The sequence below is a fragment of the Streptomyces sp. QH1-20 genome (assembly GCF_041283565.1).
GTDB classification, from domain to species: domain Bacteria; phylum Actinomycetota; class Actinomycetes; order Streptomycetales; family Streptomycetaceae; genus Streptomyces; species Streptomyces syringius.
The window spans coordinates 6001700-6059370 of sequence record NZ_CP166299.1 but is presented as its reverse complement, the minus strand read 5'-3'; the positions used below and the strand labels follow the sequence as shown (position 1 = coordinate 6059370).

Annotated in this window: 45 protein-coding genes and 4 pseudogenes (2 of these 49 running past the window's edge); 21 read left to right on the top strand and 28 right to left on the bottom strand. The window is 70.0% G+C overall.

Annotated features, from left to right (window positions below; genetic code table 11):
• Positions 1-2764 carry the 3' portion of a GH92 family glycosyl hydrolase gene (locus tag AB8O64_RS27445; protein ID WP_370421919.1) on the top strand. The gene continues 1103 nt to the left of window position 1, outside the view, so 2764 of the gene's 3867 nt are visible here — the last part of the coding sequence; its start codon lies beyond the left edge, outside the window; its stop codon occupies positions 2762-2764.
• A gap of 109 nt (positions 2765-2873) precedes the next feature.
• Positions 2874-3878 (top strand): FG-GAP repeat domain-containing protein, encoded by a 1005-nt coding sequence (locus AB8O64_RS27440; RefSeq protein ID WP_370421917.1) that lies wholly within the window; start codon positions 2874-2876, stop codon positions 3876-3878.
• 52 nt (positions 3879-3930) lie between these two features.
• Here the strand turns inward: AB8O64_RS27440 and AB8O64_RS27435 are convergent, their stop codons facing one another.
• The 3 genes from AB8O64_RS27435 to acnA all read right to left on the bottom strand — a co-directional run bounded on the left by AB8O64_RS27435 (position 3931) and on the right by acnA (position 8894).
• Positions 3931-5217 carry a hypothetical protein gene (locus tag AB8O64_RS27435; protein ID WP_370421916.1) on the bottom strand — a complete coding sequence of 429 codons (1287 nt, stop codon included), beginning with the start codon at positions 5215-5217 and terminating at the stop codon, positions 3931-3933.
• Positions 5218-5321: 104 nt separating this feature from the next.
• Positions 5322-5660: a hypothetical protein gene (locus AB8O64_RS27430; protein ID WP_370421915.1), complete on the bottom strand. Its 339-nt coding sequence runs from the start codon at positions 5658-5660 to the stop codon at positions 5322-5324.
• Between the two features lie 519 nt (positions 5661-6179).
• Entirely contained in the window at positions 6180-8894 is a 2715-nt protein-coding gene (acnA, locus tag AB8O64_RS27425) for an aconitate hydratase AcnA (RefSeq protein ID WP_130881726.1), read from the bottom strand.
• A 384-nt stretch (positions 8895-9278) separates the two neighbouring features.
• Here acnA and AB8O64_RS27420 point away from each other — a divergent pair, with 384 nt between their 5' ends.
• Positions 9279-9833: a Uma2 family endonuclease gene (locus AB8O64_RS27420; RefSeq protein ID WP_370421913.1), complete on the top strand. Its 555-nt coding sequence runs from the start codon at positions 9279-9281 to the stop codon at positions 9831-9833.
• A gap of 7 nt (positions 9834-9840) precedes the next feature.
• Here the strand turns inward: AB8O64_RS27420 and AB8O64_RS27415 are convergent, their stop codons facing one another.
• Complete coding sequence (locus AB8O64_RS27415; RefSeq protein WP_130881728.1) at positions 9841-10203, bottom strand: GntR family transcriptional regulator; 363 nt, start codon at positions 10201-10203, stop codon at positions 9841-9843.
• A gap of 1 nt (position 10204) precedes the next feature.
• Positions 10205-11200 carry a hypothetical protein gene (locus AB8O64_RS27410; protein WP_370421912.1) on the bottom strand — a complete coding sequence of 332 codons (996 nt, stop codon included), beginning with the start codon at positions 11198-11200 and terminating at the stop codon, positions 10205-10207.
• 87 nt (positions 11201-11287) lie between these two features.
• Between AB8O64_RS27410 and AB8O64_RS27405 the strand changes: the two genes are divergently transcribed.
• Positions 11288-12817, top strand: a complete 1530-nt coding sequence (locus tag AB8O64_RS27405) for a helix-turn-helix domain-containing protein (RefSeq protein WP_370421910.1) — start codon at positions 11288-11290, stop codon at positions 12815-12817.
• Positions 12818-12871: 54 nt separating this feature from the next.
• A complete protein-coding gene (locus AB8O64_RS27400; RefSeq protein WP_370421909.1) occupies positions 12872-13048 on the top strand; it encodes an Rmf/CrpP fold protein in 177 nt (58 codons plus the stop codon).
• 19 nt (positions 13049-13067) lie between these two features.
• Here the strand turns inward: AB8O64_RS27400 and AB8O64_RS27395 are convergent, their stop codons facing one another.
• Positions 13068-13469 (bottom strand): RidA family protein, encoded by a 402-nt coding sequence (locus AB8O64_RS27395; RefSeq protein ID WP_370421908.1) that lies wholly within the window; start codon positions 13467-13469, stop codon positions 13068-13070.
• Positions 13466-14641 carry an acyl-CoA dehydrogenase family protein gene (locus AB8O64_RS27390; protein ID WP_370421907.1) on the bottom strand — a complete coding sequence of 392 codons (1176 nt, stop codon included), beginning with the start codon at positions 14639-14641 and terminating at the stop codon, positions 13466-13468. The genes AB8O64_RS27395 and AB8O64_RS27390 overlap by 4 nt, the downstream gene beginning before the upstream one ends.
• Positions 14642-14780: 139 nt before the next feature.
• On the opposite strand from AB8O64_RS27390, the gene AB8O64_RS27385 reads away from it, so the two are divergent.
• Complete coding sequence (locus tag AB8O64_RS27385; protein ID WP_370421905.1) at positions 14781-16421, top strand: AMP-binding protein; 1641 nt, start codon at positions 14781-14783, stop codon at positions 16419-16421.
• Positions 16414-17274 carry a PaaX family transcriptional regulator C-terminal domain-containing protein gene (locus AB8O64_RS27380; protein WP_370421904.1) on the top strand — a complete coding sequence of 287 codons (861 nt, stop codon included), beginning with the start codon at positions 16414-16416 and terminating at the stop codon, positions 17272-17274. The genes AB8O64_RS27385 and AB8O64_RS27380 overlap by 8 nt, the downstream gene beginning before the upstream one ends.
• A 19-nt stretch (positions 17275-17293) precedes the next feature.
• Here AB8O64_RS27380 and AB8O64_RS27375 read toward each other — a convergent pair whose 3' ends face one another.
• The 8 genes from AB8O64_RS27375 to AB8O64_RS27340 form a co-directional block, all read right to left on the bottom strand.
• The gene (locus AB8O64_RS27375) at positions 17294-19534 is read right to left on the bottom strand and encodes a bifunctional salicylyl-CoA 5-hydroxylase/oxidoreductase (RefSeq protein WP_370423981.1); all 2241 of its coding nucleotides are present in this window, start codon (positions 19532-19534) and stop codon (positions 17294-17296) included.
• 2 nt (positions 19535-19536) lie between these two features.
• Positions 19537-20364 (bottom strand): enoyl-CoA hydratase family protein, encoded by an 828-nt coding sequence (locus AB8O64_RS27370; RefSeq protein ID WP_370421903.1) that lies wholly within the window; start codon positions 20362-20364, stop codon positions 19537-19539.
• 191 nt (positions 20365-20555) lie between these two features.
• Entirely contained in the window at positions 20556-21557 is a 1002-nt protein-coding gene (gene argF, locus AB8O64_RS27365; protein ID WP_370421901.1) for an ornithine carbamoyltransferase, read from the bottom strand.
• A 116-nt stretch (positions 21558-21673) separates the two neighbouring features.
• Entirely contained in the window at positions 21674-22906 is a 1233-nt protein-coding gene (locus AB8O64_RS27360; protein ID WP_370421900.1) for an arginine deiminase, read from the bottom strand.
• 185 nt (positions 22907-23091) lie between these two features.
• Complete coding sequence (locus tag AB8O64_RS27355; protein ID WP_370423980.1) at positions 23092-25836, bottom strand: polynucleotide kinase-phosphatase; 2745 nt, start codon at positions 25834-25836, stop codon at positions 23092-23094.
• Positions 25837-25841: 5 nt separating this feature from the next.
• Complete coding sequence (locus AB8O64_RS27350) at positions 25842-27329, bottom strand: 3' terminal RNA ribose 2'-O-methyltransferase Hen1 (protein ID WP_370421899.1); 1488 nt, start codon at positions 27327-27329, stop codon at positions 25842-25844.
• A gap of 34 nt (positions 27330-27363) precedes the next feature.
• Positions 27364-28341 carry a homocysteine S-methyltransferase gene (gene mmuM / locus AB8O64_RS27345; protein WP_370421898.1) on the bottom strand — a complete coding sequence of 326 codons (978 nt, stop codon included), beginning with the start codon at positions 28339-28341 and terminating at the stop codon, positions 27364-27366.
• A 72-nt stretch (positions 28342-28413) separates the two neighbouring features.
• Complete coding sequence (locus tag AB8O64_RS27340) at positions 28414-29337, bottom strand: LLM class F420-dependent oxidoreductase (protein WP_370421897.1); 924 nt, start codon at positions 29335-29337, stop codon at positions 28414-28416.
• Positions 29338-29584: 247 nt separating this feature from the next.
• Here AB8O64_RS27340 and AB8O64_RS27335 point away from each other — a divergent pair, with 247 nt between their 5' ends.
• Positions 29585-29761 (top strand): hypothetical protein, encoded by a 177-nt coding sequence (locus AB8O64_RS27335; RefSeq protein ID WP_356453767.1) that lies wholly within the window; start codon positions 29585-29587, stop codon positions 29759-29761.
• 185 nt (positions 29762-29946) lie between these two features.
• Here AB8O64_RS27335 and AB8O64_RS27330 read toward each other — a convergent pair whose 3' ends face one another.
• From AB8O64_RS27330 to AB8O64_RS27315, 4 genes are all read right to left on the bottom strand, one after another.
• A complete protein-coding gene (locus AB8O64_RS27330; RefSeq protein ID WP_370421896.1) occupies positions 29947-30405 on the bottom strand; it encodes a DUF6099 family protein in 459 nt (152 codons plus the stop codon).
• Between the two features lie 119 nt (positions 30406-30524).
• The gene (locus AB8O64_RS27325) at positions 30525-30896 is read right to left on the bottom strand and encodes a nucleotide pyrophosphohydrolase (protein WP_370421894.1); all 372 of its coding nucleotides are present in this window, start codon (positions 30894-30896) and stop codon (positions 30525-30527) included.
• Positions 30893-32140, bottom strand: a complete 1248-nt coding sequence (locus AB8O64_RS27320; protein ID WP_370421893.1) for an AAA family ATPase — start codon at positions 32138-32140, stop codon at positions 30893-30895. The genes AB8O64_RS27325 and AB8O64_RS27320 overlap by 4 nt, the downstream gene beginning before the upstream one ends.
• 24 nt (positions 32141-32164) lie before the next feature.
• Positions 32165-32572, bottom strand: a complete 408-nt coding sequence (locus AB8O64_RS27315) for a cell division protein SepF (protein WP_130881744.1) — start codon at positions 32570-32572, stop codon at positions 32165-32167.
• Between the two features lie 242 nt (positions 32573-32814).
• On the opposite strand from AB8O64_RS27315, the gene AB8O64_RS27310 reads away from it, so the two are divergent.
• Positions 32815-33423: an amino acid transporter gene (locus AB8O64_RS27310; protein WP_370421892.1), complete on the top strand. Its 609-nt coding sequence runs from the start codon at positions 32815-32817 to the stop codon at positions 33421-33423.
• A gap of 219 nt (positions 33424-33642) precedes the next feature.
• Here AB8O64_RS27310 and AB8O64_RS27305 read toward each other — a convergent pair whose 3' ends face one another.
• From AB8O64_RS27305 to AB8O64_RS27295, 3 genes are read right to left on the bottom strand one after another with little or no spacing between them, the layout of a single operon-like run.
• Complete coding sequence (locus tag AB8O64_RS27305) at positions 33643-34581, bottom strand: FAD-dependent oxidoreductase (protein ID WP_370421890.1); 939 nt, start codon at positions 34579-34581, stop codon at positions 33643-33645.
• Positions 34582-34585: 4 nt separating this feature from the next.
• On the bottom strand, positions 34586-35155 hold the full coding sequence (locus tag AB8O64_RS27300) for an isochorismatase family cysteine hydrolase (RefSeq protein WP_370421889.1): 570 nt from the start codon (positions 35153-35155) through the stop codon (positions 34586-34588).
• Between the two features lie 24 nt (positions 35156-35179).
• On the bottom strand, positions 35180-36313 hold the full coding sequence (locus AB8O64_RS27295) for a helix-turn-helix domain-containing protein (protein WP_370421887.1): 1134 nt from the start codon (positions 36311-36313) through the stop codon (positions 35180-35182).
• Positions 36314-36528: 215 nt separating this feature from the next.
• Between AB8O64_RS27295 and AB8O64_RS27290 the strand changes: the two genes are divergently transcribed.
• The 11 genes and pseudogenes from AB8O64_RS27290 (at position 36529) to AB8O64_RS27240 (ending at position 46165) form a co-directional block, all read left to right on the top strand.
• Complete coding sequence (locus AB8O64_RS27290; protein WP_370421886.1) at positions 36529-36996, top strand: NUDIX domain-containing protein; 468 nt, start codon at positions 36529-36531, stop codon at positions 36994-36996.
• Between the two features lie 3 nt (positions 36997-36999).
• The gene (locus tag AB8O64_RS27285) at positions 37000-37647 is read left to right on the top strand and encodes a hypothetical protein (RefSeq protein WP_370421885.1); all 648 of its coding nucleotides are present in this window, start codon (positions 37000-37002) and stop codon (positions 37645-37647) included.
• Between the two features lie 80 nt (positions 37648-37727).
• A complete protein-coding gene (locus tag AB8O64_RS27280) occupies positions 37728-39443 on the top strand; it encodes a DUF4254 domain-containing protein (protein WP_370421884.1) in 1716 nt (571 codons plus the stop codon).
• A 46-nt stretch (positions 39444-39489) separates the two neighbouring features.
• Positions 39490-40065 (top strand): phosphoribosyltransferase, encoded by a 576-nt coding sequence (locus AB8O64_RS27275; RefSeq protein ID WP_370421882.1) that lies wholly within the window; start codon positions 39490-39492, stop codon positions 40063-40065.
• Positions 40062-41222 carry a glycosyltransferase family 9 protein gene (locus AB8O64_RS27270; RefSeq protein ID WP_370421881.1) on the top strand — a complete coding sequence of 387 codons (1161 nt, stop codon included), beginning with the start codon at positions 40062-40064 and terminating at the stop codon, positions 41220-41222. Before AB8O64_RS27275 ends, AB8O64_RS27270 begins: the two co-directional genes overlap by 4 nt.
• Positions 41219-42355 carry a hypothetical protein gene (locus AB8O64_RS27265; protein WP_370421879.1) on the top strand — a complete coding sequence of 379 codons (1137 nt, stop codon included), beginning with the start codon at positions 41219-41221 and terminating at the stop codon, positions 42353-42355. The genes AB8O64_RS27270 and AB8O64_RS27265 overlap by 4 nt, the downstream gene beginning before the upstream one ends.
• On the top strand, positions 42340-43101 hold the full coding sequence (locus tag AB8O64_RS27260) for an SDR family NAD(P)-dependent oxidoreductase (RefSeq protein WP_370421877.1): 762 nt from the start codon (positions 42340-42342) through the stop codon (positions 43099-43101). Before AB8O64_RS27265 ends, AB8O64_RS27260 begins: the two co-directional genes overlap by 16 nt.
• The gene (locus AB8O64_RS27255; protein WP_370421876.1) at positions 43094-43675 is read left to right on the top strand and encodes a histidine phosphatase family protein; all 582 of its coding nucleotides are present in this window, start codon (positions 43094-43096) and stop codon (positions 43673-43675) included. The genes AB8O64_RS27260 and AB8O64_RS27255 overlap by 8 nt, the downstream gene beginning before the upstream one ends.
• Before the next feature lie 528 nt (positions 43676-44203).
• Positions 44204-44352 (top strand): annotated as a pseudogene (locus AB8O64_RS27250) (CopG family transcriptional regulator); the annotation flags it as partial.
• A 16-nt stretch (positions 44353-44368) separates the two neighbouring features.
• Positions 44369-44627: pseudogene (locus tag AB8O64_RS27245) on the top strand (DNA-binding protein); the annotation flags it as partial.
• Between the two features lie 116 nt (positions 44628-44743).
• Positions 44744-46165: a hypothetical protein gene (locus AB8O64_RS27240; protein WP_370421874.1), complete on the top strand. Its 1422-nt coding sequence runs from the start codon at positions 44744-44746 to the stop codon at positions 46163-46165.
• Between the two features lie 105 nt (positions 46166-46270).
• Here AB8O64_RS27240 and AB8O64_RS27235 read toward each other — a convergent pair.
• The 3 genes and pseudogenes from AB8O64_RS27235 to AB8O64_RS27225 all read right to left on the bottom strand — a co-directional run bounded on the left by AB8O64_RS27235 (position 46271) and on the right by AB8O64_RS27225 (position 52279).
• Positions 46271-48403, bottom strand: a pseudogene (locus tag AB8O64_RS27235) (UvrD-helicase domain-containing protein).
• 22 nt (positions 48404-48425) lie between these two features.
• Positions 48426-50624 carry an AIPR family protein gene (locus AB8O64_RS27230; RefSeq protein WP_370421873.1) on the bottom strand — a complete coding sequence of 733 codons (2199 nt, stop codon included), beginning with the start codon at positions 50622-50624 and terminating at the stop codon, positions 48426-48428.
• A 77-nt stretch (positions 50625-50701) separates the two neighbouring features.
• Complete coding sequence (locus tag AB8O64_RS27225) at positions 50702-52279, bottom strand: serine/threonine-protein kinase (protein WP_370421872.1); 1578 nt, start codon at positions 52277-52279, stop codon at positions 50702-50704.
• Between the two features lies 1 nt (position 52280).
• Here AB8O64_RS27225 and AB8O64_RS27220 point away from each other — a divergent pair.
• Positions 52281-52610 (top strand): annotated as a pseudogene (locus AB8O64_RS27220) (hypothetical protein); the annotation flags it as partial.
• Positions 52611-52729: 119 nt separating this feature from the next.
• Here the strand turns inward: AB8O64_RS27220 and AB8O64_RS27215 are convergent.
• The 3 genes in view from AB8O64_RS27215 to AB8O64_RS27205 are tightly spaced (each overlapping or abutting the next) and all read right to left on the bottom strand, a layout consistent with a single transcriptional unit that may run on beyond the window.
• Positions 52730-55921, bottom strand: coding sequence for a type I restriction endonuclease subunit R (locus tag AB8O64_RS27215; protein ID WP_370421871.1), 3192 nt, complete (start codon positions 55919-55921; stop codon positions 52730-52732).
• Positions 55918-57153 (bottom strand): restriction endonuclease subunit S, encoded by a 1236-nt coding sequence (locus AB8O64_RS27210; protein WP_370421870.1) that lies wholly within the window; start codon positions 57151-57153, stop codon positions 55918-55920. Before AB8O64_RS27210 ends, AB8O64_RS27215 begins: the two co-directional genes overlap by 4 nt.
• A protein-coding gene (locus tag AB8O64_RS27205) for an N-6 DNA methylase (RefSeq protein WP_370421868.1) crosses the window boundary here: on the bottom strand, positions 57150-57671 show its end. Its footprint extends 1473 nt past the window's final position; 522 of the gene's 1995 nt are visible here — the last part of the coding sequence; its start codon lies off the right edge, out of view; it ends in the stop codon at positions 57150-57152. Before AB8O64_RS27205 ends, AB8O64_RS27210 begins: the two co-directional genes overlap by 4 nt.

Here is a 57671-nt window from a genome sequence, read left to right as displayed (position 1 = left end):
CAAGACCGTCGACCGGGTGCTCGTCGCGTACGACTCGCCGGTGGGGCCCGCCAAATTCCGCGGCTGGGTGGACGACATCTCGCTCGCGCCCGCCCCGGCCGAGAAACCTCAGGCCCATCTGGCGGACTACGCGGTCACCACGCGCGGCACGCATTCCAGCTCGAATTTCTCGCGGGGCAACACCTTTCCCGCCACCGCCGTACCCCATGGTTTCAATTTCTGGACCCCCGTGACCAACGCGGGGTCCATGACCTGGCTCTATCAGTACGCCGCCACCAACAACGCCGACAACCGCCCCACCATCCAGGCCTTCAGCGCCAGCCACGAGCCGAGCCCCTGGATGGGTGACCGGCAGACCTTCCAGGTGATGCCCTCGACCGCCGCCGGGATCCCCGACGCCTCCCGCACGGCCCGCGCGCTGCCCTTCCGGCACACCAACGAGACGGCCAGGCCGCACTATTACGGCGTCACCTTCGACAACGGTCTCAAGACCGAGATCACCCCCACCGACCACGCGGCGATGATGCGGTTCACCTTTCCGGGGGAGAACGCCGGCGTCATCCTTGACAACGTCACCAACCAGGGCGGGCTGACGCTCGATCCCGACCGCGGAGTGATCACCGGCTACTCCGACGTCAGGAGCGGGCTGTCCACCGGCGCCGGGCGGCTCTTCGTCTACGGCGTCTTCGACGCGCCCGTGACCGCGAGCGGCCGCCCCCGCGGCGGCGCGGGCGGCGATGTCACCGGCTTTCTGCGCTTCCGGCCGGGCCAGGACAGGACCGTGACGCTGCGCCTGGCCACGTCCCTGATCGGCGTCGACCAGGCGAAGGCCAACCTCGAACAGGAGATCCCGGCCGGCTCCTCCTTCACCGGTGTCCGCGACCGCGCCCGCGCCGCCTGGGAGGCGATCCTCGGCCGTGTGGAGGTCGAGGGCGCGAGCCGCGACCAGCTCACCACGCTCTACTCCAACCTCTACCGGCTCTACCTGTATCCCAACTCCGGCTTCGAGAACACCGGCACCAGGGCCCGGCCGCGGCCCCGCTACGCCAGCCCCTTCTCCCCTCCGGCCGGCGAGAACACCCCGACCCGCACCGGCGCGAAGGTCGTCGACGGCGAGGTGTACGTCAACAACGGCTTCTGGGACACCTACCGCACCACCTGGCCCGCCTACTCCCTGCTGACGCCCAAGAGCGCCGCGAAGCTGGCCGACGGATTCGTCCAGCAGTACAAGGACGGCGGCTGGACCTCCCGCTGGTCCTCCCCCGGCTACGCCGACCTGATGACCGGCACCAGCTCGGACGTCGCCTTCGCCGACGCCTACGTCAAGGGCGTCGGTCTCGACGCCGAGGCGGCGTACGAGGCCGCGCTCAAGAACGCGACAGTGGCACCGACCCACCCCGGGGTCGGCCGCAAGGGCATGAACACCTCCGTCTTCCTCGGCTACACGAGCACGAAGACCCGCGAGGGCGTGTCCTGGGCGCTGGAGGGCTACCTCAACGACTTCGGGCTCGCGAAGATGGCCGAGGCGCTCTACGACAGGACCCACCGGGCCCGCTACAAGGAGGAGGCCGCCTACTTCCTGGGCCGCGCCCAGAACTATGTGAAGCTCTTCGACCCCGACGTGGGCTTCTTCCAGGGCAAGGACGCCGACGGCTCCTGGCGGCTGTCGCCCGACGACTACGACCCGCGCGTCTGGGGCCACGACTACACCGAGACCAACGGCTGGAACTTCGCCTTCACCGCCCCGCAGGACACCAGGGGCCTGGCCGCCCTCTACGGCGGCCGGAGCGGCCTGGCGAAGAAGCTGGACCGCTACTTCGCCACGCCCGAGACGGGCTCGCCGGAGTTCGCCGGCTCGTACGGCGGCGTCATCCACGAGATGACCGAGGCCCGGGACGTCCGCATGGGCATGTACGGCCACAGCAACCAGGTCTCGCACCACATCGCCTACACCTACGACGCGGCGGGGCAGCCGTGGAAGGCGCAGGCCAAGGTCCGCGAGGCGCTGTCCCGGCTCTATCTCGGCAGCGAGATCGGCCAGGGCTATCCGGGCGACGAGGACAACGGCGAGATGTCGGCCTGGTACGTCTTCAGCGCGCTCGGCTTCTATCCCCTGGTGATGGGCGCCGGGGAGTACGCGATCGGCTCACCGCTCTTCACCAAGGCCACGGTCCATCTGGAGAACGGCCGCGACCTGGTGGTGAAGGCTCCGGGCAACAGCGCCCGCGACATATACGTCCAGGGCCTGCGGGTCGACGGCAAGGCGTGGAACTCCACCGCGCTTCCGCACTCCGTGCTCGCGGACGGGGCGACGCTGGAGTTCACGATGGGGCCGAGACCCTCCGCATGGGGCAGCGGCAGGGACGCGGGCCCGTCCTCCATCAGCCGCGACGACAAGGTGCCCACTCCCCCGGCCGATCTGACGACGCCGAACGGTTCGGCGCTGACGGACGACACCTCCGCCACGGACACGTCCTTCACCACCGCCTCCCTACGGGTGCCCGCCGGATCCCGGGTGACCTCCTACACGCTGACCTCGGCCGACCGGGCGAAGGCCCCGGACGGCTGGGTGCTCAAGGGGTCGGCGGACGGCGAGGAATGGAGCACGGTCGACCGGCGCACGGGCGAGTCCTTCGCCTGGGACCGGCAGACCCGGGTCTTCTCCGTCCGGGCCCCCGGCCGGTACGGCCACTACCGCCTGGAGAGCGCGAACGGCGAGGTCAGGCTGGCCGAGGTGGAGCTGCTGGGGGTGCCGACAAAGTGATTGACAGGTAAAGAAAGTGTGAAACGATCGGTTTCGTCTGGTGGCGTGTCGAAAACAGACACGCCACCTTTCTTTGTCTGATTGAGTCTGATTTCTTCTGGAGACCTACGTGGCCCACCTTCCCGGCCGCTCCCGCGGACGCGCCCTGAGCCGTCTCGCAACCGCGGTGACAGCCGCCGCTCTGGTCGGCACCACCGCCACAACCGCCCTGGCCGACAGCGCGCCGGCCGCTTCGCCCGCGCAGCGCGCGGCGCAGCACTCCGCCGAGAACAGCGCCAAGCGCTGGGCCGAGGCGCAGAGCGCCGCCAAGGGCGCCCCCAAGACCGCCGCCCCGGGCCTGGCGGCGCCCCGCACGCTCCGCCCGAGCGGCCCCGCCGCGGCGGCCCCCTTCTTCCCCGTCTCGGCCGTCAACGGCACCGGGGACATCTACGCCTACTGGCCCGACGGCAAGGGCGGACTGACGCCCCGTCGGCGCATGGACGGCGGCTGGCAGGACATCAACACGGGCGTCCGCGTCGACCACAACGCCGACGGCCTGCCCGACGGCGTGTACCTGCGCGGTCCCGACCACAACCTCTACTACGCCAGTGCCGGCAGCGACGGTCACCGCATCGCGACCGACTGGGCGCAGTACGACCAGCTGTTCGCCCCCGGCAACCTCGGCGGGTCGAAGCAGTCGGACATCCTCGTCCGCGACCGCTCCGGCGTGCTGTGGCTCTACCTCGCCTCCGCCGACGGCTCGCTGTCGGGCCGCAAGAAGGTCGGTCCCGGCTGGGGCCAGTTCTCCCAGATCGCGGGCCGGGGCGACCTGACCGGTGACGGCAAGGCCGACGTCGTCGCCCGCGACAAGGACGGTGTGCTGTGGCTCTACAAGGGCACCGGCGACTACACCAAGCCGTTCGCCGCCCGCACGAAGGTCGGCGCCGGCTGGAACCAGTTCAGCAAGCTGCTCGGCACCGGTGACGTGGACCTCGACGGCCGCAGCGATCTGATCGCCCGTGGCGGTGACGGCGCCCTGTGGCTCTACAAGGGCACGGGCAACGCGTCCTCGCCCTTCAAGGCCCGTGTGAAGATCGGCAACTCGGGCTGGAACCAGTACCGCCTGATGTTCTGATCCGATGACGAGGGCCGCACTCCCGGACGGGGGTGCGGCCCTTTTGTCTTCCTCACCCGGGAGCGCGGCGGCTCACCCGGCGCCGGACGACCCGGCCCAGGGACCGCACCGGACGCGTGAGCAACAGGACCAACCCGACGACGGGCAGCGTCAGCAGCAGGATCTGGAGACACGCCGCGATCATGCCGAGGATCTGATTGCCGGATGTACCGGCGTTCTTCACCAGGGAATTGACGGTCCGCCAGTCGGCTTCGAGCAGTCGGGGCATATTCATGAGCACCACGCCCAGCTGAAGAGCGAGCGCCGGCACCAGGAACACGACCCATACCGCGACGACGGTCTGCGGCCATCGTTTGAGGGCGCGGAGCCGCTCGTCGCGCGGTCGGCGGAGCACGACCCGCTTGAGAATGGGCGCGATGTACTTGAAGAGGTCGGGAATGCCGGTCAGGTCCGCGACGATGTAATAGCCGTCGAACCGCAGCGTGGGAATGAGCTGTTGAAACATTTCCAGGTGGACGGAAAGGATCGCCACCAGGAGCAGTGGGTTGCCGGTCCACACGTACAGCGCGAGCAGTCCCAGGACGAAGAGCGCGTTGAAGTAGACGCCACCGAGGTCGGCCCGGATACGGCCCGCGCGGCCCAGCCGATAGGAGTTGGTGATGTCGGTGTAGAAGGCGGGCCACACGACATAGATGCCGCATCCCATGGCGCCGGGCCGGGCGCCTCCGTAACGGCACGCCGCGCCGTGGCCCATTTCATGGAACACGCACGAGGCGATGGCCAGAAGGACGACGAGCAGCACGCCGGCCGGGGAGGAGAGCACCGTCCGCAGCGCGGCACCGGTGTCCTGTGTCGACCACAGCCATACCTCGCCGGCCACGAACGCGGCGAGGGCGCCGACCACCAGCAGCGGGCGGAACAGCCAGGCGAAGAGGCCGGAGAGGAACCAGGTGACATGCTCCGGCAGCACCGCCACCCGGAACCGGAAGGAGAGGAACGGGTCGCTCTTGGGGGTGGGGGGAGGGGGTGAGCCGTCGCTGTAGGTGGTGATGCCGAGCGGGGCGAGCTTCTTGTCGATGAGGAAGGCGACGTGCTCGGTGGTGAACTCCCGGTCCGTCTCCCGGCGGAGTTCATCGGCCACCCGTGCCATCACCGGCTCCGCGCCGGGGTGTTGCCGGCTCCGGCCGTTCAGCGCGCGGACGACCTGGTAGAGCAGGGCCGGCAGCCGGACGATCTGCCCGTCGGGACGGCAGACCAGATGGGGCGGCTCCCGATAGCCGGAGCCCTCGAACTCGCCGACCAGCTCCATGCCGGCCACCAGCGTGGGTTCCTGTGACATGGGCGCTCTCCGTGAGATGACCGGCGGACTGCCTGGGGCGTGGCGGGGGAAGGGCCGGACGCACTCCGGCCCTTCCCCGGGCGTTACGGCGGGCCGCTACGCGATCAGTGGCTGGAGACGGCTGCCGGGACGCAGTGGAGGCCGGTGGCCGGGTTCTGCGAGTGCAGACCGAGCGAGCTCAGCAGGCCGGCGGGCTGCTGCCGGTCCACGGACTGGCAGGCCGACAGCATGGTGGTGCCGTGGTCGCTGGGAGCGGGGGCGTACACGCCGCCGCCCGAGGCCGTGGCGGAGCTGCTGCTGGAGGCGCCCGCGCCGACGCCGCCGCCGTCGCCGTGGGGGTCGCCGAAGGTGAGCGGCGTGGCGATGATGCCCATGACGGTGCGCTCGGGCAGCACCTCGCCCGCGACCTGGTCGAGTTCCTCGAAGCTGATGGCGTTGTCCATTTCCGTACCCCTTCTCGAAGCGGTCAGCGGCTGGAAATAGCCGCAGGAATACAGGTGGTGCTGTGCCCGGGAGAGCTGGGAGCCAGTCCCAGCGCGACGAGAAGACCGGGACTGCCCGCGTCCTGCCGGTATTCGCAGGCATAGGCCACCGTCGTTCCGTGCTCCGTTCTCACGAGCGTCGGGAACACGGGTGGGTCGGAACCCATGGCGCTTGTCGGCAGCACAGTCGAAAGTGCGATCCGCCGGGGAAGCTCCTCACCGCAAAGCCGGCCGAGTTCCCCGAAGGTCACGGCGGATCCCATCGCTTGCCCTCCCTCTGGAACGACAGCTTCCGTCGTCCCGGCAGGGAGCCTAACCCGCAGCGGAATGTGGGACACATCATCAATACTCGGATCACCCGGACGAGTTGGGGAATGCCCCGGGAGGTTTGGCGAGGCGATATGCCCGCCCGGCATACGGCGAAGGGCCGCACCCCGTACGAGACGGGGTGCGGCCCTGTGAACGCTTAACCGATACCGCTTACTTGCGGATCAGGGAGCGCAGCACGTACTGCATGATGCCGCCGTTGCGGTAGTAGTCCGCCTCGCCGGGGGTGTCGATGCGGACGACCGCGTCGAACTCGACACCGGTGTCGGTGGTGACCTTGACCGTGCGCGGCGTGGTGCCGTTGTTCAGCTCGGTCACACCGGTGAAGGTGAAGGTCTCCTCGCCCGTCAGGCCCAGGGACTCGGCCGAGGCGCCCTCGGGGAACTGCAGGGGCAGGACGCCCATGCCGATGAGGTTCGAGCGGTGGATGCGCTCGTAGGACTCGGCGATGACGGCCTTGACACCGAGCAGCGCGGTGCCCTTGGCGGCCCAGTCGCGGGACGAGCCGGAGCCGTACTCCTTGCCCGCCAGGACGACCAGCGGGATGCCCTGGTCGATGTAGTTGCGCGAGGCGTCGTAGATGAAGGAGACGGGGGCGTCTTCCTTCGTGAAGTCGCGGGTGAAGCCGCCCTCGGTGCCCGGCGCGATCTGGTTGCGCAGGCGGATGTTGGCGAACGTACCGCGGATCATGACCTCGTGGTTGCCGCGGCGCGAGCCGTAGCTGTTGAAGTCACGACGCTCGACACCGTGCTCGGTGAGGTACTTGCCGGCCGGTGTGTCGGCCTTGATGGCACCGGCCGGGGAGATGTGGTCGGTGGTGACCGAGTCGCCCAGCTTCGCCAGGACGCGGGCGCCGGCGATGTCGGAGACCGGGGTGGTCTCCATCGTCATGCCCTCGAAGTAGGGGGGCTTACGGACGTAGGTGGACTCGGTGTCCCACTCGAACGTGTTGCCGGTCGGGATCGGCAGCGCCTGCCACTGCGCGTCGCCCGCGAAGACGTCCTGGTAGGACTTGTTGAACATGTCCTCGCCGATGGCGTTGGCCACGACGTCGTTGACCTCGGCCTCGGACGGCCAGATGTCCTTGAGGAAGACCGGGTTGCCGTCGGTGTCGGTGCCCAGGGCGTCCTTGGTGATGTCCACCTTCATGGAGCCGGCGAGGGCGTACGCGACGACCAGCGGCGGCGACGCCAGGTAGTTCATCTTGACGTCGGGGTTGATCCGGCCCTCGAAGTTGCGGTTGCCGGAGAGCACCGAGGTGACGGCCAGGTCGTGCTCGTTGACGGCCTTGGAGACCTCCTCCGGCAGCGGGCCGGAGTTGCCGATGCAGGTGGTGCAGCCGTAGCCGACGAGGTTGAAGCCGACCTTGTCGAGGTACGGGGTCAGACCCGCCTTGTCGAAGTAGTCGGTGACGACCTTCGAGCCCGGGGCGAGGGTGGTCTTGACCCACGGCTTGCGGGTCAGGCCCTTCTCGACGGCCTTCTTGGCCACGAGCGCCGCGGCGACCATGACGTAGGGGTTCGAGGTGTTGGTGCAGGAGGTGATCGCGGCGACGGTGACGGCGCCGTGGTCGATCTCGTAGGTCGAGCCGTCGGGGGCGGTCACGGTGACCGGCTTCGACGGGGCGCCGGTGGAGATGGCCGGGGCGTCGGAGGCCGGGAAGGACTCCTTGCCCGCCTCGTCGACGGTGTCGACGTAGTTGCGGACGTCCTGCGCGAACTGCGCGGCGGCGTTCGCCAGGACGATGCGGTCCTGCGGGCGCTTCGGGCCGGCGATCGAGGGGACGACCGTGGAGAGGTCCAGCTCGAGCTTCTCGGAGAAGTCCGGCTCGGCGGCCGGGTCCAGCCAGAGGCCCTGCTCCTTGGCGTACGCCTCGACGAGCGCGACCTGCTGCTCGGAGCGGCCGGTGAGCTTGAGGTACTTCAGCGTCTCGCCGTCGATCGGGAACATCGCGGCGGTGGAGCCGAACTCCGGCGACATGTTGCCGATGGTGGCGCGGTTGGCGAGGCTCGTCGCCGCCACACCCTCGCCGTAGAACTCGACGAACTTGCCGACGACGCCGTGCTTGCGCAGCATCTCGGTGATCGTGAGCACCAGGTCGGTGGCGGTGGTGCCGGCCGGGAGCTCACCGGTCAGCTTGAAGCCGACGACGCGCGGGATGAGCATGGAGACCGGCTGGCCCAGCATCGCGGCCTCGGCCTCGATGCCGCCGACGCCCCAGCCCAGCACGCCGAGGCCGTTGACCATGGTGGTGTGCGAGTCGGTGCCGACGAGCGTGTCGGGGTACGCCTGGCCATTGCGGACCATGACCGTACGGGCCAGGTGCTCGATGTTCACCTGGTGGACGATGCCGGTGCCCGGGGGGACGACCTTGAACTCGTCGAAGGCGGTCTGGCCCCAGCGCAGGAACTGGTAGCGCTCCTTGTTGCGGCCGTACTCCAGCTCGACGTTCTGGCCGAAGGCGTCCTTCGTGCCGAACTTGTCGGCGATGACGGAGTGGTCGATGACCAGCTCGGCCGGGGCCAGCGGGTTGATCTTCGCCGGGTCGCCGCCGAGCTCCTTGACGGCCTCACGCATGGTGGCGAGGTCGACGACGCAGGGCACGCCGGTGAAGTCCTGCATGATCACGCGGGCCGGCGTGAACTGGATCTCCTGGCTGGGCTGGGCCTGCGAGTCCCAGTTGCCCAGCGCCCGGATGTGGTCGGCGGTGATGTTCGCGCCGTCCTCCGTGCGGAGCAGGTTCTCCAGCAGGACCTTCAGGCTGTAGGGCAGACGGGCGGAGCCCTCGACCTTGTCCAGCTTGAAGATCTCGTACGACTCGTCGCCCACCTGCAGCGTGCTGCGGGCGTCGAAGCTGTTCGCCGACACGACAGTCTCCTTCATGCATGAATTCGCGCGTACCACGGCCATCCTGCCGTCACAGCTCCACGCCGATCCGTTAAGGTGAACCTAAGTTAGGTAGGCCTTACTGGCGCGGCAGCGGTACGCCTCTCGGCAGATATCTCGATGTCGAGATAACTCTAGTACATCGCTGCGGCACGGTCATGCCCTGATAGGCCGTGCGTGGCCCTCGCCCGCGGACGAACGGCCGACACGGAGGGCACGACGGCGGCCCGGAGCGGCGCTCCCGCGGAGCGCGCACCCGTTCACCTGTGCGAGTGAAGGGTGCGCAGGAAGGCCCTGCGCGGGTGCCGATTGCTATAGAAACGGTGCAGTCGTCATGCTGCAGTCACCATGCCCGCGGGAGGACCTATGAGCACGCAACCTCATGTCTATGCGGCCGACGACCCCGAAACCGCGCTGAAGTACGCGATCCAGCACCACCAAGGGGACCGGGTGCAGATCGTGGAGGGGGTCATCGAAATGATGTGTCCGAGCTGGGGACACGAAACCGCAGCCGACCAGATCCGCAACCAGATCGCACCCAAGGTCGCAGAACTGGGCTGCGTCTCGGGTTCGGGCAATCTGGATCTCCCCGGCAGTAGCAATTGGTACATCCCTGATGTGGCGGTTGTCCCCAAGGCCCTGGCAAAGGACGCCCCGGCCCTGCTGCCCGACCAGACACTTCTGATCGTCGAGGTCACCTCGGACTCCAACGGTGACACCGACAGAATCGTGAAACGCCGTCGGTACGCCGAGTACGGGGCGCCCCTCTACCTCTTGGTCGATCGCCAGGAGAAGTCCTGCACGCTCTTCGCCGAGGCAGGCAAGTTGGGGTACACGAAGGTGAACGGCCCTCTGCCGTTCGGCACCCCCGTACACCTCCCCGAGCCCTTCGACCTCACCTTGGACACCTCGGAGTTCTGACTTCGCCTCACCGCCCCGCCAGCCCCGTCCTGACCAGGGACAGGACCTCCTCGTCGGAGAGCCCGAGGGTGCGGGCCTCGGCGATCAGGTGGCGGACGCCCTCGACGAGGCGGGCGCGGCCCGGGGAGGTGTCACCGCCGGTGACCACGGCGCCGCGGCCGCGGCGCAGCTCGATGAGGTCCTCCTCGCGCAGGCGCTGGTAGCCCCGGAGCACGGTGTGGACGTTGACGCCGAGGGAGTCGGCGAGCGCGCGGGCCGCGGGGAGGCGTTCGCCGGGGCGGACGGCGCCGTCGGCGATGGCTCCGCGAACGGCGGCGGCGATCTGGTCGCCGAGCGGCAGCGGGGAGGCGGGGTCGAGTCGGATCAGCACATCAGCCCCCGTGGTGCGCGCGGTCGCGGGCGACCAGCGCGTTGAGCAGTGCGGCCGCCGTGGCCGCGTCGTCGACGGTGATCACGAACTCGCTTCCGGTGGTCAGCCGGGCCACGATAGCGTCGCCGGAGCGCAGCACGAGTCCGCTGCGGCCCGGGTGGACGCGGTAGCCCCAACCGCCCATGTCCTTCCAGGCGTTGATGTCCCGGCTGGTCGCCTCCTCGATACGGGCGAGCGGGACCCGCAGCCGGGGCCACGGCAGCCAGGGCGCGGTGGCGGTCAGCCCGTGCCGGTCGACGGTGACGCGCGCGCCGGCCATGACGGACAGCAGCGCGCCGGGGACGAGCAGGGTGAGGGCCGAGCCCCAGTCCGCGACGAGCGCGACCAGCAGGCCCAGGGCGAGGAGCGCGGGTCCGCAGGCGAAGAGCGCGCGGGAACCGACGGTCCGCGTCCAGGTCACGCTCTCCCCCTCCTGGAGGGCGAGCCGGGGTGCGGAGGCCGGGCCGTCGGCCGCTTCAGGCACGGCCGGCGCGCTCCGGCCGGCCAGGAGCAGTCCGAGCGCGGCGGCGACGGCGGCGACGACCAGGGCCGCCGCCAGCTGCCAGGGGCCGAGCCGGGCATCCTCGGCGGAGCCGGCCCGCGCGTTGGCGACGACGAGGTCGGTGAGCAGGAAGCCGCCGAACCCCGCGACCCCGTAGGCGACGGCGACGAGCGCCCGCCCGTTCGCGTGTCTGCCGCCCTCCGCCCGGGCGAACCAGACGAAAAGGGCTGCCGGTACGAGCAGCACACCGAGGGCCGCATACGGGAAGACACCGAGCGCGGTGAAGCCGTCGGCACGGCCGGCGCCGGCGAAGTGGGTGGCCATGGGATCGGGCAGCCGGTCCCGGCGACTGAGGAAAACAGCGAGGAACGCGGCGGCGCCGAGCAGATAGGGCGACGCCACAACGAACGGGCGGCGCCGGATCGCCGCGGGTCGTACGGGCGCGTTCAGGGTCATGTGCACGCCTCCCTTTCAGTTGTTTGCATAGTAATAGAACAATGATCAATGGGGAAGGGATCTCATATCTGAGATACCGTCTGTCTCATGACAGACGCCTACCTCGCCCGTATCGGCAAGCTCATCCGTGACGCCCGTCAGCACCGTGGCTGGACGCAGTCGCAGCTCGCCGATGCCCTCGGGACCAGCCAGAGCGCGGTCAACCGTATCGAGCGGGGAAATCAGAACATCAGCCTTGATATGATCGCCCGCATCGGTGAGGCGCTGGACAGCGAGATCGTCTCCCTCGGCTATGCCGGGCCCATGCATCTGCGCGTCGTCGGCGGACGCCGGCTCTCCGGTGCCATCGACGTCAAGACCAGCAAGAACGCCTGCGTGGCCCTGCTGTGCGCGACCCTCCTCAACGCCGGCCGTACGACGCTGCGCCGCGTCGCCCGCATCGAGGAGGTCTACCGGATCCTCGAGGTGCTCGGCAGCATCGGCGTCAAGGCCCGCTGGATCAACGACGGCAACGACCTCGAGATCGTGCCGCCCGCCGAGCTGGACCTGGCCGCGATGGACACCGAGGCCGCCCGCCGCACCCGCAGCGTGATCATGTTCCTCGGTCCGCTGCTGCACCGCATGGACCACTTCAAGATCCCCTACGCCGGCGGCTGCGACCTCGGCACCCGGACCGTCCAGCCGCACATGACGGCCCTGCGCCACTTCGGCCTGGAAGTCACGGCCACGGACGGCACGTACCACGCGCAGGTCGACCGTTCGGTCGCACCCACCCGGGCGATCGTGCTGACCGAGCGCGGCGACACCGTCACCGAGAACGCCCTGCTGGCCGCGGCCCGCCACGAGGGCGTCACCGTCATCCGCAACGCCAGCTCCAACTACATGGTCCAGGACCTCTGCTTCTTCCTGGAGGAGCTCGGCGTGCGCGTCGAGGGCATCGGCACCACGACCCTCACCGTGCACGGCGTGGCCACCATCGACCGCGACGTCGACTACGCCCCCTCCGAGGACCCGGTCGAGGCGATGAGCCTGCTCGCCGCCGCCGTCGTGACGGAGTCGGAGCTGACGATCCGCCGTGTGCCGATCGAGTTCCTCGAGATCGAGCTGGCCGTCCTGGAGGAGATGGGCCTCGACCACGAGCGCAGCCCGGAGTACCCGGCGGACAACGGCCGCACCCGGCTGCTGGACCTGACGGTGCGCCCCTCCAAGCTGCGGGCGCCGATCGACAAGATCCACCCGATGCCGTTCCCGGGCCTGAACATCGACAACGTGCCTTTTTTCGCGGCCATCGCCGCCACCGCCCAGGGCCAGAGCCTCATCCACGACTGGGTCTACGACAACCGCGCCATCTACCTCACCGACCTCAACCGCCTCGGCGCCGACGTCAAGCTCCTCGACCCGCACCGCGTCCTCGTCGAGGGCCCGACCCGCTGGCGCTCGGCCGAGATGATGTGCCCGCCGGCCCTGCGGCCCGCCGTGGTCGTCCTGCTGGCCATGATGGCCGCGGAGGGCACGTCGGTGCTGCGCAATGTCTATGTGATCAACCGGGGTTACGAGGACCTGGCGGAGCGCCTCAACTCGATCGGCGCCCAGATCGAGATCTTCCGCGACATCTGATCCCACGGGTCACACTGATCCCACGGACCAAACGGCGGTGGAGAGGTGGCCCTCGTGGCGGTGAACAAGGCCGAGCTGGTGGTGGCGCTCAAGGAGGGGCGGCTGGCGTACGAGTTGGGCGAGCAGGTGGCCGACTGTCCGTACCCGCCGGGTGATCCGCTGCGGGCGGCATGGCTGCGCGGCTGGGCCGCCGCCCGCGACGACCGGAAGGACGGCGCGGGCGAGGGCTGAGCGCGCGGTCGGCGCTCGGTCACGGCAGGACCGCGACCCCGTCCAGCTCGACCAGGGCCTCCTCGTCCCAGAGCCGGGTCGTGCCGATCACGGCCATGGCCGGGTAGTCGCGACCTGCCAGCCGGCGCCAGATCGCGCCGAGGTCGCGGGCGTGCGCGCGGTAGTCGCCGACGTCCGTGGCGTAGACGGTGACGCGCGCCAGGTGCTGCGGCTCGCCTCCGGCGGCGCGCAGGGCGGCGAGGAGGTTGGCCAGGGCCCGTTCGAACTGTTCCGGCAGTCCCTGGCCGACGACCTTGCCGGCACCGTCGAGGGCCGTCTGTCCGGCGAGGAAGACCAGCCGGCCGCCGGTGGCGGTGACGGCGTGGGAGAAGCCGGAGGGCGGGGAGAGCTCGGCCGGGTTGACGCGTTCGAGGTCGCTCATCGGCCCGGCTCCTGGGTCCTCGTAGGGGAGGTGGCGCCCTCCGCGCCCGCCCGGTACAGCTCCTTCGCGATGATCGTGCGCTGCACCTCCGTCGCGCCCTCGTAGATGCGCGGCGCCCGGACCTCGCGGTAGAGGTGTTCGAGGAGGTGGCCGCGTTCCAGGGCGCGGGCGCCGTGGATCTGCACGGCGGCGTCCACGACGTACTGCGCGGTCTCGGTGGCGAACAGCTTGGCCATCGCCGAGCGGCCCGCCGTGCCGGGTTCGCCCGCGTCGTACGCCGCCGCGGCCGCGTGGACGAGCAGGGCGGCGGCCTCGGTGCGGGTCGCCATCTCGGCGAGCTGGTGGGAGACGGCCTGGAGGTTCTTCAGCGGCCCGCCGAACGCGTGGCGTCCGGCCGCGTGGGCCAGGGCGGCGCGGAGCGCGGACCTCGCCATGCCGACGGCGAAGGCGCCGACGCTCGGGCGGAAGAGGTCCAGGGTGCGCATGGCGACACGGAAGCCGCCGCCGACCTCACCGATGACGTCGTCGGGGCCGACCGGGACGGCGTCGAAGGTGAGGGTGCCGATGGGGTGCGGGCTGACCATGGCGAGCGGGTGGCCGCCGAGGCCGGGGCGGTCGGCGGGGACCAGGAAGGCGGTGACGCCACGGGCGCCGGGGGCCGGGCCGGTGCGGGCGAAGACGGTGTAGAGGTCGGCCTCGGGGGCGTTGGAGATCCAGCTCTTCTCCCCCGTGAGCCGCCAGACGGTCCCTTCGCGCTCCGCGCGCAGTTCGAGCGCCGCCGCGTCGGAGCCCGCGCCGGGCTCACTGAGCGCGAACGCGGCGACCGCGCGGCCCGCCACCACCTCCGGCAGCCAGCGCGCCCGCTGCGCGGGGGTCCCCGCGTCCACGATCGGATACGTGCCGAGGCCCTGGAGGGCGAGGGCCGTCTCGGCCTCCGTGGACTCCAGGGCCAGGGACTCGCGCAGCAGGCACAGGTCCATGGCCCGTACGGGCCCGTCGGCGGGCAAGAGCCGGGCCAGCAGGCCCAGTTCGCCGAGAGCCGCGACGAGCGGCCGGTTGACCCGGCCGGGCTCGCCCTTGTCCGCCAGGGGGCGCAGCCGCCCCGCGGCGAGGGCGCGCAGCTCTGCGCACCAGTCACGCTGCCCCTGGTCCAGTGCGAACGGTGTCGACACCGGGCACCCTCCTCGGTCAGTGGTATCGCGCTCTGTTGACTGCCGTCACCAAGTCGCTACGCTGGCAGCGGATCCGCATGGCTGGCAAGACCCCCGGTTCACCTCCATTTTTCCTCGGCGCTAGGGGGCGCAACCCGCGATGGAGCTCATGCCGTCGGCCCATGTCGACACCTTTCCGCGCGACCACTTACCACCCGGCGGACAGTGGCCGGATCTCCGCTTCGACCTGCCGGGGGCGCGGGGGCCGCGCTACCCCGACCGCCTCAACTGCGGGGTCGAGCTGCTGGACGCGACGATGGCGCGGCTGGGCGAGGACCGGCCCGCCGTGCGGGACGGCGAGGGCCGCGTCTGGTCGTACGGCGAGCTGACCGCCCGGGTGAACCGGATCGCCCACACCCTCACCGAGGACCTCGGGGTGGTCCCCGGCAACCGCGTCCTGTTACGGGGCCCCACCACGCCCTGGCTGGCGGCCTGCTGGCTCGCGGTGATGAAGGCGGGGGCGGTGGCGGTGACCGTGCTGGCCGCGCAGCGCCCGCACGAACTCGCGACGATCTGCGAACTGGCGCGGGTGCGGCACGCGCTGTGCGACGCCCGGTCGCTCGACGATCTGGTCGCGGCCGGGGTCCCGGCCCTGGCGATCACACCGTTCGGCGGGGGCGACGGGGACGATCTGCTGCGGCTCGCGGCCAAAAAATCCATAGCGTACGCACCTGTCGAGACCTCCGCGGACGACGTCGCGCTCATCGCCTTCACCTCCGGCACGACCGGACGCCCCAAGGGCTGTATGCATTTCCACCGTGACGTGCTGGCCATGGCCGACACGTTCTCCGCCCACGTCCTGCGGCCGCGCCCCGACGACGTCTTCGCGGGCAGCCCGCCGCTGGGCTTCACCTTCGGGCTCGGCGGGCTGCTCGTCTTCCCGCTGCGCGCCGGCGCCCAGACCCTGCTCGCCGACTGGGGAGGCCCCCGGCGGCTGCTCGCCGACATCGAACGGCACCGGGTCTCGGTGCTGTTCACCGCGCCGACGGCCTACCGCGCGATGCTGGGCGAACTCGGCGCGTACGACGTCTCCTCGCTGCGCCGGTGCGTCTCCGCGGGCGAGCACCTGCCCGCCGCCCTCTGGCACGACTGGCAGCGCGCGACCGGGCTGCGCGTCATCAACGGCATAGGCGCCACCGAGATGCTGCACATCTTCATCTCCGCGGCCGACGAGGCGGCCCGGCCCGGCACGACCGGGCTGCCGGTGCCCGGTTACGAGGCACGGGTGATCGGCACCGACGGCCGTCCGCTGCCGGACGGCGAGCCGGGGCTGCTGGCCGTGCGCGGCCCGACCGGCTGCCGCTATCTGACGGACGAGCGTCAGCGCGACTACGTGCGGGACGGCTGGAACCTCACCGGGGACACCTACATCCGGGACGAGGACGGCTACTTCCACTATGTGGCCCGCGCCGACGACATGATCATTTCGGCGGGGTACAACATCGCGGGACCCGAGGTCGAAGAAGCCCTGTTACGCCATCCCGACGTCCTCGAAGCGGCCGTCGTCGGGCGGCCGGACAGCCGGCGCGGCCAGGTGGTCGTCGCGCACGTGGTGCTGCGGGCGGGAGTGCCGCGTACCGAGGAGACCGTCACGGAGCTGCGGGAGTTCACCAAAAAGGAGATCGTTCCCTACAAGTGCCCTCGCGAGATCGAGTTCCTGGACGCCCTTCCCCGCACGCCCACCGGCAAACTCCAGCGCTTCAGGCTGCGTGCGGGCGCTTTACAGTTTCCCCGTGACTGACCAGCCGACTGACCAGCCGACAGACCCGCAGCCGTCCCACACCCCCAGGTCCCTCATCGTCACCTTCTACGGCGCGTACGGGCGCGGCAGCGCCGACGACCCGGCCGGTCCGGTACCGATCGCGGCCCTCATCCGGCTGCTCGGCGCCGTGGGCGTGGATTCCCCGTCGGTGCGGTCCGCCGTCTCCCGGCTCAAGCGCCGCGGGCTGCTCGTCGCGGGCCGCACGGCGGGCGGGGCGGCGGGCTACGGGCTGTCGGAGGACGCCCGGGAGCTGCTGCGCGACGGCGACCGGCGGATCTACGGCCGCTCCCCGGCACGGGCCGGGGAGGGGTGGCTGCTGGCCGTCTTCTCGGTCCCCGAGGAGGAGCGGCACAAGCGGCACCTGTTGCGCTCCCGGCTGACCAGACTGGGGTTCGGCACCGCGGCACCCGGGGTGTGGATCGCCCCGGCACATGTCTACGAGGAGACGCGGCACACCCTGGAGCGGCTCGGACTGGACGCCTACGTCGACCTGTTCAAGGGCGGCCACCTCGGCTTCGACCCGACCCCCGAGGCGGTGGCCCGGTGGTGGGACCTGGACGCGCTGGCCACACAGCACCAAACGTTCCTGGACGCCCACGAGCCCGTGCTGCGGCGCTGGGCGCGCCGGCGGACGCTGCCGCCGGAGGAGGCCTACCGCGACTACCTGCTCGCGCTGGACTCCTGGCGGCGGCTGCCGTACGCCGACCCGGGGCTGCCGGCGTCACTGCTGCCGGACCGGTGGCCGGGCGGGCGGGCCGCCCGGGTGTTCGGCGCCCTGCACGCGCGGCTGCGGGACGCGGGCGGGCGGTTCGTCGCACCGGTCCTGGCGTAGCCGGGCCGCCTTTCCCCGGTCAGACCGTGCGCCCCGTCGGTGGCTTGCGGCTGCCCGCCCGGTACGGCTGCGGCCAGGGCGCGCCGGGGCCGGTGTAGCCCTGGTCGGCCGCGGCGTGCAGGGTCCAGTTCGGGTCGTAGAGGTGCGGGCGGGCGAGGGCGCAGAGGTCCGCACGGCCCGCCAGGATCAGCGAATTGACGTCGTCCCAGGAGGAGATGGCGCCGACCGCGACGACGGGGATGCCCACCTCGTGGCGGATCCGGTCGGCGAAGGGCGTCTGGTACGAGCGGCCGTACGCGGGTTTCTCGTCGGGGACGACCTGGCCGGTGGAGACGTCGATGGCGTCGGCGCCGTGGTCGGCGAAGGCGCGGGCCACGGTGACCGCGTCGTCGGCGGTGGTGCCGCCGTCGGCCCAGTCGGTGGCGGAGATGCGGACGGTCATGGGCCGGTCGGCGGGCCAGACGGCCCGGACGGCGTCGAAGACCTCCAGGGGGTAGCGCAGCCGGCCTTCGAGGTCGCCGCCGTAGGCGTCGTCGCGCCGGTTGGTGAGGGGGGAGAGGAAGCCGGACAGCAGATAGCCGTGCGCGCAGTGCAGTTCGAGGAGGTCGAAGCCGGCCCGGGCGGCGGCCTGTGCGGAGCGTACGAACTGCTCGCGGATCGCGGCGAGTTCCGGTCCGGTGAGGGCCTTGGGGGTCTGGTTGACGCCGGGGCGGTAGGGCAGCGGGGACGCGGCGACGACGTGCCAGTTGCCGTCGGGGAGCGGCTGGTCGATGCCCTCCCACATGAGGCGGGTGGAGCCCTTGCGGCCGGAGTGGCCGAGCTGGACGCCGATGGCGGTGCCGGGGGCCCGGGTGTGGACGAAGTCGGTGATACGGCGCCAGGCCTCCTCGTGTTCCGGCGCGTACAGGCCCGTACAGCCCGGGGTGATCCGGCCCTGCGGGCTGACGCAGACCATCTCGGTCATGACGAGCCCGGCGCCGCCGAGTGCCCGGGCGCCGAGGTGGACGAGATGGAAGTCGTCCGGGGTGCCGTCGACGGCGGAGTACATGTCCATCGGGGAGACGACGACGCGGTTGCGCAGGGTCAGTTCGCGCAGCCGGAAGGGGGTGAACATCGGCGGTGTCGCGGGGGGTATGCCCGCCTCGCGCTCGACGGCGGCGACGAAGTCCGCGTCCCGCAGACGGAGGTTGTCGTGGGTGACGCGGCGGCTGCGGGTGAGGAGGTTGAAGGCGAACCGGCGGGGTGGCTGGTCGACGTGGACGGCGAGGTTCTCGAACCACTCCAGGCTGGCGCGGGCCGCGCGCTGGGTGGACGCCACCACGGGGCCCCGTTCGGCCTCGTAGGCGGCCAGGGCCTCGGCGACCGTGGGCCGGTCCGCCAGGTGGGCGGTGAGGGCGAGGGCGTCCTCGACGGCGAGCTTGGTGCCCGAGCCTATGGAGAAGTGGGCGGTGTGGGCGGCGTCGCCGAGCAGCACGGTGTTCCCGTGGGACCAGCGTTCGTTGACGACGGTGCGGAAGGCGGTCCAGGCGGAGTGGTTAGAGCGCAGGGGGCGTCCGCCGAGGAAGTCGGCGAAGTACTTGCCGCACTGTTCGATGGAGGTGTTCTCGTCACAGCGATCGAGGCCGGCGCGCCGCCACACCTCCTCGCGCATCTCGACGATGACGGTGCTGGCGTGGGGCGAGAAGGGGTAGCCGTGCAGCTGCATCAGACCGTGTTCGGTCTCGGCCAACTCGAAGCGGAAGGCGCCCAGGGCGAAGTCGGCGGCGAGCCAGATATAGCGGCAGCGGTGTGTGGTGAGGGTGGGGCGGAAGGCGTCGCGGTGGGCGTCGCGGGTGCGGCTGTGCACCCCGTCGGCGGCGACGACGAGGTCGTGGGAGCGGGCCAGCTCCGCTGCGGGCGGCGCCTCGGTGGAGAAGTGCAGGGTGACGCCGAGGGCGCGGCAGCGCTCGTGGAGGATCTCCAGGAGCCGTCGGCGGCCGAGGGCGGCGAAGCCGTGTCCGCCGGAGGTCAGCACCCGGCCGCGGTGAACGACGTCGATGTCGTCCCAGCGGACGTATTCCTCGCTCAGGGCACGGTGGACGACCGGGTCTGCGCTCTCGATGCCGCCGAGGGTCTCGTCGGAGAGGACGACACCGAAACCGAAGGTGTCGTCGGGGGCGTTGCGCTCCCAGAGGGTGACCTGGTGCCCGGGGTCCTGACGTTTCAGCAGCGCGGCGGTGTAGAGACCGCCCGGGCCGCCGCCGATGACCGCGACCTTCATCGTCACCGCCCCTGCCACTTGGGGGGCCGCTTCTCGGTGAACGCGGCGTGGAATTCGGCGTAGTCGGCGCCGTTCATCAGCAGGGCCTGGGTGGCGGCGTCCAGCTCGATGGCGGCGGCGAGCGGCATGTCGAGTTCGGCGGTGAGCAGGGCCTTGGTCTGGGCGTGGGCGAGGGCGGGGCCGTCGGCGAGTCGGCGGGCGAGCGTCCGCGCCGTGGCGGCCACCTCGCCCTCCTCGGCCAATTGGCTGATGAGGCCGATGCGTTCGGCCTCGGGCGCGCGCACGCTCTCGCCGAGCATCAGCAGCCGGGTGGCGTGGCCGAGGCCGACGACGCGGGGCAGCAGATAGGCGGCACCCATGTCGCCGCCCGAGAGGCCGACCTTGGTGAAGAGGAAGGCGAAGCGGGCGGTCGGGTCGGCGACACGGAAGTCGGCGGCGAGCGCGAGGACGGCCCCGGCGCCCGCCGCGACCCCGTGGACGGCGGCGATCACCGGAAAGGGGCACTCGCGCAGGGCCCGTACGACCTGGCCGGTCATGCGGTTGAAGTCGAGTAACTGCCCGGTGTCCATGGCCAGGGTGGCGCCGATGATCTCGTCGACGTCACCGCCGGAGCAGAAGCCGCGGCCCTCGCCGCCGAGCACGAGGGCCCGTACGGAGCCGTCACGGGCCAGCTCGGGCAGGAGGTCACGAAGGTCGGCGTAGGCCCCGAAGGTCAGGGCGTTGAGCTTGTCGGGCCGGGCGAGGGTGACGGTCGCGACACCCGCGTCGAGGGTCAGGCGCAGGTGCCGCCATTCCTCGGTGCGGTGCGCGGAGCCGGTGAACGGACTCATGGAGCACGGCCTCCTTCAGCCGGTGGCTGGTGCGTGCCTGCCCGGCGAAGTTATCACCGATGTGTGACTGTCGTCACGAGTGCGCGATAGACATGGGAGGCCGGGGGCCAGGGGACGACAGGCGGACGACAAGAGCCCGGCGCCCCCGTGAGTGGGAGTGCCGGGCCCTTGCCCGCGTGCGTCGGCCGGGCTCAGTCGCCCAGGGTCGCCACCAGCACCGCCTTGATCGTGTGCATCCGGTTCTCGGCCTCGTCGAAGACGACGGAGTGCACCGACTCGAAGACCTCGTCGGTCACCTCCAGCGAGGTCAGCCCGTGGCGCTCGTGGATCTCCCGGGCGACCGAGGTGCCGAGGTCGTGGAAGGCCGGCAGGCAGTGCAGGAACTTCACCGCTGGATTGCCGGTCGCGCGCAGCACGTCCATGGTGACCGCGTACGGGGCGAGCAGCGCGATCCGGGCGTCCCACACCTCCTTGGGCTCCCCCATCGACACCCATACGTCGGTGGCGACGAAGTCGGCGCCCCGCACGCCTTCGGCGACGTCCGCCGTCAGCGTGACGCGAGCGCCGCTCGTTTCGGCGAGCCGCCGCGCCTCGGCGATGATCTCCGGGGCCGGCCAGAGCTCCTCGGGGGCCACGATCCGTACGTCCATGCCGAGGAGGGCGCCGGTGACCAGGTAGGAGTTGCCCATGTTGTACCGGGCGTCGCCGAGGTAGGCGAAGGCGACGTGCTCCAGCGACTTGGCGGTGTGCTCGCTCATGGTGAGCACGTCGGCGAGCATCTGGGTGGGGTGCCACTCGTCGGTCAGACCGTTGAAGACCGGCACCCCGGCGTGCGCGGCCAGTTCCTCGACGACCTCCTGGCCGTGGCCGCGGTACTCGATGCCGTCGAACATCCGGCCGAGCACCCGTGCGGTGTCCCTGACGGACTCCTTGTGTCCGACCTGGGAGCCCGCGGGGTCCAGATAGGTCGTACGGGCGCCCTGGTCGGCGGCGGCCACCTCGAAGGCGCAGCGGGTGCGGGTCGAGGTCTTCTCGAAGACGAGCGCGATGTTCCGGCCCCGCAGCCGCGGCTCCTCGGTGCCCGCGCGCTTGGCCGCCTTGAGTTCCGCGGCCAGCTCGATCAGGCCGTGGAACTCCTCCGCGGTGAAGTCCGTCTCCTTGAGGAAGTGGCGGCCCTTGAGGTCTGTCGCCATGGGGTGGGCTCCTAGTCACGACTGCAGGGGAAAATCGGAACTATATACGATTCATCGCATCACTATGCATGGCGTCCCACTGTGTGATGGGCCACGTGCGAGGGGCCACGCGCTCCTCAGCGCGAGGACACCGCGTCCCGCTCGACCGGGCAGCTCATACAGCGCGGGCCGCCCCTGCCCCGGCCCAGCTCGCTGCCCGGGATCGTGATGACCTCCACTCCATGTTTGCGCAGAAACGTATTGGTCGTCGCGTTGCGCTCGTACGCGACCACCACTCCCGGCTCGATCGCCAGCACATTGCAGCCGTCGTCCCACTGCTCACGCTCCGCCGCGTGCACGTCCTGGGTCGCGGTGAGCACCCGGATGTCGTCGAGCCCGAGGGCGGCGGCGATCGCGCGGTGCATGTGCTCCGGGGGGTGGTCGGTGACCTTCAGCTCGCTCTCGCTCGTCCCGGGCTCGATCGTGTACGAGCGGAGCATGCCCAGCCCCGCGTACTGCGTGAAAGTGTCGCCGTCGACCATCGTCATCACGGTGTCCAGATGCATGAACGCCCGGGTCTTGGGCATGTCCAGCGCCACGATCGTGCGGGCCGACCCGGCCGCGAAGAGACCGCGGGCCAGCATCTCCACGGCCTGCGGGGTGGTCCGTTCGCTCATGCCGATGAGCACCGCCCCCTCCCCGATGACGAGGACGTCGCCGCCCTCTATCGTCGACGGGTAGGCCGCCTGGCCCTCGGACCAGAGGTGGAAGCCGCCCCGGGCGAAGAGCGGGTGGTGCCGGTAGACGGCCTCGTAGTGCACGGTCTCGTGCCAACGGGCGGGCCAGCGCATGGCGTTGATGCACACCCCGTCGTACACCCAGGCCGAGGTGTCGCGGGTGAAGAGGTGATTGGGCAGCGGATTGATCAGGAAGTCGTCGAGGTCCATGACGTGGAAGCGCACGGAGACCGGCTCCGCGTGCCGCTCCAGGAACTCGCGCTTGGTCATTCCGCCGACGAGCGACGAGGTCAGCTCGGTGGCGGTCATCGCGTCGAACGCGGCTCTCAGATGGTCGGTGGCGAGCGGCCCGTACTCCTTCTCGTCGAAGACCCGGTCCAGCACGAGCGAACGCGCCGCCGGCACCACGAGGCTCTCCTGCAACAGATCCTGGAAGAGATGCACCTCCACCCCGCGCTCGCGCAGCACGTCGGCGAAGCCGTCGTGCTCGGCACGGGCGCGACGCACCCAGAGCACGTCGTCGAAGAGGAGGGCGTCCTTATTGGTCGGGGTGAGCCGCTTCAGCTCCAGGTCGGGGCGGTGCAGGATGACGCGGCGCAGCCGCCCGGCCTCGGAATCGACATGGAATCCCATCTCTCCATCCTGGCCCCATCACACCGTGATCACTCGGCACCCGGCACGTGGAAGGCGTCGTGGCGGGGCGGCAGGGGATCCGCGGCGTGCACCGCGGACCCCCTGCCATGACCGGTCGAGGCCGGCTCGAATCCCGCTGGAGCCGGGGGCCCCGGCTCGGAGGTCCCGCTGGAGCCGGGGGTCGACTAGAGCCGGGGGTCCACCGGCTCGGACTCCAGGGCGAGGACGGCGAAGACCGCCTCGTGAACGCGCCACAGCGGCTCCCCGGCCGCCAGCCTCTCCAGCGCCTCCAGGCCGAGGGCGTACTCCCGCAGGGCGAGCGAGCGCTTGTGGCCGAGGTGGCGCACGCGCAGCCGGGCGAGGTTGTCCGGGCGGGTGTACTCCGGGCCGTAGATGATCCGCAGGTACTCCCGGCCACGGCACTTGATACCCGGCTGGACGAGCCGGCCGTCGGCTCCCCGCAGCAGCGCGCCGAGGGGCTTGACGACCATCCCCTCGCCACCGGCGGCGGTCAGCTCCAGCCACCAGCGCACGCCCGCGGCGACCGACGCCTCGTCCTCGGTGTCGACGACCAGCCGGCCGGTGGGGGCGAGGAGGCGGTTCAGGTAGGGGGCGTCTCCCTCGGCGGGCGCGGCCTCCAGGGAGGCCTCGGCCTCGATCAGACGGTCGATCAAGGCGAGCTGCTCGTCGTGCGGGAGCGCGGCGAGAGAGCGCCCCCGGGCGGCCAGAACCTGGAACGGGGCAAGGCGGATGCCGTCCAGACCGTCCGTGCCCCCGGAGCCTGCCTCGGCCCGTCCCGGACGTCCGGGTGCCGGCTCCTCGCTCTCGCCCGGCCAGCCCCGCGCGGTGTCGCCGACCGGCCAGCAGTAGCGCCCGTAGGCCTCGGTGAACGCCTCGGCGTCCTCGGCCCGCTCGCGCTGACGGCCGAGCAGGTCCGCGACGTCCACCCCACGGGCCGCGGCCGACTCCAGGGCGGTGAGCACGCCGGGGAAGACCGTACGGGCGGCCGCGCCGACGGCCGCGTACTGATGGCGCAGCAGGCCCGCGGCCTTGAGCGACCAGGGCATCAGCTCGGCGTCCAGCAGCAGCCAGTCCGTGTCGAGCTCCGCCCACAGGCCCGCCGCGTCCACGCAGCGGCCCAGCCGGCCGAGGACGCGCTCGGTCATCTCCGGGTCGTCGAAGAACGGCCGTCCGGTGCGCGTGTACAACGCCCCGGAGGCACCTTCGGGGGCGCCGAACCGCTCGCGGGCCACGTCCGCGTCCCGGCAGAGAAGGACCACGGCGCGCGAGCCCATGTGCTTCTCCTCGCAGACGACCTGGCGCACACCGTCGGCGCGGTAGGCGGCGAAGGCCTCCGCGGGGTGCTCCAGATAGCCCTCCTCCTTGGACGTCGCGCAGGGTGCCATGGTCGGCGGGAGATAGGTGAGCAGCCGGGGGTCGACGGCGAAGCGGCTCATGACCTCCAGGGCCGCGGCCGCGTTCTCCTCCTTCACGGCGATGCGGCCCATGTGGCGGGTCTCCACGGACCGGCGGCCCGTGACGTCGGCGAGGTCGAGCGGGCGCCCGTCGGCGCCGCCCGGGGCCTCGCTCGCGAGCGGCTTCGTCGGCTCGTACCAGACACGCTCGGCGGGCACGTCCACGAGCTCGCGCTCGGGCCAGCGCAGGGCGGTCATCCGGCCGCCGAAGACGGCGCCCGTGTCGAGGCAGATGGTGTTGTTGAGCCAGGTGGCCGAGGGGGTCGGGGTGTGGCCGTAGACCACGGCGGCACGGCCGCGGTAGTCCTCGGCCCAGGGGTAGCGCACGGGCAGGCCGAACTCGTCGGTCTCGCCGGTCGTGTCGCCGTACAGGGCGTGCGAGCGGACCCGGCCGGAGGTGCGGCCGTGGTACTTCTCGGGCAGCCCGGCGTGGCAGACGACGAGCGCCCCGCCGTCGAGGACGTAGTGGCTGACCAGGGACTCGATGAACTCCCGCACCCGGGCACGGAAGGCCGGGTCGGCGGCGTCCTCGCGCTCCAACTGCTCGATGGTCTCGGCGAGGCCGTGGGAGTGCTGGACCTTGCGGCCGCTCAGGTAACGGCCGAGCTTGTTCTCGTGGTTGCCGGGGACGCACAGGGCGTGCCCGGCGGCGACCATGCCCATGACGAGGCGCAGCACACCGGGGCTGTCGGGGCCGCGGTCGACCAGGTCGCCGACGAAGACGGCGGTGCGCCCGTCGGGGTGCGCGGCGTCCACCGGGCGGCCGGCCTCGTCGCGGGTCAGGGCATAGCCCAGCTCGGTGAGCAGACTCTCCAGCTCGGACCGGCAGCCGTGGATGTCGCCGACGATGTCGAACGGGCCGGTGACATGCCGCAGGTCGTTGAAGCGGCGCTCCCGGACGATCTCGGCCGCGTCGGTCTCCGCGGCGCCCCGCAGGACGTGCACCTTGCGGAATCCCTCGCGCTCCAGGTGGCGCAGGGAGCGGCGCAGCTCGCGCTGGTGGCGCTGGATGACGCGGCGCGGCAGCCCGGCCCGGTCGGGGCGGGTGGCGTTGCGCTCGGCGCAGACCTGCTCGGGGATGTCGAGGACGATCGCGACGGGCAGCACGTCGTACTGGCGGGCCAGGGCCACGAGCTGCTTGCGGGCCTCGGGCTGGACGTTCGTCGCGTCGACGACGGTGAGCCGCCCGGCGGCGAGCCGCTTGCCCGCGATGTAGTGCAGGACGTCGAAGGCGTCACCGCTGGCGCTCTGGTCGTTCTCGTCGTCGCTGACCAGGGCGCGGCAGAAGTCGGAGGAGACGACCTCGGTGGGCTTGAAGTGCCGGGCGGCGAAGGTGGACTTGCCGGAGCCGGTGGCGCCGACGAGGACCACGAGGGACAGGTCGGGCACGGCGAGCGTGCGGTGCTCGGGGTTGGGGGCCGGGCTCGGGGTCGAGCTCGGGGTCGGGCCGTTCATCGCGTTCATACCGCCTTCGCCTCCTTCGCGGTCTCGGTGTGCGGGGTGCCGCCCTCGCGGGTCCTGTCGCTGTTCAGCTTGTGGAAGACCGCCATCTGGGTGGGCGGCCCCACGTCGGGGTCGTCGGGGCCCACCGGGGCGAACTCCACCGAGTACCCGTGTCGTTCGGCGACCGTGCCCGCCCAGGCGCGGAACTCCTCCCGGGTCCACTCGAAGCGGTGGTCCGCGTGCCGGACGTGTCCGGCGGGGAGGGATTCCCAGCGGACGTTGTACTCCACGTTGGGCGTGGTCACCACGACCGTCGCGGGCCGGGCGGCGCCGAACACGGCGTACTCCAGGGCGGGCAGCCGGGGCAGGTCGAGGTGCTCGATGACCTCGCTGAGCACGGCCGCGTCATACCCGGCGAGCCGGCGGTCGGTGTAGGCGAGCGAACCCTGCAGCAGCCTCACCCGCGCCGACTGGCGCTCGGTCATGCGCTCCAGCCGCAGCCGTCGCGACGCCTCCTTGAGCGCGCGCATCGAGACGTCGACTCCGACGATCTCGGTGAACCGGGTGTCCTTGAGCAGCTCCCCCACCAGCTGGCCCTGCCCGCACCCGAGGTCGAGCACGCGCTCCGCGCCGGCCGCGCGCAGGGCGCCGAGGATCGCCTCCCGTCGCCGCACGGCCAGCGGCACCGGCTTCTCCTCGGTGTCCGCCTCCTCGTCCACGGCGTTGTCGAGCTCTTCGGCCTCGGCGTCGTCCGCCTCGGCGAGCCGGGCGAGGGCATCGCGGGTGAGCGACCAGCGGCGGGCGAGATAGCGGCTGGTGATGAGCCGCTGCTCGGGGTGGCTCTCCAGCCAGCCGGCACCGGCGCGCAGCAGCTTCTCCACCTCGTCGGGCGACACCCAGTAGTGCTTGGCGTCGTCCAGCACCGGCAGCAGCACGTACAGATGCCGCAGCGCGTCCGCGAGCGGCAGCTCGCCCTCCAGGACCAGCTGGACGTAGCGCGAGTCGCCCCACTCGGGGAACCGCGCGTCCAGCTCCACCGGCCGGGCCGTCACCGCCCAGCCCAGCGGCGCGAAGAGCCGCTCCACCAGCCCGGCGCCGCCCCGGGCGGGCAGCACGGGCACCTCGATACGCAGCGGCATCGGCGTGCCCGGCAGCTCCGGCCTGGCGGCGCACTGGCCCTTGAGAGCACTGGAGAAGACGGCGGCGAGCGCCACCGCCAGCAGCGAGGACGCCGCGTACGGCCGGTCGTTGACGTACTGCGCCAGCGCCGAGTCGGGGGCACCGCCACGGCCTTGGCCCTTGCTCCTGCGCACCAGCGCCACGGGGTCGATCTCCAGCAGCAGCGCCGCCGTGCAGCGCTCCGCCGTCGCCTCGGGGTAGAGGACGTGCGCGGTGCCGTGGGAGGTCGAGAACCGCTGCGCCCGGTCGGGGTGTTTGTGCAGCAGAAACCCGAGGTCGGTCGCGGGAGCCTTGGCCGTGCCGGTGGTACTTATCGTCAGGAACACGCGACTGAGTATCGCCGGACGCGTCGGGCGACTGCTAACCCTTTTCGCGAGGGATGGCTTCGGCAGGGCGGGTTTCGGCAGGGCGGTTTTCGAGGAGACGGGCCAGCTCCGCGATCCGGTCCGGACCGACGCGGCAGCAGCCACCGATGAGCCGCGCCCCCGCCGCCTGCCACGCCTCCACTCGTTCGGGGTCGAAGGTGGAACGTCCCCGCCAGTCCCGTGCCCGCGCATCCCACTCCTCCCCACTGTTCGGATAGACCACCACCGGCTTCCCGGTCGTCCGCGCCGCGATCTCCACGGCCCGGTCGACATCGCGCGGCTCACAGCAGTTGACGCCCACGGCGATGACCTGGTCGTCGTCCGCGGCGAGCGCGAACGCCTCGGCGAGCGACTGCCCTGCCCGGGTCCGCTCCCCCACGACGCTGTACGACAGCCATACGGGCACCCCGCACCCCCGCACCGCCGCCAGCAGTGCCCGCGCCTCGTCCGTGTCCGGCACGGTCTCCAGCGCGAGCACGTCCGGCCCGGCTGCCACCAGGGCCTCGATCCGGGGCCGGTGGAAGCGCTCCAGCTCACCGACGCTCAGCCCGTACCGTCCGCGGTACTCACTGCCGTCGGCGAGCATCGCCCCGTACGGCCCCACGGACGCGGCGACCCACACCTCCCGCCCGGCCCCCTCGTCCTCGTCGGCCCGCGCGGCCTGCCGGGCGAGCTCCACACTCCGCCGCAGCAGACCCGCGGCCTCCTCCGGCCCCAGACCACGCCGAGCGAACCCCTCGTACGTGGCCTGGTAGCTGGAGGTGATCAGCACCCGCGCGCCCGCCCGTACGTACGCCGCGTGCGCCTGCTCGATCTGCCCCGGATCGTCGGCGAGTAGCCGCGCCGACCACAGCTCGTCGGACAGGTCACAACCCTGCGCCGCCAGTTGGTTGGACAGGCCTCCGTCCAGGACGAGCGGTCCGCGCGCGAGCGCGGTGGCGAGCGGCGTACTGGGGGCGGGGGCGGCTGTCACCGGCTGCTCCTCGGGTGCGGTGTGCGGCGACTGGCCGGCGGGCGGCAGCCGACGCGGGGCGACGGACGGAGGTCAGCCCAACTGGGGCTGGACCTGTGAGGAAATCAGCTCCAGCTGGTCGAGGTCGTCGAGGTCCAGAATCTGGAAGTAGATCCGGGACGAGCCGATCGCCGCGTACCGGCCGATCTTGTCGACCACCTCGGCCGGCGAGCCCGCCAGCCCGTTCGCCTTGAGCTCGGCCACTTCCCGGCCGATGACCGCCGCCCGGCGCGCCACCTCGGCGTCGTCCTTGCCGACACAGGCCACCAGGGCGTTGGAGTAGACCAGCTCCTCCCCCTTGCGGCCGATCGCCTCGGCGGCCGCCCGCACCCGGCCGAACTGCCGCTCGCTGTCCTCGATGGACGCGAAGGGGATGTTGAACTCGTCGGCGTACTTCGCGGCGAGCCTCGGCGTACGCGTCGCGCCGTGGCCACCGATCAGGACCGGCACCTTGGTCTGGGCGGGTTTGGGCAGCGCCGGGGAGTCGGCGAGCTGGTAGTAGGTGCCGTCGAACGTGAACGTCTTGCCCTGCCCCGTCTCCCAGAGCCCCGTGATGATCTCCAGCTGCTCCTCCAGCCGTCCGAACTTCTCCTTCGGGAACGGGATGCCGTACGCCCGGTGCTCCTCCTCGAACCAGCCCGCACCCAGCCCCAACTCGACCCGGCCGCCCGACATCTGGTCGACCTGTGCCACCTGGATGGCGAGCACCCCGGGCAGTCGGAAGGTACCGGCGGTCATCAGCGTGCCCAGCCGGATCCGGCTGGTCTCACGGGCGAGGCCCGCGAGGGTGATCCAGGCGTCGGTCGGCCCGGGCAGCCCGTCGGCGGAGCCCATGGCCAGATAGTGGTCGGACCGGAAGAAGGCGTCGAAACCGAGGTCCTCGGTGGCCTTGGCGACGGTGAGCAAGGTCTCATAGCTCGCCCCTTGCTGGGGCTCGGTGAAGATGCGCAGATCCATGCCTCCATCCTGCACTCCCGGGCCCGCGTCAACCGCCCACCACCTCCTTCGCCCCACCCTCCCCAGTCGGGTGAAATTCCGTCACGCCCGTCGGGCGACGCGGCACCCGCCAGTGTCCGGCGCGCCCGGTGATCGTTGGCTCGGGCGGAGCCGGACCGCCCGGCCCGCGCACCGGTGTCCGTCGCCGGAGGCGACGATCGCGACACCGCCTGCCCGCATCGGGCGGGCCGGGGCCGAGGAGGCCGCGATGACCCAGGAGACCGTGCCCGAAGAGGCACCACCGCCACAGGCCGCTCCACAGCCGCAGGGCCCACCCAAGGGCCTGCTGCAGCAGATGGAGGAGCTGATGGCGGCGCTGACCGCCGATCTGTCGCAGCTCGACGCCGAACTCCAGTCCTCCGGCGAGCGCCCGTCGGCCGATTGACCGCGGCCGCTGAGGTCGCCGAGTGAGTGGCATGCTCCGGCGGCCGGCACTCCGGGCGCGGACACGGTCGGCCGTCCGCCCGACGCGCCGGCCGACGACCGTAGCGCCCGTGTCGTCGGCTATCTGCGGGGAGCCGTAGTAGGCGACGTCGTGACACCTTCCGTGATCGTTGGCATTGCGCCGCGTCATGCCGCCCCTCCTCGCTCCCTCAGCGCGAGCCGCCTTTGCAGGCCGCGCACCCGGTCACTCGTTTCGTCGGCGGCGTCTATCGCCTCGATGCACTGCCAATACAGGCCGTCCTCCTCGGAGGCGCAGGCGACGCCGACCAGCGCTATGCCCACCTCGCCGAGGAGTCCGCCCAGCGCCGTCAACACCGCCCAGGGGTCGCGCACTTCCGACAGCTGCGCCGCTCGTAAGGCTCCCTCGCGCGCCGCACCCTGGCGCAGCGCGCCATAGGCCCGGCCTCCCGCCTCGCTCAGACCGCCGGCCGCCGCGCGGGCCTCGAAGGGCCCGTGCACCGCGAGATGACCACCGATCGCTTCCGCCAGTGCCTGTGTCTGCCATGCCTCGATGACGATGTCCTGCACCGCCCTGGCCTGCGCCAGGGCGAGCCGGGTGGCTCTGATGAGCCGCATTGCCTCCATGCCCGGTCCCCCACTTTCCCGACTGCCCGCTCCTCACTACCCAGAGTGATGACTAACCGCCGGAAAAGCCAGGGGAATTCAGAAATCTGTGGATACCAGATGCGCTGTGGATATCTCAATCACTCCGGAGAGTGACGAGGGCTGTCGTCCGACCGTGATCCCGCCGCCGAACCCTCCACCGGGAACCGGCTCTCATTGCGGTCGATCTTCGCCGAGAGCGCCGCCAGCGGGTCGACCCCGAGGACCTCGCAGAACTGCAACAGATAGGCCAGGACGTCCGCGACCTCGTCCTCCACCCGCCCCGCCGTCTCGGGGACGTCCATCACCCGCGCCGACTGCTCCGGCGTCAGCCACTGGAAGATCTCGACCAGTTCGGACGCCTCGACGCTGAGCGCGGCGGCGAGATTCTTGGGGGTGTGGAACGGCTGCCAGTCGCGCGCCGCGGCGAACGCGGCCAGCCTCTGCTGCAAGGTCTTGAGATCTTCGGTCACGGTCCCAGGTCTACCACCGACGCTCCCGCCGCCCGTGCCGCCTCCTCCCCCACTGCCCCGCGCACCGTGCCCACCAGCCGGATGTGCCCCCGCTCGCACATGCGCGCCGCCAGCCCCACCAGCTCCCGCGCCTGCCGCTCGTCCAGGCATCGGTCGAGCCCGTCCGCCAGCACGGTCAGTGTCTGCAGCGCCGGCAGTACCTCGGCCGCCTGGTCGACGGCCAGCACTCCGGGCCCGGTCAACAGGACGAGGCAGAGGGCCAGGTAGCGCAGCTCCCCGTCCGCCAGCCGCTCCAAGGGCGTCGCCGCACCCGCCTTCCGCGCCAGCACGGCCCGTAAGAAGCCGCCGTCCAATTCCTCGACCGTCAGCCCTTCGACCGGCCCCCGGCAACCCGCGCCAGCCGCGGTGACCAGCAGTCCGTGCCGGATGGCGCACTCGTGACGGGTGCGCCCCAGGACCGCCGCGACGTTGTCGCAGGCCCCCCGCAACATCCCGTCGCGGGCGGCGGCCGGCATGCGCATCAGCTCCGGCCGGGGGTCGCAGGGGAAGACGGAGCGCAACGCGACGACCACCTGCTCGGCCGCGTCGAGGACCATGCGCTGCCCCGCGGTCTTGCCCGCGACCCGCAGGGGCAGCAGCGAAGTGCCGAGCCGGTCGTCGGGCAGCGGCGCGCGAGTGACCGGCACCGCGCCCGCGGTGTGCCAGACGGCCTCGACCGTCCGCAGCCCCGGATCACGCAGCGCGGTGGACAGCAGGGTCTCCCCGAAACCGGTCAGCCGCTCACCGACGACCCGCAGCACGGGTTCGGCCTGTACAGCCACATCCAGCCGCACCGGACCCGCCGGCCCCGTGACGGTGCAGCCGATCCGGAACCCGCGGCGCCCTTGCGCGTCGGGCCGGGCCTGCTGCGGCACACAGGCGGAAGGTCCACCGGCCACGGGGGCGAGGGCCTCTTCGAGCGTGTCGCCGCCCGCGAGCCGCGCGAGCACTTCGTAGCCCTGGAGGGCATTGGATTTGCCGCTGCCGCTCCCTCCTCTGAAGAGGGTCAGCGGTCCGAGCGGGAAGACGGCGTTGCGATGCGACTTGAAGGCGGACAACCGCAGTTCGGTGACCGCGGGTCGCTGAGGAAGCCGAGAAGCCTGCTGAGGAACCTGAGGAGGCTTGGATAGGTGCTGTGGAAGCTGAGAAGCCTGTGGAAGCTGAGAAGGGGGGCCTGCGGCCGGTCGGGCACAGCTTGCGTCCATGCCCGGACCGTATGCGGCTACCGGTCAGCCAAACCGTTTCATCTGATCACTTTTCCTACGATCGGGGTATCCCGATGCCACCTCGGTCCCCTCGGGGGCCAACAGGAAGACATTGGTATCGACACGGTGCATACCGCTGCCCAGACCGAAGACCACGCCGCTGGAGAAGTCGAGAATCCGCTTGGCGACGTCGGAGTCGGCGCTGGTGAGATCCAGCAGCACCGGGACCCGCGCGATCAGATACTCGGCGACCTCGCGCGCATCCGCGAAGATCTGGACACGCAGAACAACGAGCTGACGCCGATTCGGCTCCGGCTCCTCCTCGGGCAGCGCCCGATGATTGGGCCAGGACGGCCATGCGTGATGACCGCGCAACGGAACGACCTCGGCCAGGCCCTCCCACTGCTCGTCTGTGGCCTCGGACCTGTTCACCGGACCACCCCTCCGGGGAACGTGCTGGCTATGTACATCCCACAATCCTAGGGACAATCTCGAGCCACTACGCCGAATGACACGCACGGGTGTCGCCTTCGGCGACGAATCGGGACATGGCGGGGATCACGTGGTGACGGACGGGGGTGGGACTGGTCGGTGCACGCCGCCCGGCGGTTGCTCCGCTGTCGGCCCGGCTTGGGCTTCCCCGTCCAGAGGCTGATCGCTGAGAGTATGGGCGGGTGAGTGCTGACACATTGGGACGCTGGGCGCCGGATCGTCCCGGGGGTGTGGCCGCGGTGTTCGCCGAGGCGGACTTCCCGTGGTGGATCGCCGGCGGATACGCGATCGAGCTCGCGGTCGGCCGTGACCTGCGCCCGCACGGCGACGTCGACGTCCTCGTCCTCCGCCGCGACCAGGCCCGCGCGCGTGATCTCCTGGCCGACTGGGACCTGTACGTGGCGGACCCTCCTGGCCAGGGAAAGCTGCGACCGTGGCGCCCGGCGGAGACCCTTCGGTCGCCGCTCCACGACATCTGGTGCCGCCGCGCGGCGGAGGCTCCCTGGTCGATGCAGCTCATGCTGGACGAAGCCGAGGGCACCCAGTGGGTCTCACGGCGCAGTCCGGAAATCCGGCTCCCGGTCAGCCGGCTCGGTCGCATGAGCGATACGGGTGTCCCGCACCTCGCGCCGGAGGTCCAGCTCTTCTACAAGGCGAAGGCGACCCGGGGCAAGGACGAAACCGATTTCGACGCGGCACTGCCACTGCTGGACGCGTCGGCACGAGCCTGGTTGGCGGACGCGATCATGGTGATCGCGCCGCACCACCCCTGGCTCCGACGGCTCCTGTAGGTCAGCCGAACGTGAGCACTGGGCCTCACGCACTGCGGCCTGCTCGGGGAGCGATCTTCACTGCCGGGAACTGCTATGAGAGTCCTTCTTCGGCCACGCGCCGCCGAACGAGAAGGAAATGCACGCCCTAAGCGACGACAGCGGCGACGCTGCCTCGGCCTCGCGAGTCACGGCGATTCTCTTCCGAACCTCATCGTCACCGCATCGCGCTGAGGTGTCTCAGCCCTTGGCAAGCAAATCCCTGGCCGCGTAGTAGGCGTGCAGCGCAGCCTCGCTGCCGGACCCCAGGGCCGTCATGATCCGCTGGAAGCGGGCCGACCGGAGGTCGCCGGCCACGATGATGCGGGGGTGTTGGTCGGTCGGCGGGCAATACCCGTCCGCACTGCGGATCAGGTCACCGTACGGGGCGGTGGGCGCGCTACCGATGCTGAGATAGGCGGCCTCGACCGTGACCGCGTGCCGTGCGCCGTCCAAGTCCACCGCTTCCGCTGTCACCGTGGTCCCTTCTCCAGGACTCAACGTCAGGTGCTCGACGGGCAGAAGTGTGACGCGAGGGTCCTCGCGTACCTCCTCGATCTTGTACTCGTCAGTCGTCGGGTACGCCACGAGCAGGCGGGTGTCGGTGGCCGGGTTGGCACGCAGGAAGGTGCCGATGGGGCGATCGCCGCCGAGGACCAGGAGTGTGTGGCCCTCGACGTCGTCCGCCTCGGCCCGCCAGAGCGGGGGGAGGGTGAGGCTGTCGGCGGCTGTGATCCAGGCGACGTCGCGGGGCTGGAGGGGGCCGACGCCGGTGGCAACGATGGCGTAGGGAGCGGTGAGACGAGCGCCGGAGTCGAGGGCAACGGTGACGTAGTCATCGTCGGCGCGGAGTTCGGTTACGTGCCGGCCCAGTTCGAGGCGGCACAGCTCCGTGCTCTCCAGTTCCGCGGCAATGGAGTCGGCGAGCTCGGAGCCACTGGCGTAACCGCCGAGGACGTTGTTCAGGGCCGGGATGCGGTAGAGGTTGCGGCACAGCACGTCCGGCTCGATCAGGATCGAGCACATGCCGACGCTGGCGGCCATGCGGGCGGCGGCGCAGCCGGCCGGGCCACCACCGATGATGAGCAGGTCTGTGTCGGGGTTGGCGAGCGAACCGGTGCAGGACGGTGTGTCGGCCATTGGGCTATTCCAGCACTGCGGCCCCGGCGTACGCAGTGAGTTGTCCCACCACTTCCTCCGTGGTGACGAGTTGGCCGGTTCCGATCAGACGGCGGGCGACAAGGAGACCGGCGTCGTGGACGTCCGGGCCGGCGTCACTGGCGCAGCTGTCGGTGACGATCCAGGGAGCGTAACCATGTTCGAAGGCGTCGGCTGCGGACTTCAGAACGCAGCTTTCGGTGGCGATTCCGCAGAAGACGAGGCTGGTCCAGCCGGCCTTGCTGATCAGATCGGTGGCCTCGGGGGTGAAGAGCGTGTACCCCGTCTTGTCAACGACCGCGTGTGCCCGAGCGGCTGCTTCAGTGAGCTCGCTGACGATGTCGGTTTCGGGCGGCTCCTGCAGCCGGTGCCACTGGAAGAAGCGCTCGTAGGGACTGTCCGGGTAGTTGAAATAGCGGGTGAAGATCACGGGCCGACCGGCGGCGGACCACTGGGCAATCAGGTCAGCGACCGCAGGCACGGCGTGGCAACTGTGGTGGTTGACGAAGCCGTCCTGCATGTCGATCACGACCAGCGCGGCGCTGCCGATATCCATCCTTGCCTCTCCTGCCCCGTGTTCTCAGCCGACGCTCTCACGTAGAGCGTCCTGTGCGGCGCGCAGCCGTTCGACCAGTCCGCTGGTCTTCATGATGGCCTCCCGCATCAGGACGTGTTGCGCGGTTTCCTGAGCTCGGGCCGTCGTGAGCCGGGAGTGGGCGGCCCGCAGGAAGCGCCACCCGTACTGCTCGGGCATGGAGGGGTCCTGACCGTCCTCGATCATCTGCTGGACGTGTCGGGTGAAGCACCACAGGGCCTGGACGGTCAGTTCGCAGGTGACCAGCTCGTCGATGGTGAGGCTGCGCTCGCGGGAGTGAGGGGCGTAGGCGACGCCGGACCAGCCGGCGTAACCCGTGGAGACTCCACGTACGCCGAAAGACACGATGTCGGGATGGTCGAAGCCGGTGGCGAGGAACGACTCCTCGACCGAGCCGTCCAGGGGAGCGGGTCCGCCTGGAGCACCGCGGTCGACCAGGACCGAGGGCGTGGACAGCAGGCGTAGGGCTGTGTCGTAGGCGCTTCCGGCCCAGGGGCCGGAAGCGAGCCAGTACAGGGAAAGCACGTACTCGGGGTTGGGGATCCCGCAGTGGTCCTCGTCCAAGAGATCGCGGAGCTTGTCTCGCGCCCAGGGCAGGTCGGAGGCGTACGAGCGATAGCGCCAGACAGCGAGTTCGGTGAGCGCGGCTGGCTCGTGTGGTTGGACGAGGTGGAAGACGGCTACCCCGCACGCGAAAACGTGCAAGACGCAGGTTTGAGCTTCAGGATGATCCACTCGAGCCGAGGAGGACTCCAGCCATTGGTGGTCCACGCTCAGTGTCATGTGTGCCCGGAGCTGGCGGGTGCGCTCGACGCCGACGAAGACCGGCAGGAACTTGTGGGAGTCGACTCCGATCCGGCCTGTGACGGGCTGAACAGCGCCGTTCGCCCCCAGGGCCGCCGCGAACCGTGCCTTCGCGCCGTCCGACGCCCGACCGAGTGCCGTGTCGAGGACCGCCTGGGATTCGACACGCGGCTGGTAACCCGCTCCCCCGCTTTCCCAGTTCGACACGGTCCGGTCACTGACACCCAGATACGCGGCGAAGTCCCGCAGGCTCATGCGCAGGGCGTCGCGTAACAGCCGGGCTTCCCGGCCGGACCATCGCTGCACTGTGACCACCGTCGTACCCCCTGTCCGCCGTCCGGTGAAACGCCGAAACCGTCAGCGTAGCCAGACATGTTCAGCAGGGGTGCGGCATTGCTGCAGCGTTCCTACCTCACGCCCTGCCACCAACCTCCGCCATGCTGAGTCCACCGAGCCGGGGGAGCGCCGACCGCCACCAGGCGGCCCTCCGCCCGTTCTCTCATGCATTACGACCAGAAGGAGCAAACGGCATGACCGACGTCGTCAAGCGCAACGCCCGCGCCATCCTCCTCGACGGCGACGAGCTGATTCTGATCAAGCGCACCAAGCCGGGGAGGGAGCCGTACTGGGTATCGGTCGGCGGAGGGGTCGAGGAGGACGACGCGACCATCCAGGCGGCCCTGCACCGCGAGGTGTTCGAGGAGCTGGGCGGCAAGCTGGAGCGCGCCGAGCTCGTTCACCTGATCACCGACGAAATGGAAGGCGGCGTCGGCGTGCAGCACATCTTCGCCGCACGCCTGGAGTCGATGGACCTGGCCGCGCGTACGGGTACGGAGTTCGCCAAGCCGGAGCGGGGCGGGTACGAGGTGGTTCGGGTGCCATTCACCGCCGAGGCCGTCCGTGAGCTGAACCTGATGCCACCGGAGCTTGCCGAGTTCATCGCTACGAACACGGACGCGATCGTCTCCGTTCTCGACACCCAGATCCACGAGGCGTGAGCGATGACGCGGGCCCCGGACTTCGTCAGCCTCAACGGCCCCGACAACGTGGGCAAGACGACCCACCTGGTACGGCTGGCCGAGCGGTGGAACGGCCTCCAGCCGCTGGGCGCGGTCCACGAGCATGACCCCGAGCCGTGGGCGCGGGTGGCAGCCGGCGACTACGCCCGGTGGTGGTTCGAGACGTCCACGACCGTCGAGCTGACCGAGCTGCTGCTTGCCGGTCACGCCAAGCGAGCCGCCGCCCGCGAGTCCGGGCGTACGGGCCTGCTGGACCGGGGCCTGTCCATGCTCCTCGCCGTGGCCACCGCGACCTGCGTGGTCAAGGACGGGCTGACAGTAGGCGAGGCGTTCAGGACCGTGGCGGGCATCGTCCGTTCGAGGGCCGAAGCGCCGGAGACCTCGATTCTTCTGCTGCCGTCCCTCGACGCCCAGCGCAGCTATGCCATCACCAACGCCCGCGAGGGCCGCCCCTGGACCGGGATCTACCCGGTCTACCAGAAGACGCTGCATGCGGTCCTGCTCCACCAGGCCGACCACGGCGTGTATACCGCTGTCGTGGACTGCGAGGACCGCTCCCTGGACGAGGTCCATGCCGACGTGATTGATCACCTCGGCCTCGGCCAACTCACCGATGAGAGAGCCCAATGACGGAGAGTTCCCCACCCCTTGTCCTACCGCCGGGCCTGACCCGCGCCATAGCTACGCTCCACGACAAAGATCAGCATCGATTGGACAACACTGTCACCCGGCTCCACACCGTCAACGGGCGCCTGTGGGACACCGAGGACCGGGTGCGCGGCGCCTTGCTCTCTGCCGCCCAGGTCGCCGACTGCAAGCGCGAGATCGACCAGCTCAACGCCGAACGCAACGGACTCGCCGAGCGGGCCGACGAGGTCCTCGGCTCGCTGGCAGACGCGGGCCGCGCCGCCGCGCCGCTGCACACCGAAACGCTCGCCTCCGTCGTCGACCGTCTGTCGGTGCTGACGTTGCGGATCTGGCACAGCGAGCGGGCGGCGGCCCGGCACGAGCTGGCCCGTCGGCGCGTCCCCGCCCTCCACGGCCAACGGGAAGAGTTGTGCGCCGCCCTCGATGCGCTGGTCTCCGATGTGGTCGCCGGCCGTCGCCGACTTCCCGTACCGGCCCGCTTCAAGCTGTACGGCCGGGACGACGCCGCCCCCGCGGAGATCACGCCGAGTCGGCATCTGTACCGGGTCATCGCCTTCGGCGGGCTGAGCGAGTGCGGCAAGAGCACCAGCGCCGAGTTCTTACGGCGCACGTGCGGTGCCCAGCGCCTCAAGATCGGCTTTCTGTTGCGACAGGCGGCCCACCGGGAGGGACTCGCGGACCCGTACGCGCTGTCGGTCCGCCGGCAGGCCGAGCTGCTGCTCGGCGAGCTGAACCGCTTCGCGGACGCCCACGTCGACACACGGCTGTTCACGATCGAGTCCGTCCACGACGACGCGTCGATCGCCGAGCTCAAGCAGCTCATGGGCGACAGGCTCCAGATCGTTTACCTGGACGCTTCCTTCGCTGTACGCGTCGAGCGGTCCGGCACGTCCGCCCAGGCCGTCGCCGCGAAGGATGAGATCAAGATGAGCCGTGGCGCCCACCAAGTCGCCGCGCTCGCCGACCACGTGATCGACAACATCGGCAGCATCGCCTCCCTCCGTGCCCGGCTCCGGCGCATCACCACCCCGCCCGCCGCCACAGTGCTGCGCGTCGCCACCCCGTACGGGCTGGGCCTCCCCGCCGCCGTCGCCTCGGCGACGGCCGACTTCACCGACGCCGTACGGGCATACGGCCCCGTCGTACGACTCGCCGCCTTGACCGGCAGCCCCGGCGAGGGCACCTGGATCGCCGGCTGGTCAGACCTGGACCTGCTCTTGATCGCTGAACACGAAGTCATGGGTCGGGTGCACGAGGCCTTGAAGCAGTACCGGACGGCCTTGGGCAGTGCTGCGTCCCTCGGCCCCACCCTCGTCAGCCCTGGCGAACTTACCGCCTGGCGCCTCACCCCGCGCCTGGCCTTCGCCCTCCACCAGGTCCGGCAGGGCAGCCCCGTCCTGCATGCCGCCCCCGACCTCGAATTGCCGACCATCACCCGCGACGAGCTCATGTTCGCCGGCGTCCGTGAACTCCCCCAGGTCATCCTGACCATGCGCCGCTTGCGTGCCGATGCTCAGCAGGCCACCCTGCGGCAGCTCTACAAGCACCTTGTCCTGGCCTGCCGTCTCCTCCTCCGCGAGCACAACCAGTGGGAGTCCGGCCCAGACAGGATCCTCGCCTCGGCCTCCCGCATGCCGGGCCTGCCCGCCCTCGCGGTGCCCTCCCTGGCCGAGATCTCCAGCGCCTGGCGCGACGGCGACACCGAGCCCGTCCTCAAGCCCGTCACCGCGGCCGTCGACCAGCTCCTCACCTGGTACGCCGCCCAGCTCGCCGCCTGAACAGCCGCTTCCTCTTCCTCCCTCTCGCCCCGCCAGGAGCTTCGCCATGCCCGAAACCGTCGCCGTGCCGTCTTTCTCCGCCCGGATCGTCGAACGCCTCAGCGTCGGCGCCACGAGCCGCCGCGAGCGCGTCATCCACTCCCTGGACGGCCTGGAGGACCCGGTCCACCCCGGTGTCCTCGCCACCACCGGGGCCCACCTGTGGCGTCTACTCCAAGAGCAGGTGCCGGAGGGACTCGGGGCCGTGGACTTCCTCCTCGGCCTGGACGCCGGCGGCATCCTGCCGACCGTGTCCCTCGCCGGCGCCGCCCATCTGCCGTACAAGATTGCCTGGAAGCTACACCTCCCACTCGACGGCGCGGTCCGCTTCAGCGAGCCCCACGCAATGCGTACCGATGTCTTCGCGTACGGCATCGCCCCCGGTCAGCGCATCGTTGTCGTGGACGATGAGATCACCACCGGCCGGACCCTGAGCGACCTCACCCGCCGTCTCCGCGAGGCTGGTGCCGTCCCGCTGGCAGCGGCCTGCCTGGTGGAAGACACCACCCGCGGAGCACGCGACCTGCTCGGCGACCTCGGCCTGCCACTGGTCTCCCTCACCACGATCGAGGGGGCGGCGTGACAGCGGTCGCCTCGGCCGGGATCCGGTTCCATCACGGTTCACTGACCGTCGCCGCCGGGGCCATTCACACCACCCCGCTCGGGTACGACCGTGACAGCGTTCCCATCGGCGCGCCGCTCCCGCTCGCCCCTTCCGCTGAGCTCGTCCACCGCCTGAGCGATTGCGGCGAGATCGTGGTGGCCTTCGATGGGAAACTCGGCGACACCCTTCTCGCGCTATCGGGGGTCCGCGCGGTCCTCGACTGGCTGCGGCTGCGCTCGGTTCGCGTGGCCGTTCGGGCGGTGGGCCCGTACGCGGGGCTGATCGCCCGCGCCGGTCTGATCACCAAGCCCCAGACCGCCAGGCCCAGCGGCTGGCGCGCCGTGATCGGCGACCGCACCGGCATCGAGACACATGGCTCGGAGGCGGCGGTGAGGCTAGTGCTCGACCCGGCCACCCCGCCCTGCTGGTCGAGCGACAGCCGCGCCCACCCGGACCTGCCCGCCCGTCACTACCTGGCGCTGGAGCGCCGCCTGGGCATCCGCCTGGCCGACTCAACGCCCTTCGCTCCCACCCTCGCGACCGGGCCGAACGAACTCGTGGAGGAACTACGCTCGGTGGGCTGGCTGGGCGGCCTGACTCTCGCCGCCATCACCGCCACCAGCTGGCCGGAGCGCAAGGACTACACCGTCCGGCGCTACATCGCCCTCGCCGAACACATCGCCGAGGCCCAGCAGGCCCAAGCCCGACTGCTGCTCATCGGCGGCAACCCGGCCGACGGCCTCCGCATCACCTCGGAAGCCCCTCGGCGCCACGTGCAGGCCCTGCGCCTCGACGGGGTGTCGATCGACCACCTCGTCGACCTATACCCGCACTGCCACCTCGTCGTCGGCAACGACACCGGCCTCACCCACCTCGCCGCGATGGCCTGCAGCCAGAACGGCAGCAGCCCTCCCGTCGTCGGCCTGTACTCGCGCCACAGCCACAGCAAGTGGCGCACCGGCCTGCCGCACCACCACGCCGTTGCCACCGAGCTGTCCGACCGCATGCACCAGGGCGACCTCTGTCCCGTCCGCGACGCCATCGCCCCGGACACGGCGGACGTTCACATGGGCGCCTTCCCGCCCGCCGTTCTGGCCCAGGTCTGCCTCGAACTGCTCAACGGGGTGAGGCAATGACCATCCGGAGTCCCCTTCGGCTCGGTCCAACACAGCGCTTCACCCGCAACCTGCTCTGTCCCGTCGACATCCTCGGCCGCCCGCTGCTCGTGAAGTACAACCGCGATCCGGCCGAAGCCCGCGAGGAGATCCGCGGCCATGCCCGCCTGGCCCGGCACTACCGCGTCCCCGCCCTCCACGCCCACCTGCGCGTGCCAGGCGGGCATCTCCTCGCGTACGAACGTCTCGCCGGCGGCACCGACCAGGGTCTTCTGCTCGACCTTCTGAACGCGGACGAGCCGAGCGGCGGTCTCCATACGTACATGGACCAGCTCACGGCCGCGTACCGTGAGGTCATCCTCGCGACGGCATGGCCGACCGATCCGGCCCATGTCGTGCGCAAGCTGTACGGGGGCCGCGCGGCGCCCGGCGGCAGGCTCGACACGTACTACGCCGGTACGGACTTCCCGGTCGCCGACGGCCTAGTCGATGTCCCGTTCTCTCGCCTCAACGCGTACATGCTGAGCGTCAACGGTCGCCGGCATCACCTGGACTGGGCTGCCACCCTCCGCTGGCTGCGCGCCCACTTCGCCACGGCCGAGCCGGTCTGGGCAGCCCTCACCCAGGGCGACCCCACCGACGTCAACCTCGCCTATCCGCTCGCCTGGTTCGACTACGACACCGCCGGGATGAACAGCATCCCCGGTGAGTTCGCGAACTTCCTCTGGTATGTCTCCGCCCTCGGCGGCTGGCTCGTGCCCACGTACAACCCGACCGCCTTCACCGACCACCCCTCCATCTTCGCCTACGTCCCAGCCAACACCCCCAAGCTCCGGCGAACTGACGTCGACCACACCACCAGCACTATCCACATCGACTACACCCCGCGCCTCTCGGCTCCCCGGCGGACCGCCGTGACCGCGTACTGGTCCCAGCTCGTACGGCCGGTCGCGGACCACCTTTGGCCCGGCGCGGACCTGGCGAACCTGCTCCGCCCCTACCTGGCCATGCGCATCCTCGGCGTCTACAACCTGGCTGAACTGGCCCCCGAGGACCGGCTCGTCCTCCTCGCCCGGCTCGCCGAGGCCATGAGCCCCGCCTTCGACCCCACCGTCTACTTCTGCCCGCTGGAGTCGCCATGCCCAGCCCCCTGAAAGGCCGCACTGCCCTGGTCACCGGAGCGACCGGCGGCATCGGCTCGGCCATCGCCCACCGCCTCGCTGCCGACGGCGCCACCGTCGCCCTCGCCCACCTCGATGACGACCGGGCCGCAGTCGAGCTCGCCACCCACATCACCAGCAGCAGCGGCATCGCTGTCGCCTTGGCGGCCGACCTCCGCGAGGACGAGGCCGTACACGCCCTCTGTCACCAAGCCCACGACCGGCTCGGCCCGATCGACATCCTGGTCAGCAACGCCGGCGCCTATCCCCGCCGACCGTGGACGGAGACGACGTCGTCCCACTGGGACGACGCATTGGCCACCAACCTGACCAGCCACTACCTCCTGGCCCACGAACTGACCCCCTCCATGACAGCCGCCGGCTGGGGCCGGATCATCACGATCGGTTCCGTCCTCGCCACGGCGGGCCGCCATGAGCTCGCCGGCTACATCAGCGCGAAGGCCGGCCTCGAAGGCCTCACTCGCGCCCTGGCACGCGAACTCGGCCCTGCGGGTATCACCGCCAACTGCCTCGCCCCCGGCTCCATCCGCGTCCCCGCCGAGGAAACCGTCATCGACGACCCGAAGGCCATGACCGCCAGGCAGCTCGCCCGTCAGTGCGTCCAGCGCCGGGGCCGCCCGGACGACGTAGCCGCAGCCGTCGCCTTCCTCGCCACCGACGACGCGGGCTTCATCACCGGCCAGACCCTGCGCGTCGACGGAGGCTGGATCCTTGGCTGACATCTGGCTCATGCGCCACGGCGCCTACGAAGGCCACCGACCCGGCTACCACGCCCCGCACGAGGCCGCCCTCACCGTGGAAGGCCGCGACCAGGTACGCCGCTCTCTGCCCCTCCCCACCGGCATCACCGCCATCGTCACCAGCCCGGTCCCCCGCGCCCGCCAGACCGCCACCCTCGTCTCGCACCTCACGGGCCTACCCATCGTCGCCACATCCGGTCTCCTCGCCGAGTGGCGCGCCCCCAGCATCGTCCTCGGCCGCACCGTCGAGACCTACCCGCAGGCCTACCGCGCCTGGCGAGCGCGCCGCCTCGCCAACCCGACCCTCCGCTGCGAAGACGGCGAAAGCCTCGCCGACCTCCACACCCGCGCCCGCCACTGCGCCGCCTTCCTCCACCACACCGCCCAACGCCACGGCCGCCTCCTGGCCGTCTCCCACACCCTCCTCCTCGGAGTCCTCACCCACCTCCAAGAAGGCCCGGCCGCCTTCACCACCGCCGCGAAAGCCCCCTGGCAGTTCGCTGAGCGCCGCCTGTTAGCTACCCCACGGCCAGTGCCCCCACCATTTCACTGAGCTGCCCTATGAGCGGTCCCTGTCGTGCGGATTTCCGAGACGTCGTGCCACGGAGAACCACGGCTGCAGAGCGCGCCTCACCCTCGGCGCACCCCTTTCATGTACGGCAACCCATTAGAGGGGCAGGGTGCGGGTAGATCCAAGGACCGGCGGATAAGAGAGGACCACGTTGAACTCACCGCGAAGCAAAGGCCATTCCTATACGAAGCCAGCCCAGCAGGCTGACCGTACGGTAACGCCCGTGATGCTCAGCCGGGAGGCTCCGCTCACGCCTCCTTAGCCACCGGCTTCAGGATCGCCACGCAGTCCACGCGGTACGTCATCGGAACCACGTCAACGGAAAACACGTTGGAGAAAACCGCAGGTCAGAGACTTGCGCGACCGAAATCAGATTCGTGATCAATGTGCGTTTCGGGCGCAACGGGCGGCTCTTAACGCACGTCGCAGCATCCCTAAGGGTCCTCCCAGACTGGCCGCCGTTGGGTACCGCACCGCATGAGATCACAACGTGGCCGCGGCCTGACCTGCCAGATCGAGCGCAACAGCCTCAGCGAACTCATCACCCCGTCGCTGAGGCTGAGCACGGACCCGTCACGGACGATGAGACCCAAGCCCTGCGCGGCGAGCTCAACCGGGCACGACGCAATCAGACGGGGCATGGAGCGGACGCCGCGTGACCCGCTCCCCCGCGGCACCCTCGTCGAAGTGGTCCGTTCTCGCATCAACCGCCCGGCCCTGGAGAGGACACTTCTCCCGCCTCGTCGTGAAGCCAATCACCGAACCGAACGCCCGCCACGCCGCCACCCTGCTCGCCAACGCCGGTCCGCACGGCCACGAATACGCCATCGATGCCACTGCATGGGCCGCCCCTGGGCCGGTCACGAGCCTCACCTCCGGCCCCGAGGACATCCCCGCGCTGTGCGGCACTCGCCTCGCCGTCATCAAGCTCTGAACATCGCCCCCTCGATGCACATAGCCTCCCTCCCAACGCTCCACCGCAGAGCCGCCAAACACAGAGAACCAGTCCGACCTGATCCATGGCCGCAGCAAGCGGGATAGAGTCCACACGTGGCCTTCATCGTGACTCTAAGTTCGGAAGAACTCGACGCCAATCAGGGAAAGTTCAGAATTGAGCAACGCCTGACTAAGTCCCGCCCAAAGAGCCTGAATATCGACGCGGCTCTCGACGGACCACCCATCGTGCTCTTGGTCGGCGAAACCCCAGCCCAACCCAACCGCGAACGAGCCCGGTGGCTTGCGTGGATAGGAATCGTGGCTCGACACGGGACTGTGGGGGCTGTCGAAAAGAGCATTACTGTCGATCCGCTTCGGGAATGCTTAGAGACCATCCCGCTCGATGGCTCTGAAGGCTTGCTCCGTGATCTGCCAGCTCCTCTGCGCCAGGAGTTCGACCGTGCTTCGCTGCTGGGCACAGTCGGCGCATGCATCGACACCATATGGCAGTCCCTGGAAGGCGCACTACGTGCGAGGTGGCCCAGACTTGGCTCCCTACTCGACTGGCTGATTGCCCAAGCCGACCCTCCTGCCTTTGGAGACAGCCCTGCCGACCTGTCATGGCAGGAGCAACGCGACGCGACAGGCAGCCTGCTACGTATCGCTGACTTCCCGCTCTCCGCACTCGCCGCATGGCGACGCCCGCGATCAGTAGATGCTCCCTACACCGCCGGACTGATTCCACAACCCGTAGAGCACAGCCTCATCGACTACGATGTCCGCATCGCAGGCGAGGCGTTCGGGATGTTCAGCGAGTGGCAGCAAGGTGACACTGTCCGCTGCGACATTCACGTGCTTCACGACGCATCAGGACGGCGGCTCGAAGTCGTCAACGTCAATGCCACACCGGTGGAATCGCGCCTCGGCACTGACATGCTCTACTACCACGAGTCGACCAAGAGCTTTGTCTTCGTGCAGTACAAACGGCTCGGCAAGGACGCTCGCTCGATCTACGTGGACGCACGCCTAAGAAGTCAACTCGACCGGCTAGAAGACGTGGCCAGACTGAGTAGGCCTCCGGCACAGCCAAGCGAATGGCGTCTCGGTAATGACCCCTGCTTCGTGAAGCTCGCTCATTGGCCCCAGAGCACTAGTCCGCAACCGGTTCAAGGGCTCGCTCCGGGCATGTACCTGCCCGTCTCGTACATACGGCTCCTACTGGATGACGACTGCACACGCGGCAAGCGGGCGGGCAGCACCACGCGGATCCTCGGATACGACCAAGTGGAACGGCACCTCACCGGGACCCAGTTCATCGATCTGGTCAAGCACGGGCTCGCCGGAACTGTCGGCACCACAAGGGAGCAGCTGTACGCCTTGGTCAAGCAGCGTGTTGATGACGGCCACAGCGTTGTCGTGGCTACGGAATCAAGCGACGAGTCAGTGCGTGCCCGCCAGACACGTACTCGTGACCGGGGCGCCAAACGTCGAACCTATCTCCACCGCACCTACAAACAGGGCCCGCCGGCTGGCTGAGAGCCAGTCGTACCACTCTCTCGCCGGACGCCGAAGGCAGCGACCCCGTCACCAGTGGAAATGCTGAGGGCGGGGTCTTGCCGTTTGCTGCGTATCCGTTCCGGCTCACACTCCAGTCGTCGAGAGGAAAGGACTGGGTTCCCCCGCCCAGGACACGTACAGACCGTCGCGGGCCCGAGTGCAGGCGACGAACAAAAGGCAGCGTTCCGCCAACAGATCAGCCTCGTGCTGAAGACGGTCGATGTCCACGGGAGTCACCGCCTTGGGTTACGGCACAGCGCCGTCATGGACCCCGACGACCGCGACACACCGGTACTCCAGGCCCTTGAAGGAGTGCATGGTGCCGACGTTCACCGCGCCGGCCACCTCCGGCCGGTCCGCCCGTAGCCGCTGAGCAGGGATGCCGGCTGCGGACAGGCGCTCCCTCACCTGTTCGCAGGTGCGGTTGAAGCGGGCGCTCACGCCGATGTCGTTGGGGGCGATGCCGTCATCCAGCCAGCCGCGGACGCGTGCAACCAGAGCGATCAGCTCCGCTTCCGTGGTGCTGGCTGCGTGTGTCTCGGGGCCGCTCCCGTGCAGGGCCGAACGGTATCCGAGCAGGGTCTCGTGGCGGCCGTCGTCCTCAAGCTCCGCGAAGGGGCGCCCGACGAGAAGCGCGGTGGACCAACTCAGGATCTCGTGCGTGGAACGGTAGTTCTTGCGCATCTTCGCCGACCGGCCCGCGACTTTGATCCCGACCGCCTTCAAGGAGACCTTGCTGTCGTAGATCCGCTGGTGCGGGTCGCCCGCGATGAACAGGTCGTCCGGGCGCACCGGGACGGCAGCGCGCAGGAGGCGCCACTGGGCGGGGTGCAGGTCCTGGGCCTCGTCGACGACGACATGCCGGTAGCACGGCCCGGTCCGCTCCAGCAGGTCCGCGGCCTCCGCACAGGTCCCGAGGTAGGTTCGCAGCCCGTCGGACGCCAACCGGGCGGTGAACTCCTCGACGGCGCCCCACACCGGCGGCCGGGCCGCCACGGGCAGCGCGCTGCCCCGCCCTTTGCGCTCGGCGGCCTCGTACTCCTCGTATGTGCGCAGGTTCTGGGCGAGGACGACGTGCCTGTACTCCTGGGCGAGGAACTGCGGACTCCCGGTGAAGCCCGCGGCCCGGGCGGCCTGCTGCCAGCGAGCCGGCTCCTCGTCGGCGCGCAGGGGCCGGTGCGACGTGGACAGCACCCGCCCGGCGAACGCGTCGACGGTCATGACGTCCACCCGGTCCCGGAGCGTCACGTCGTCGACGAGCTCGGCGAGGCCCGCACGCAGGGCGGCCACCAGTGCGTTGGTGTAGGTGGTGAGCAGGATGCGGTCACCGTCACGCAGGTGGCCGAGCAGGTGGCGTACACGGTGCAAGGCGACGACCGTCTTGCCCGTGCCAGGACCTCCTGTGACCTGGGCCGGGCCGGAGTAGGAGGCCCGGTAGGCCACCTTGTGCTGGGACGGGTGCAGGAAGACTCGCCACGCGGCGAAGGGCTTGTCGAGGATCTCCCGGAGCTCGTCCGACCCGGTGACCAGGGCGATACGGGTGCGGGTGTGCCGGATCGCGGTCTCGTAGTCGGCGGGGTTCACGGGCTCCGCGCTGTCGGCGGCGGCCAGGTTGACTGCGACCACCTCGCGCCACACATCCTCCACGGTGAAGCCGGCGGCCAGGTACTCCAGTACCTCCCTCTGGTCCTGGGGGAAGAACGGCGCGAAGGCCTCCAGCTGCTCCGCACTGGTCAGGACCCGGACCTGGCACAGGGTCGTCCCGTCGATGCCGAGAGCTGAGAGATCCCCGTCCGAGAACCGGGCGAAAAGCCGCTGCTCGGGGGCGGGCGCGATCCGCTCGTACGCGGGGGTGAGCTCGTCCAGGACGGCGATGTCCCGGATCTCGACCGCCCGGGTAACCGTGTTGATGCTCGCCTTCTGCTTGACGGCCCAAGCGTTGGCCTCGTCGTGCGGCAGCACCCGCAGCAGGACGTACGTGTCCCCGCTGTCGGGTGCCAGCACGACCCCTCGGGTGCCCCGGTCGATCCGGATCGTCCGGATGTGCGGGTCTCGGGCGCCTCTGAGCGACTCCAGCTTCAGACCGGGATCCTTGAACAACCGGTCGAGCGTCAGCCGTTCGAACTTCTCCCAGGCGTCGAAGACCCCCTTGCGCACAGTGCCCTGGAGTTTGGGGAGCTGGGCGCAGAAGGCGATGTCGAAGGCGAGGCGGGGCATGGCGGGCTTCTCCTCCGTGGTTCTACTGGTCGGTTTCGTCCGCATCCCGGCGGCTCGGTTCGTCGGACTCGTCCGGCTCCTCCAGGTCGCCCAGCGTCCGCCACGCGAGATCGGCGAGGGTGTCCCCCGATGAGGTGACCCAGCGGGCCGTGCCCTGGTTGGCCACGGGCCGTTCCGCCCATGCGGCCTGCTCCCACATGAGGGTGATCAGTCCGGAAGGCGAGTACTGCTTGCCGTCGTGGGCCCAGACGATGGGCTTCGTCCGGTGGTTGGTCCATGTGGCCCGGGATCGCTGTGGGTCGTCCGCCAGCCAGTACTTAAGCGCCTCGGCTTCCGTCGGGTAGGCCGTGCTGAGGGCGAGCGGTTCGCCCTCGGGCAGTACCCGCTTGTCGACGAGGACCTGGACGGCGTTGGGGCGGCGACGCTTACGGGTGGGTCGGACGCGGCGGTACGTGTCCGGAGCGGAGCCGTCCTTGCCCCCTGTCATAACCTCCACGACCCGTTCGGAGACCTCCCGGCATCGGTCGACGTCCGCGCATACGGCTCGGATCTGCGGGCGCCGCTCGGAGAGCCCGTCGATGACCTGCATGGTGACGGGCAACAGCCGCTCGACGATCTCCTTGGTTTTCGCCTTTGCGTCGCCGGCCCAGGTCAGCTTGGTGTCGGGCTCGTCGATCCCCTCGGTGTCGAGGAGCCGGAAGATCAGATGGGCCAGCAGGTACGTGCCGTGCTCCGTCAGCGCGGCGGCCCTGCCCTCGTAGCGCTTACGGAGGTCGAGGAGGGAGCGGCGCACCTCCCGGACCACCTGGACGGCGTTCCACAGCAGGTAGACACCCGGCCTCGGGCGGAACAGCACGTCGTAGACCCCCTGCGGGCCGCGCTCCCACAGCGGGTCGAGGGCGAACGCGATCCGGGCCGCGTACTGGCTGTCAGCATGAGCGCAGGCCAGAGCAACGGCAGCCTCGACCACGGTGCAGCCGGACTCCTCGGGGAGGTCGACCTCGCTGCGCTGAACCCCGTACTCCAGGCCGAGCTCCGCCCGCATCTCGTCCAGGATGTCCCCCTGGACGGGATCGAGGGCGACGAAGTCGCGGTCGCCCACGCTGTTCTGGCGGTTGGTGGCGTGCGTGGTGTCGCTGGCGAACTCCTGGGCCGCGTGGGTGACGATGATCCGTACGCCTATCTTGGCCTCGGCCGCCGCGTCCTCCTTCTCCAGCGCCTCCGCCACCGCGCGCACGGTCTGGGCGCCGTTCACCACGCTGGCGTTGTACAGGGTCAGCATCAGGGGCTTCTGGTGGGGAGCACGTGCCGACCGTTCGACCTTCTCCACACGATCGCAGAGCACGGTGATGCCGTTGTTGTAGTACCAGAAGTTGGCCGGCTCCTCGGTAAGGGTGGCGATCAGCGAATTATTGATGGGCGTCCGGCCCAGGGGCTTGCGGATGTTCAGGTTGAACAGGTTCGCCCCGTGCTGCTCCGCCCAGTCGGCGACCTGCTCGGCGTCTACGACTCCCTGGTAGGACTCGTACAGCGCGTCGGAGCCCATGCCGAACCAGGGGAACAGCTCGGCGGTCAGGACCACCGGCTCGGGTGCCTGGTCGGCTCGTACGGAAGCCCAGATCTCCGGAGCCAGGATGATCCGGTGGCCCAGGACGTCGCCGTACCGGTTGAACTCGTCCTCGCCGTTCCTGATCGCCTGCATGAAGCCGTCGCCGGGCATGTCGGGCCGCATCATCACCACGACCTGGGTGACGGGGACGGTCCCCCGGTCCATGACGGATTTGGCGTACTCGGCCAGCCTGCGCCCCCGCGGGTTGAACGGGGCGAAGTTCTCCTCGTCGATGAGCCTGAAGCCCGCGAGGAGTTCGAGTACGGCTTCGCGGTCGCCCTTGGCGTATCCCTTCGCGCTCCACTTGCTCTGGACGAGGTACACGTGCGGCTTGACCCCCTCGACCACCGCGATCGCGTCGATGCCCTGGTCGAGGTCCCCGTCGATGACGGTGGCGGCGGCTTCCTCCGGGCTGAACCCGGTGACAATCCGCACGGCATGCGCGGCCAGCGCCCTGGAGGTGCGGCGCGTCTCGAACGCCTCCCCCGAGTGCTTGGCCACCAGATCGCTGGTATCCAGCAGATCGCCGTATACCTTCTGGAGGGCGTTGCCCACCTGCCTCACCTGGGTGTTGAGATCAGGCTGGCCCCCCTTGGCCTGCTGTGCGTTCATGCTCTTGTTCCCTCCCCTTGGCGGAACCGACCGGCCCCACCACCTTGCTGGCCCCCGAACCGCCCGCCGAACGGCGTTCAGGGCGCCTGGCCGTCAAGATCCAGCCGTATGAGCGACAGCGCCTCGGCGATCTCCGAGGTCAGCTCGTCCGCGGGTCCGTAGATGACGTTCAGGTCGCCATGTAGCGGTTCGAGAACGCCCAGGGCGTCGGCGGCGCGGCCCTGGGCGAGCAGCAGCATGCCGATGTCACGGCGCAGTTCGAGGGCCTCCTCACTGGCATCGCTGTCGACGGACCGGACGACGGCCAGCACTGATTCCAGTGCCGTGAGCGCCTCCGTCACCTGACCGAGTTCGGCGCGGCAGCGGGCGGCCTGGGCACGGCAGGCGCGGGCCCGCTCGCTCGCGGGTCCCGCGATGCGCCCGTACGCGTCGGTGAGCGCCGTGAACTCGGGCAGAGCGGCACGGTAGTCCCCACCGAGGAGCCGGATCGCCGCTCGCTGGATGCGCAGCTCGAGCACTTGCCGGTTGTCGGTGCCGAGGGCTCGGGCGGCCGGTTCGATGACCTCGCTCAGCACCTCCGCGGCCTGCGCGAACCGCTCCTCTTCGAGGAGGGCGTCGGAGTGCGCGTACGCCTCCTTGATGTCCGCCCTGAGTCCGTCCGGTACGGGGACGGGTGCCGGGGCCGGCTCCCCGGGAAGCGCCTGGGCGACCACCGGCCGGGGGCGGGATCGGGGCGCGTACGGGTGGCGGAACAGCCCGGTCGGGTCCGGTGCTCCGGCCGGTCCGCTCTCGCCGGGCGCCGGTTCCTGGCCCGCCTTGGGGAGGAAAGGCCGCAGCCGCTCGTACACCTCCTGGACGTCGGCGGGCCTCGCCTCCGGAGCCTTTTGGAGCAGGTGCAGGACGAGTTCTTCCAGGTCGGCCGGGACCTCGGGGCGCAGCTGCCGGAGCGGGGCGGGGGCGGCGCTGACGTGCTGGTACATGAGCGCGAACTCACTGTCCGCCTGAAACAAGGCGCGCCCGGCGAGCAGTTCGTGCAGGACGCATCCGAGCGCGTACAGGTCCGTCCGCGGCGTGACACGCCCGCCGCGGACCTGCTCGGGCGCCATGTACTGAGACGTCCCGATCGGGCTCCCGGTCGCGGTCAGCTTGGTCGCGTCGGTGCGAAGGATGGCCGCAATGCCGAAGTCAAGGACCTTCACGGTCCCGTCGCGGGCGACGAGGACATTGCCCGGCTTGAGGTCGCGATGGATCACCGGGACCTCGTGGGCGTGCGAAAGCACGGTGGCCACCTGCGCGGCCACGGCCACGGCCCAGCTCACCGGCAGCGGCCGGGCCAGGCCCACGTAGGCGGACAGCGGGACCCCCTCGACCAGCTCCATGACGAGGAACAGCCGCCCGTGGGTATCGTCGAGGACGGCGTCGTAGACCTGCGGCACGCCGGGGTGCTGGATACGGGCGGTGATTCTAGCCTCGCGCCGGAACCGCTTGGCCAGCTCGTCCGCCATCTGCGGCGAGGTGACGGCCTGGGGGCGGATGAGCTTCACGGCGACGGGCCTGTCGAGGACGGCGTCGTAGCCGCGCCAGACGTCGCCCATGCCGCCGTGGCTGAGCTCCTCCAGGAGTTCGTAACGTCCGGCGATCACCTGCTGCGGCACCGTGCCCCCGCCCCGTCGTGTTTCTGTCGCCGACGTGCATACCGAGGTGGTGTCGGCCGGCCCGACATGTCGGGACCAGTTTGGTGGGGTGGCGATCTTCCGTCCAGGGGAGGGCGGGAAGGTCTGTCACATATGGCCGAGAACCACCTTTGCGTCGTGGCTCCGCCGGTCGCACTCGGCCCACACGATCCTGCCGGACCGCGGCCCGCAGGGGCGCGGGCCCCAGCGGTCAGCGAGGGCGGCGGCGACGGGCAAGCCGCGCCCCTCGGTGCCCGCCACGCCCAGCACAGTCCACGTTCGGGACTCCAAGCAGCTCGGCGGACCCGTGCTGACCATCGGATCCGAAGCGTGGGCCCGGTTCGTGGAGCTGGTGGCCGGCCACAAAGCCGGAAACGGCGCGGGCCCTCGTACACCATTGTGTGTACGAGGGCCCCCCACGTACCGAGGGGGCTACGCGGCGTCGTCCACGCCCTCCTCGCGGCGGATCATCCGCCACGCGGCGCGGCGGGCGCTGCGGTCGAGGCTGGACTTGAAGTTCCGGTCGGCGCCGAAGTACTGGCGGCCGAGACCGGCGATGGAGTCCACGTGGTCGGCCATTTTGTCCGCGAAGACCTTGTCGAAGACCTTGCCGAAGTTGTCCTCGTCGTTGACGACGGCCGCCGCCCGGACCTTGGCGTCGGCCTTGGCCTCCTCGAAGGGCCGGATGACGTCCTGCTCGGTGAACTCCGTACCGAACTTGGCGTTGAACTTCTCAATCAGCTCCGACAGAAGTGACTTCTCGGCCTCCTTGGCGCCGCCGGGCCCCTCGCCGAAGCCCGGCATCGTCGCGGGGCCTTCCGGGCTGAGGGAGACGTCATGCTCTCCGGTCTTCTGCACACGCAGGTGGCTGAGGTCCACATCGCCAATGTCCACGCCGCCGTCCGTGCGCCCGCGCAGGCGGGTGAGGAGGTAGCGCCCGTACAGGTGGAGGCGCTCCAGGTCGGGATCGTGGTAGGGCACGATCTGGGCGAGGAAGCCGTACTTGCGTACGTAGTCGATGAGGTCGGCGCGGAAGTCCTCGGCCGTCTTGACCTCGTCCTCGTCCTCGTCGTTGTCGCGCAGGGCCTCGTAGCGGGTGACGGCCGGGGACAGCCGCCGGTAGAGCTCAGCGTGCAGTTTCTCCCACTTGGCCTGCGAGCCGGCGGCCTTCTCCTTCGCCTCGAAGTAGGCGGCGGCGAACTCGTCCATCTCCGCTTCGGAGATGATCGGCGCGGACATGACCCGGCTCTGGGCGGTATAGAGCAGGTTGGGGTCCGAGGGAAGGGTGTTCGCCTCCTCGAAGTACGGGCGGAACGCGTCCTTGATGTCCTCGGCCTCGTTGGTGAAGTCCAGGACGGCGAGGTCGGCCTGCGCCTTGCGTTCGGCGGTGCGGTTCAGACGGGAGAGAGTCTGGACGGCCGCGATGCCGGTCAGCGTCTTGTTGACGTACATGGTCGTCAACAGGGGCTGGTCGAAGCCGGTCTGGTACTTCTCGGCCACGACCAGGATCCGGTACTCCTGCCGTCCCTTTGCTCCGGCCTTGACCGCCTTGTCGTCGGCGCGCGTGTAGCCGAAGGCCTTGGGCAGGGCGGTCTCGGAGAGGCCGCCGTTCTCCTTCGACTCCGTGGTCTCCTCGCCGTCGATGGTGAGGGAGCCGGAGAAGGCGACCAGGACGCCCAGGTCCGGGTACCTGGTGTGGTAGTCGCGGTCCTTGATGTAGCTCTTGATGGCGCGGGCCATCTGGACGGCGGAATGCCGGGAAGCGGTCACGACCATGGACTTGGCGCGCCCGCCGAGCCGGCCCCGGGTGTGGGCGACGAAGTGCTCGACGATCACCTGTGCGTGCTGGGAGACGGTCGAGTCGTGGGTGAGTACGTACCGGGCGAGGAGCGAGTTCGCCTTGGCGGGGTCGACCTCGCGCTCGTCGTGGTTCTGGTTTACCAGCTTCCAGTACGTGTTGTACGTGACGTAATTACGCAGCGGGTCGAGGATGAACCCTTCCTCGATGGCCTGGCGCATGGAGTACGTGTGGAAGGGACGGTAGGCGGCCTTGCCGTTCACCTGGTCCGGGGTACCGAAGAGTTCGAGGGTCTTGGACTTCGGGGTGGCGGTGAAGGCGAAGTAAGAGAGGTTGGCTGCCCGGGAACGTTCGAGGGCCTTCTTCTTGAGCTTGTCGGTGACGGTGACGCTGGTGGCGCCGGCGTCGTCGGAGTCGGAGTCGAGGCCGAGTTCGCGGAGGGCGGCGCGGACGGAAGTCGCCGCGTCGCCGGACTGGGATGAGTGGGCCTCGTCGATGACGATCGCGAAGGTGGTGCCCTTGATCTCGGTCGGGTTGCGCTGGAGGTAGTCGAGCAGCGCGGGGAACGAGTGCAGGGTGACGGTGACGATCTTGCCGGTGTCGCGGGAGAGGGCGCGGGCGAGCTGCTCGCTCTTGGCGCCGTGCTTCTCGTCGATCTTGACGACCAGGCCGTCGGTCTGGGAGAAGCTGCCGACCGTCTCACGGAGCTGGGCGTCCAGGTTCCGACGGTCGGTGATGACGATGACCTTGTCGAAGACGGGCGCGCCGGGCTTGATGAAGCCCGCTGACAGAGCCTCCGTGTCGAGCGTGCGGGGGTCGTTGTCCGCGTGCAGGTCGGAGAGGCGGTGAACGAGCCATCCGATGGTGTTGGACTTGCCGGACCCGGCCGAGGCCATGATCAGATAGTTCTGACCGGCGCCATGGGTGGCGGCGTGGGCGGTCAGCTTCTTGACCACGTCCCACTGGTGGTAGCGCGGGAAGATCGTGGTGCTGGTGGTGCCGCCGCCGGGGGTCTTGGACTTCTGCTGGTGGGCGAAGCGCTGGAGGAGGTCCAGCCAGTTGTCCCGCTCCCAGACCTGCTCCCAGAGGTAGGAGGTCGAGTACTGGCCGAAGGCCGTGGGGGCGGGGTTGCCGGCCCCGCCGGGGCGGCCAGGGCCCTCGGAGCCGGTGTTGAAGGGCAGGAAGCGGGTGTTCTTGCCCTTGAGTTGGGTGGCGACGAAGACCAGGTCGGGGTCTACGGCGAAGTTCGCGATGACCCGGCGGGTGAAGATCAACTCGGTGGGGTCGCGGTCGGTGCGGTACTGCTCCTTGGCTTGCTCGACGCCCTGGCCGGTGAGCGGGTTCTTGAGCTCGGCGGTGGCGACGGGAATGCCGTTGAGGAACAGGGTCAGGTCGAGCTTGTGGCCCCAGTCGAGCTGCTTGGTGGCGTACACCAGCTCGCGCACGACGGTGAGGCGATTGGCACGGTAGCCGTCGAGGGCGGAGGGGTCAGCGACCAGGTTTGGCTTGAAGTAGGCCACACGGAGGAGTACGCCGCGGTCCTTGACGCCGTTGCGGAGGACGTGGAGCAGGCCGTCGTTGGCGATGGCCTGGTCGAGGCGGCGAGCGAAGCCGCGCTCGGCGTCGGCGGCGTCGCCGTAGACGGTGCGCAGCTCGTGCCACTCCTCGGCCTGGGTCTCTCGGAGGAACTCGAAGAGCTCTTGAGCGTCCAAGCCAAGGTCGGCTTTGTAGTCGGTGGGACTCTCCTCGCGCCAGCCGCGCTCGGTCATGGCGGCGACTATGGCGTCTCCGAAGGCGGACTCGCTGTGGACGGGGCCGGGGCTCATGCGGTGATTCCCTCCGTGACGTTGCGTCCGCTGGCTGTAGAGACGTCGAACTGACCCGTTACGGCGGCGGTGATGAGGGCTTGGCGGCGCTCAAATGCCCGCGTTCTGGAGCGCTCAACGACCTCCCTCAACGGTCGCATTTCAGTGATCCAGGTTCCGACATCACGCTGCTCGCCTGCAGAGACGGCAGGAATAGGGATACGCCCAAAAAGATCCCAGTTGCGGAAGTCGACCGCGCGCTCACGGGTGCTAATCGCAAAGTTCCCCAAATAACCTTGGATCGCTAGCAGCCGGAGAAGCCTGCCCAGATATCGAGGATCACCCATTCCTAGTGGCATGCATACATGGTAAACGGGGCTACAATTCCCGTCCGCCTCGGACGATCCAATTGCACCAGCGAACCCATCAAGGCCATGGATCACAACGTCGCCAACCTGGACGTACTGCCCCTGCGGCTCATCAGATGCGGAAAGCGTATAGCCCCGAGACCGACGCAATCCACGCTCCGTGACCTGACCGTCCCGGTATGCGGTGACGACCCCCACTCCTGGCGCGGCAGGGCGAATTCGTTTAACCAGTAGGCGCCGAATTGGCAGCACCGGAATAGAAGGTTCAGCATGCACGAGTGAACTGGCACCCACATGCCCCAGAATCCGACTATCAATTCGCTCTTCAAGAAGAGAAATCAGACGCCGCTTCTTCGACGCCAACATTTCGATCTTCCTCGCCTCCGCATCAAGGAAGTCAGCGATGCGGCGCTGCTCCACGAGCGGTACCAGCGGAATAGGCGTGCGCCCCAATGGTTCCAGGTTAAGGGCACTGAAAGTTGCACCGCTAACAGAGGAGTCCCAGAACTGCCGGGACGTCGCACTCTGGAGCGCCCAGTAGAGGAACCGAGCATCGACGGTCGAAGCTGGGGCGACCCTGGCAGTACCCTGGGTCAAATTAGCACCGGAAAGTTCGACTGGGACCGTCATGACCTTCCCGTAGGAAGGACCGATGGACACGACAATGTCCCCGTCCGAAATAGTTGACCGGCGATAGGACTCGGCGATTTCAGGAGTAGTCCGGAGCAGTGACGCAGGATCTACCACGCCTCCAAACTGTGTCATGTCGACAGGGCGGACGTAGGGAACGCCACCAAGGATGTCCGGCCCTGCCTGAACGATGCCGTACGTGATCGGGCGAGCAGGGTCGACAAAGCGCTTCAACGGCGCAACAGGCCAGCTCACTCCGTCACCTCGCCCAGCAGTGCCTGGATTTCTGCCTCCAGCGCCTTCAGTTCCTCGTCGATCTCCGCAAGCGGCCGCGGCGGCTCGTACACGTAGAAGTGGCGCGTCACCGGAATCTCGTAGCCGATCTTCGTCTTCGAGTGATCAATCCACGCGTCCGGAACGTGCGGATGGACCTCGCGCTTGAGGTAGTCCTCGACGTCCTCGCCCAGCGGGACGTTCTCGTAGTCGCGGAGCTCCGTGTCCGGTTCCGGCTCGCCATTGATCTTCTGGACCTCACCCTCGGGGTCGCGGACGCCCACGGCTTCTCGCATCGACTTCACGAAGGGCGCGCCCCCAGGCCATAGCAGCCCAGCGGCCACCACCGCGTCCTTCAGCGCCAGGAACGCGTCCGACTTCGTCGTCCACGAGGAGCCGAGCAGCGGTCGGAAAGCCTCCACGAACCTCTCCGGCTGCGGAAGCCGGTGCACCGGCTTCGCCGCCGCCAGGGCAGCAAGCGTCTCCTCCGTCACCTCGAA

Bases quoted from the DNA above. Each gene is read 5' to 3' on its own strand.
- AB8O64_RS27285 (WP_370421885.1), top strand. From the start codon at position 37,000: ATGACGCGGGCCCCGGACTTCGTCAGCCTCAACGGCCCCGACAACGTG.
- AB8O64_RS27215 (WP_370421871.1), bottom strand. From the start codon at position 55,921: ATGAGCCCCGGCCCCGTCCACAGCGAGTCCGCCTTCGGAGACGCCATA.
- AB8O64_RS27340 (WP_370421897.1), bottom strand. From the start codon at position 29,337: ATGGATCTGCGCATCTTCACCGAGCCCCAGCAAGGGGCGAGCTATGAG.
- AB8O64_RS27360 (WP_370421900.1), bottom strand. From the start codon at position 22,906: ATGGGATTCCATGTCGATTCCGAGGCCGGGCGGCTGCGCCGCGTCATC.
- AB8O64_RS27395 (WP_370421908.1), bottom strand. From the start codon at position 13,469: ATGAGCGACCTCGAACGCGTCAACCCGGCCGAGCTCTCCCCGCCCTCC.
- AB8O64_RS27230 (WP_370421873.1), bottom strand. From the start codon at position 50,624: ATGAACGCACAGCAGGCCAAGGGGGGCCAGCCTGATCTCAACACCCAG.
- AB8O64_RS27420 (WP_370421913.1), top strand. From the start codon at position 9,279: ATGAGCACGCAACCTCATGTCTATGCGGCCGACGACCCCGAAACCGCG.
- AB8O64_RS27435 (WP_370421916.1), bottom strand. From the start codon at position 5,217: ATGTCACAGGAACCCACGCTGGTGGCCGGCATGGAGCTGGTCGGCGAG.
- AB8O64_RS27385 (WP_370421905.1), top strand. From the start codon at position 14,781: ATGGAGCTCATGCCGTCGGCCCATGTCGACACCTTTCCGCGCGACCAC.
- argF (WP_370421901.1), bottom strand. From the start codon at position 21,557: ATGGCGACAGACCTCAAGGGCCGCCACTTCCTCAAGGAGACGGACTTC.
- AB8O64_RS27370 (WP_370421903.1), bottom strand. From the start codon at position 20,364: ATGAGTCCGTTCACCGGCTCCGCGCACCGCACCGAGGAATGGCGGCAC.
- AB8O64_RS27305 (WP_370421890.1), bottom strand. From the start codon at position 34,581: ATGGCCGACACACCGTCCTGCACCGGTTCGCTCGCCAACCCCGACACA.
- AB8O64_RS27290 (WP_370421886.1), top strand. From the start codon at position 36,529: ATGACCGACGTCGTCAAGCGCAACGCCCGCGCCATCCTCCTCGACGGC.
- AB8O64_RS27355 (WP_370423980.1), bottom strand. From the start codon at position 25,836: ATGAACGGCCCGACCCCGAGCTCGACCCCGAGCCCGGCCCCCAACCCC.
- AB8O64_RS27410 (WP_370421912.1), bottom strand. From the start codon at position 11,200: ATGACCCTGAACGCGCCCGTACGACCCGCGGCGATCCGGCGCCGCCCG.
- AB8O64_RS27300 (WP_370421889.1), bottom strand. From the start codon at position 35,155: ATGGATATCGGCAGCGCCGCGCTGGTCGTGATCGACATGCAGGACGGC.
- AB8O64_RS27265 (WP_370421879.1), top strand. From the start codon at position 41,219: ATGACCATCCGGAGTCCCCTTCGGCTCGGTCCAACACAGCGCTTCACC.
- AB8O64_RS27275 (WP_370421882.1), top strand. From the start codon at position 39,490: ATGCCCGAAACCGTCGCCGTGCCGTCTTTCTCCGCCCGGATCGTCGAA.
- AB8O64_RS27335 (WP_356453767.1), top strand. From the start codon at position 29,585: ATGACCCAGGAGACCGTGCCCGAAGAGGCACCACCGCCACAGGCCGCT.
- AB8O64_RS27320 (WP_370421893.1), bottom strand. From the start codon at position 32,140: ATGGACGCAAGCTGTGCCCGACCGGCCGCAGGCCCCCCTTCTCAGCTT.
- AB8O64_RS27405 (WP_370421910.1), top strand. From the start codon at position 11,288: ATGACAGACGCCTACCTCGCCCGTATCGGCAAGCTCATCCGTGACGCC.
- AB8O64_RS27430 (WP_370421915.1), bottom strand. From the start codon at position 5,660: ATGGACAACGCCATCAGCTTCGAGGAACTCGACCAGGTCGCGGGCGAG.
- AB8O64_RS27260 (WP_370421877.1), top strand. From the start codon at position 42,340: ATGCCCAGCCCCCTGAAAGGCCGCACTGCCCTGGTCACCGGAGCGACC.
- AB8O64_RS27375 (WP_370423981.1), bottom strand. From the start codon at position 19,534: ATGAAGGTCGCGGTCATCGGCGGCGGCCCGGGCGGTCTCTACACCGCC.
- AB8O64_RS27330 (WP_370421896.1), bottom strand. From the start codon at position 30,405: ATGGAGGCAATGCGGCTCATCAGAGCCACCCGGCTCGCCCTGGCGCAG.